Consider the following 54,864-nt stretch of genomic DNA (forward strand, 5'->3'; position numbering starts at 1 on the left):
CGGCTTGCCGGTGACGGCGCGCATCGAAAGCGCTGCACCACCGCGCGCATCGCCGTCCATGCGGGTCAGCACGATGCCGGTAAGATTTACCTCACCCGCGAACGACTGCGCGACGTTGACCGCGTCCTGCCCGGTCAGTGAATCGACGACGAGCAGCGTTTCCCTGGGGATCGAGACAGTCGAAACCGCCTTCATCTCGTCCATCAGCGCCTGATCGACATGCAACCGGCCCGCCGTGTCGAGCATCAGCACGTCCACCGCTTGCAGCTTCGCCGCGTTCACCGCGCGCGTGGCGATATCGACCGGCATCTGGCCGACGATGATCGGCAACGTCGCAACGCCCGCCTGCTCGCCCAAAATCTTCAACTGTTCCTGCGCCGCCGGACGGTTGACGTCCAGCGAGGCCATCAGGACCTTCTTGCCGTGCTTCTCTTTCAGCAGCTTGGCGATCTTGGCGGTGCTGGTGGTCTTGCCCGAACCCTGCAACCCGACCATCATGATCACGACCGGCGGCGTTGCCACCAGATCGAGCTCCGCCGTGCCGCCGCCGAGCATTTCGACCAGCGCATCGTTGACGATCTTGACGACCTGCTGACCCGGCGTAACCGAACGCAGCACTGATTGGCCAACCGCAAGTTCGGTTACATTGTCGACGAACCGGCGCACGACGGGGAGCGCAACGTCTGCTTCGAGCAGCGCGATGCGTACTTCGCGCATGGCGGCCCGAACGTCTTCTTCATTCAGCGCGCCGCGGCCACGCAGGCGATCGAAGACGCCTCCAAGCCGGTCTGAAAGACTGTCGAACACGCACAATTCCCATCAGCACGCCCTTGCCCGCCCGCCACATTCGCGTAACGCGAAAAACGCCGGTGGGCGAAACCTCGCCGACCAGCGTGTGGCATCCTGAACAGGGGCCGTTGTCGAATCCGCAGGCAAGCACAGGCCTGTCCACTTGACGGCCCCCTAGCGCCTGTCGCGCATGTTGGCAAGCAGTTGCCTGAAAATCCCGTCAAAATCGCCAAAATAGAGAATAATGGTGAAAGCCCCCATGGCTTGGAAACGTGATCTTAACCAAAATTTCAGGAGCTTTGCCGTAGCGTAAGGGCATGGGCAATGCGTCAGCCGACGATTGCTGGGGTAATGCGAAGGCAAGGGTTATGGCGACAAGGCCGACAGACCACAACGAACGGCATGGGCCGATAGCGAGGGTGGACAAGCGCGTTATTTGTCTTGGCGTCGTGATTGCCACGATGGTGCTGTTCGTTGGCTACGGGTCTTCCGTCATTACCGATTTCCTTGCGTCGCTCATCCGTGGTGATCGACCGCGCGACCAGTTGCTGAGCACGGCGCTGCTGCTCAACATCGCGCTGCTGCTGTTCGGCTGGCGTCGCTATGTCGATCTCACTACCGAGGTCGGCCAGCGGCGCCAGGCGGAAGAAACCGCCCAGAAGCTGGCACAGACCGATCCACTCACCGGTTGCCTCAACCGTCGCAGCATCGATGACGCGCTTCAGGATATCATCGCCACTGCGCGCGCAACCGGGCACGAAGTGGTCGCGATGATGATCGACCTCGATAACTTCAAGCGCTCGAATGACAATCACGGCCATCAGGCGGGCGACGCCGTTCTGCTTGAAGCTGCCCGCCGCATCCGCGCCATCCTGCCGGAACGCTCGGTCATGGCGCGGCTGGGTGGCGATGAATTCGCCTGCGCCGCAATCTACGATCCCGATCACGCAGAAGCCATCGACCGGCTCGTTCTGCGCATCAACGAAGTGGTTGCACGCCCCGTCCTGATCGATGGCCTTTCAATCGAAGTTACCGCATCAATCGGCCTGGCCACCAGCACACCGGCCGGAACGAACCAGCCCGCGGAACTGGCCACCACATTGCTGCACCGCGCTGATCTTGCCATGTACCAGGCCAAGAAGTCCGGTCGGAACCGCTTCTGCTGGTTCGAGCCGAGCATGGAAAGCGAACTGCGCTACCGCAGCGAGCTGGAACGCGGCATTCGCGAAGGCATTCCGGCGGGCGAATTCGTGCCGTTCTATGAAAAGCAGATCGATCTCGATTCAGGCGCATTGACCGGCTTCGAAATGCTCGCGCGCTGGCAAAGTCCGCGCCACGGGCTGATTTCGCCCGAAGTGTTCATCCCCATCGCCGAGGAAATCGGCGTAATCTCGGACCTGTCCGAATGCCTGATCCGCCAGGCGCTGGCCGACGCTCGCGATTGGGACCCCAGCCTGACCCTTTCCGTCAATATCTCGCCGATCCAGTTGCGCGACCCGTGGTTTGCGCAAAAGCTTCTCAAGCTGCTGATCGAAGCCAACTTCCCGCCGCACCGTCTCGATATCGAAATAACCGAAACCTGCCTGCACGAAAACCTCGGCGTCGTCCGCACGCTCATCACCAGCCTCAAGAATCAGGGCATCCGCATCAGTCTGGACGATTTCGGAACCGGCTATTCCAGCCTTGCGCAATTGCGTACGCTGCCGTTCGACCGGATCAAGATCGATCGCTTCTTCGTGTCCAACCTCGGCACGAGCAAGGACAGCGCGATGATCATCGAAGCGATATCTTCACTCGGCAAGGGGATGGACCTGCCGATCACCGCAGAAGGCATCGAATCATCCGAAGTGCTTGCAGAATTGCGCAAATTCGGATCATTCAAGGGTCAGGGCTTCCTTTACGGCCAGCCATCCGATGCGCTGAGCGTGCGCGAGATGCTGGCCGGGCAAAACCTGCTGTGTGTACCAAACCCGCCAGTCGACCCCGAAGCACCCGCACTGCCCACGCCGTCGCGCAGCGCCTCAGCCTGATAAGGCGTTGATCCGGCATTTGCGCGGCCACGTGCAGCGCATTGCCCTTCGCGGGCCGAATGCCTATGTCGCGCGGCATGCGCATTCCTTTCCGCAAGATGCACGGCCTCGGCAATGATTTCGTGGTGATAGACGCCCGCGCGATGCCGCTGGCGATGACTCACCGGCGCGCCGCCGCCATTGCCGATCGCCGCACTGGCGTCGGCTGCGATCAGTTGATCGTGATCGAACCCTCCGCAGTGGCCGACGTGCGTATGCGCATATTCAACAACGATGGCAGCGAAGTCGAGGCTTGCGGCAACGCCAGCCGCGCGGTCGGCCTGCTGCTGGGCGGCACGCAGACCATCGAGACGCTGGGCGGGCTGATCCGCGCCGAAACCAACGGTCGTGGCGTGTCGGTGGACATGGGCATGCCACGCCTGAACTGGGATCAAATCCCTGTCGCCTATGCGATGGACACCCTTGAAATGCCGGTCGGCTGGGAGGAACTGGAAAACCCGGTCGGCGTCAATGTCGGCAACCCGCACGTCATCTTCTTCGTGCCCGATTGCGATGCGGTCGATCTCGAACGCCTCGGCCCGCTGATCGAGAACGATCCGCTGTTTCCAGAACGCATCAACGTCAACGTCGCCAGCCGCATCGGGCCGGACCATCTGAAGCTGCGCGTGTGGGAGCGCGGCGCAGGTCTTACCCGTGCTTGCGGCACAGGCGCCTGCGCCACCGCCGTCGCCGCTATCCGCCGCAAGCTGACCGACCGAACCGTCCGCGTAGACCTGCCCGGCGGGTCCCTGACCATTGCCTGGCCGGAAGGCGGCAATATCGAGATGACCGGCCCTGCCGCGCTCAGCTTCGAAGGTTCGTTCGAGGAATCAGATTTTCCGTCATGATCGCGCAGGTCGTCTCTCTCGGTTGCCGCCTGAACATCGCTGAAAGCGAAATGATCGGCGCGATGTTGCAGGACGGCCCGCAAACGGTCGTGGTGAATTCCTGCGCGGTCACAGCCGAAGCCGTGCGCCAGTCACGCCGCGCCGTCCGCCGCCTGCGCCGCGAACACCCGCAGGCGCGGCTCATCGTCACAGGTTGCGCCGCCACCATCGATCAGGACAGCTTCGCGCAGATGCCCGAAGTCGATGCTGTCGTGCCCAATGCCGAAAAGCTGACCCCCTCAAGCTGGCTCCCCGAACCGTTACCCAAATCTTCCCCGCTCCCCCGCGCAGGCGGGCGGGCAAACACGCACACCCGCGCGTTCATCCCCGTCCAGAATGGCTGCGATCACGCCTGCACCTTCTGCATCATCCCGCAAGGGCGCGGCGCCAGCCTGTCCCTCACAGTGGCAGACGTGCTCCGCGCCATCGAACCGCACCTCGGCCTCGGCGTCGCCGAAGTGGTGCTGACCGGGGTCGATGTGACCTCGTGGGGGGCAGACCTGCCCGGCCAGCCAAAGCTCGGCAATCTGGTCGGTGCCATCCTCGCCGCTTTTCCCGCCCTGCCGCGCCTGCGCCTGTCGTCTCTGGATGGTGTGGAGATCGATCCGCTGCTGCTTGATCTGATTACGGGCGAAGCGCGCGTGATGCCCCACGTCCACCTCTCGCTGCAATCGGGCGATGACATGATCCTCAAGCGGATGAAGCGCCGCCACACCTCTGCGCAAGCGATAGCCCTCGTACAGCAGATGAAGACCCGCCGTCCCGAAATCGCCATCGGGGCAGACCTGATTGCAGGCTTTCCCACCGAAACGCCGGAGATGCACGCCAACAACCTTGCCATCCTGCGCGAATGCGAGGTCGTACACGGCCACATCTTCCCCTATTCGCCGCGCCCTGGCACACCGGCCGCCCGGATGCCGCAGGTCCCGCCACCAGTGGTTCGCCAACGGGCCGCTGAACTGCGCGCCAGCGTTGCCGCACAACGCGACCAATGGCTGCAAACCCTGATCGGCAAGCCCGCCACGGTGCTTGCCGAGCGCGATGGAACCGGCCATGCGGGCAACTTCGCCAGCTACCGTACACCTCCCGGCACCGCGCCCGGTAGTCTGGTCACTTGTACGCCGACACGGATTATCGAAGGAATACTGGAATGAGTGGCGATAGCTGGTCGGACCGCCTGCTTGGCGGTTTTCGCAAGACCTCGGAACGCCTTGCCGAAAACCTGGGCAGTATCGTCGGTGCCTCGAAGCTGACTGACGCGCAGCTTGACGATCTTGAAGATGCGCTGATCCTGTCCGACCTGGGTCCCCGCGCCGCCGCGCGTATCCGCGAAAAGCTGAAGACCGCCCGCTTCGAAAACGGAGTGGACGAACAGGCGGTCAAGGAAGCCATGGCCGAGGAAATCGCCGCGATCCTTCGCCCTGTGGCAAAACCGCTCGAAATCGTCGCTTTCCCACGTCCGCAGGTGATCCTGGTGATCGGTGTCAACGGGTCGGGCAAGACCACGACCATCGCCAAGCTGGCGCACCTGTTCCAGGAACAGGATTACGGCGTGATGCTGGCGGCGGGCGATACGTTTCGCGCCGCGGCCATCGGCCAGTTGAAAGTCTGGGCAGATCGCCTGTCCATCCCGGTGGTCACCGGACCCGAAGGCGGCGATCCCGCTTCGATCGTGTTCGATGCGGTCAAAGCCGCCACCGATACCGGCATCGACACGCTGATCGTCGACACTGCCGGACGCCTGCACAACAAGCGCGAACTGATGGACGAACTGGCCAAGGTTCGCCGCGTTCTCGGCCGCCTCAACCCCGAAGCCCCGCATGACGTGGTGCTGGTGCTCGATGCCACGAACGGGCAGAATGCGCTCCAGCAGATCGAAATCTTCAAGGAAGTTGCGGGCGTGACCGGCCTTATCATGACCAAGCTTGATGGCACCGCGCGTGGCGGCGTACTCGTCGCCGCCGCCGAGCAATACGGATTGCCGATCCACGCCATCGGCGTCGGCGAAAAGATTGACGACTTGCGCCCGTTCGATCCCGATCTGGTCGCCAGGGTCATCGCGGGAGTGTTCCAGTGAGAATGGCGGCCATCACGTTTCGTCATTGCGAGGAGGCATCGCCGACGAAGCAATCCAGAATTGCGCAAGTCGGCACTGGATTGCTTCGCTTCGCTCGCAATGACGAAAGTTTACTGGCAGGAGTAGGCAATGAGTGAAACTACACGCATTGCATCAGCCAAGCCCGAATCGGAAAAGCCCAAGTCCTCGTGGATCAACCTGCTGGTCGATTATGGCCCGCTGCTCGTGTTCTTCCTCGCCTATCGCCACTTCAAGCCCGAAGGTGCCGAACCGGGGTTGGCCGAAGTGGTAGCCGTCACCAAAGGCACCGCCACGTTCATGGTCGCCACCGTCATTGCGCTGATCGTCTCCAAATGGCGGCTGGGCAAAGTGTCGCCGATGTTGTGGCTGTCCACCGTGCTGATCCTCGGCTTCGGTACGCTCACCGTGCTGCTGGGCGATCCGTTCTGGATTCAGGTAAAGCCCACCGCGATCTACCTGCTGTTTGCCGTGGTCCTTTTCGCCGGTCTGGCCAGGGGCAAGCCAATGCTGCGCGTCCTGCTGGAAGCCGCCTTCGAAGGGCTTGACGATGCCGGATGGATCAAGCTTTCGCGCAACTGGGCGTTCTTCTTCCTGTTCCTCGCCGCGCTGAACGAAGTGCTGCGCCATTTCTTCAACGTGGCGAATGGCAATTTCGAAGTCTGGCTTCAGGCGAAATTGTGGGGCGTGACGACGCTATCGTTCCTGTTCACGTTCTCGCAGATTCCCATGCTGATGCGCCATGGCCTTGCCGCGGGCGCCGAACCCGAAGTTGAGCGTAATCCACCGCATGATTGATCGGGTTGACGATTGAACACCTCGTCTCCAACCTGATTTCATGTGACATTTGCACCACAGCGCCTAATATGCGCGGCAACTGCGGGGGCGCAGGTGCCGCCCTGCTCGCACAAGATATTAAAATAGGGGGAAAATCAGATGGCCAAGTTCTTCGGCAATCTTCATCTCGTTCTCGTGGTCGGCCTGGTTGCGGCCATCGCGGTCATGCTTGGCTATGGCGATTCTGCCAGCGTCACCGTAAATTCCGTGTTCCGCTGGTTCCACGTGTTCTTCGGCGTGCTGTGGATCGGTCTGCTCTATTACCTGAACTTCGTGCAGGTGCCGACCATGCCGAAAATCCCGGCTGAACAGAAGGGCGCGATCACCGGACATATCGCTCCCAAGGTGTTCTTCTTCTTCCGCTGGTCGGCGCTGCTGACGGTCGTAACCGGCCTCGTCATCGCATATGTCTCTGGCTATGCACATCAGGCGATGACCTTCTCCGGCGAAGGCACGGTCAACCTGATCGGTCTTGGCATGTGGATGGCGCTGATCATGGCGTTCAACGTGTGGTTCATCATCTGGCCCGCCCAGAAGAAGATCCTCGGCATCGTCGAAGCCTCGGCTGAGGAAAAGGCCGCTGCGGCACCCCGCGCGCTTGCAGCAAGCCGCACCAACCTGCTGCTCTCGCTGCCAATGCTCTATGCAATGGTGAGCGCCAATCTCGGCTGATCCTTCAGCGGATCAGCGCACAAAAAGGGGTGCGGCGTCTTCGGATGCCGCGCCCCTTTTTGCTGCGCGGGATATTATTCCGGCTTCGGGCGTTGCTCTCTCAACCCGCACTGCGGGTCTGACATCCAAGGGGAGTTCTCACCACATGCGCAAGTTGACCATTCTCGCCGCCACTGCGGCAACCGCCCTCATGCTTTCGGCCTGCTCGGAAAAGACACAGGATGCCGCCGGAGCTACCGCTGAATCGGCTGGTAACGACGTGGCGAACGCCGCCGACGATGCCGCTGCGGCGACTGATGAGCTGGGCGACAAGGCCGCAAAGGCTGTCGATGATGCAGCAGCAGCTACTGACGAAATGGGTGACAAGGCCGCAGCCGAAGCGAAGAAAGCTGCCGCTGGCGCGAAGCAGGAAGCGGCCGAAGCCGAAGCCAGCTTGCACAACGAATCCGTCAGCGAAGCCAAGGCTGACTGACCGAAGCGAGCGGGGGCGGCGCAAGTCCGCTCCCGCTCACCTGTCCAATAATTCGCAGATCGTGGCGATCACCGCTTCACGCGCATAGGGCTTGGCCAGCAAGGGCCGGTCGGCGAAATTACCTTCCACCTGCCCATATCCGGTCGCGATCAGAAACGGTACGCCGCTGGAATGCAGCGCCTGCGCAACCGGCAAACTCGATTGCCCGTCCAGGTTCCAGTCCAGCACAGCGAGATCGAACCCGCCCTGCGCCACCGCCTTCAGCGCCTCTGACACACGCCCGACCGGCCCTATGGCGACCGCCCCTTCATCTTCCAGAAAATCGCACAGCATCGCCGCGACGAGGAATTCGTCTTCGACGACAAGGATGCGCGCATCCTTCAGCGGCATCAGATCTTCAGCTGGCTGCCAAGTTCCACCACCCGGTTCGTAGGCAGGCGGAAGAACTCCATCGCGCTGGCAGCGTTGCGCAGCATCCACGCAAACAGCTTTTCACGCCACAGCGCCATGCCCGGCTTGTCCGATGGGATCAGCGTCTGGCGCGAAAGGAAGAAGCTGGTCTTCATCATGTTGAACGGCTCTCCGCACATGCTCACGCCCTTCAGCGCGGCTGGCACGTCGGTTTCCTCAAGAAAGCCGAACCGCAGCGTGAGGCGATAGAACCCGTTGCTGTAATCCTTCACCGAATACCGCTCGCCCTCATCCACATAGGGCACGTCCTCGATCGACACGGTCAGGATCACCACGCGTTCGTGCAGCACCTTGTTGTGCTTGATGTTGTGAAGCAGCGCCGAAGGCACACCCGCAGCGGTCGATGCCATGAAGATTGCCGTGCCCGGCACCCGCGCCGCGCTCGAATGCGCAGACTTGGTGAACACTTCGAGCGGGATCGTTCCTTCGGCCATGTTTTCCCGCATCAGCGCGCGCCCGCGTGACCATGTGGTCAGCAACGTGAAGATCGCCACGCCCATCACCAGCGGCACCCAGCCACCGTCGGGGATCTTGGTCAGGTTCGCACCAAGATAGGCCGCGTCGATGGCGAAGAACAGCGCCAGCATCGCGATTGCCGCCGGGGCCTTCCACTGCCACAGCTTGAACAGCACCACTGCCAGCAGGAAGTTGTCGATCAGCATCGCGCCGGTAACGGCAATGCCATAAGCGGCGGTCAGGTTCGACGAACGCTGGAACACCAGCACCAGCAGGATCACCGCGATCATCAGCGCCCAGTTGATGACCGGGATATAGATCTGCCCTGCTGCGGTAGAGGTATGTTTGATCGTCATGCGCGGGATGAAGCCAAGCTGGATCGCCTGCTGCGTGACAGAAAACGCCCCCGAAATCACCGCCTGCGAAGCGATCACCGCCGCCGCCGACGCGATGAACAGCAAGGGCCACTGGAACCATTCGGGCGCGAGAAAATAAAACGGGCTTTCCAGCGCCGCCGGATTGCGGATCAGCAGCGATGCCTGGCCCAGATAGTTCAGCACCAGCGCGGGCAGCACGAACACCAGCCACGACACGCGGATTGGACTGCGACCGAAATGGCCCATGTCCGCGTAAAGCGCCTCCGCGCCTGTCACCGCCAGAACAGCGGCGCCCATCGCCAGGAACCCGCGAAACGGATCGGCGATAAACATGCCCACCGCATAATGCGGGCTGAGCGCCGCCACCACACTGGGATATTGCAGAATGCTGAGCAGGCCCAGCACCGAGATGGTGGCAAAATAGATCAGCATGATCGGACCGAAGAATGCTGCCACCTTTTCGGTGCCACGGCTCTGGATGAAGAACAGGCCGATCAGGATCGCCACCACGATCGGCACGATCAGGCCCTGCATGCTCGGCCGATAGACCGCCACACCTTCGATAGCGCCCATCACCGAAACGGCAGGCGTAATCATCGAATCGCCATAGAATAGCGCCGTGGCGAAGACGCCGAGCAAAATGATGCCCCGTCCCCAGCGCTTGCCATCGGTGTGCTGGTTGATCAGCGCAAGCAGCGCCAGGCTACCGCCCTCACCCTTGTTGTCCGCCCGCATGATGACCGAGACGTATTTGAACGTCACGATGATCATCATCGACCAGAACATCAGGCTGATGATGCCATAGACGTGCAGCAGATCGAGCGGGAGCGGATGATGCCCGGCAAAGGTATCGCGCAACGCGTAAAGCGGGCTGGTGCCGATATCACCAAACACCACGCCGATCGCACCGATGGCCAGCTTGGTCAGGGACCCTTGCGTATGCCCATGCCCGCCACCATGCCCCCCACTCTGGCCATGGCCTGCAGAAGGCGCAGCAGACACAGCGGCGTCGTTTACGGCATCACTCATGGCAACGGTGCCCCCGGCATAAAGCCTAGTATGCCCCGGCCGGAACGGCAGGGGCGGCGCGGCGCTTTAGCACCGCCCATCTGACCCCGCAATGGGCGGAACAGCCCTGCGATGATCCAGTAACGGACATCGCCGCGCACCGTTCCAGAGCGCCGGATTCCGCAATTACCGGCCCGCGCCTTGCGATGCAGCGGCAGCGGGTTCGGCGGTATCCACTGGCGCCCCTGCGGTGCTGCTTCCCGCCGCCATCGCCAGCATCGAATCGATGCGCGCGACACGCTCGGACAAGTCCGTGCGATAGGGCGCTTCTGCAGGCGACCGCTCCAGCAATTCGGCCCAGATCGCCCGCGCCTCGGCCAGGCGCCCGGATTGCGCCAGGGCCAGTCCCATGAAGAACGGCGGCCCCGGATGATCGGGCGCAATCGTCGCCGCCTTCTGGAACGCGAACTGCGCCGATGGCGTGATCAACCCGTCGCTATGGCCGACCAGTGCATTGCCCATCGAAACCCAGATGTCCGCATCGTTGGGAAACTGCTCGGCGCCCTTGCGCAGGATATCGGCCGCTGCGCCGTATTGCCCCTGCCGGGCAAGGCCATCGGCCAGGATCAGCCAGCTTTGTCCCTTGGCAAAGGAATCGCCCATCTGCTGACGCTGCTTGATCATCGCTTCATCGGCCGCGCGCTTGTTCTCGACCGGGGCCTTGGGCGCGCCGGGCATCGCTGGATGCCCTTGCAGGGCATAACCGGCAATGCCGATGAACAGCGCCGCGCCGGAAAGCTCCCACCCCGCACGCGGCATCTTCAGCACGAACGCCATCACGCCGAACACCGCCGCTGCCACCAGCAGGATAACAACCCAGGTCATTTGCCGACATCCGTCATTTGCCGCTATCCTCGGTATTGCGCCGGAACCGCCCGCGCAGCAGCAGCACCGCCAGCAGCAGGATCACCAGCGGGGCGGCAAACAGCGGCCACATGATCGGCTTGTTCTGTGGCGCATAGCTGACGTAATCGCCATAGCGCTCGACCAGCCAGGTGCGGATCGCCTCCGGCTCCTCGCCCGCTGCAATCCGGGTACGCACCTGGTGGCGCATGTCGCCCGCCATCGGCGCATCGGAATCGGATATCGCCTGGCTCTGGCACTTGAGACAGCGCAGCGTCTCCATCAACGCCTGCGCCTTGGCCTCCAGCGCCGGGTCTTCCAACTGTTTGTAGGCATAAGGCGCGGGCGGCAGCAGGTCCTGCGCGGCGGCAGGCAGGGTCATTGCCAGCAGAACCAGCAATAACAACGCTCTGCCCAGCCGATGGAATGCGCCGATCACTGCCCCGCCTCCTGCAACTTGCGCAGGATCAGTTCCATGTCCTCAGCCCGGATTTCGCCGATGTGCTGGTAACGGATCACACCCTTGCCATCGATCACGAAAGTCTCAGGCACGCCCGACGATCCGATGCCAAGCTGCACTTCGGAAACGTCGTCCTTGCCGATGCGCGTAAAGGGATTGCCGTTCGTGGCGAGAAACCGCGCAACGTCGTCACTGCGATCACGAATGGCGACGCCATCGATCTCGACCCCCTGCTTTGCCAGCGCATCCAATTGCGGCGCTTCGACAGCACAGGGTACGCACCAGCTTGCGAACACGTTGAGCAGCTTGGGCTTGCCCGTCTGGAAATCCGCCGTCGAAAGGCCCGGCCTGCCCTCGGTGGCGGGGGCAAGCGTGAATTGCGGCAGGGGCTTTCCGATAAATGCGCTCGCCACTTCCCGATCCGCCGGGCGCACCAGCCCCCAGATCACCAGCACGAAAAACGCGCCAAACAGCGCCAGCGGCAGCCAGATCGCCAGAGACGAGCGCTTCGGCTTCGGCTCGGTCATTTCACCTGCTCCAGCCGCGCCTTGCGCCAGGCGATCTTGCCCTCGGCGCGCAGCCGCCGCACATCATGCGCGACCCGGCCGACCAGCGACAGCAAGCCGCCGAACGCGACCAGCAATCCCCCCAGCCACAGCAGCGGCACGAACGGCTTCCACCAGAATCGCATCTGCCAGCGCCCGTCCTCACCCTCATCGCCCAGCACGGCATAAAGCTGGCCATTCCAGCGCGTGTGTAGTGCGGATTCAGTGCGCTCACCCGGCGGGGACGAGAACGTGCGCGCCTGCGGATGCAGTGTGACCGGGGTGCCGTCCTTGTACGATGCCGTCACGGTGGCATCCAATGCAGTCCAGTTCGGCCCGGCCACCGGCGCGATATTCAACAGCTTGACCGTGATCGGGCCGACCTGCTGCGTATCGCCGATATTCATCGCGGCCAGCCGCTCGGTCGAAAACGCGCTTTCGCTTGCCGCACCCAGCAGCGCAACACCAATCCCGAAATGGGCCACGACCATGCCATAGACCGAAAGCGGAGTGCGGCGCAGGTTGCGCCCGCGCAAGGGCAGCAGGCTCGCCAGGGCAAGCCCGGCACCCACGGCAATACCCAGCAACGGCAATATGCGGATGCCCGGCGCAAGCACGACCACGGCCAGCAGGACCACCGCGGTCAGCAGCGCGGGCACGGCCACGGTCGCGGTGATCCGCCCCGGCTTGTCCTTGCGCCAGCGCAGCAGCGGCCCAACACCCATCACCAGCATCATCGGGATGACGAAAATCGCAGATACCGGATTGAAGTATGGCGGCCCGACGGAAACCTTGGCGCCGAACGCCTCGGTCATCAGCGGATAAAGCGTACCCAGCAGCACGATTGCCAGCGTACCGCACAGCATCACATTGTTGAACACAAGGCTCGCCTCGCGGCTGAACAGGCTGAAGCGCTCACCCTCGGTCACGGTCGAGGCACGAATGCCGAACAGCGCCAGCGCGCCGCCGATATAGATCGCCAGCAACGCAAGGATGAACGATCCGCGCTCTGGATCGACCGCGAAGGCATGGACCGAGGTGAGAATGCCCGATCGCACCAGGAACGTGCCGATCATCGACATCGAGAAGGCGATCACGCCCAGCATCACCGTCCACGCGCGCAAGGCATTGCGGCTGGCGAGAACCGAAGCGGAATGGAGCAGCGCGGTTGCCGCAAGCCACGGCATCAGCGAGGCGTTCTCGACCGGGTCCCAGAACCACCAGCCGCCCCAGCCCAGCGTGTAGTACGCCCAATAAGAACCGGCGGTGATGCCGATCGTCAGGAAAATCCACGCGCCCAGCACCCATGGGCGCATGGCGCGGGCAAAGGCCGGCCCGACATCGCGCGTGACCAGCGCGCCAATGGCAAAGCTGAACGCCACCGACAGGCCGACATAGCCGACATACAGCGTCGGTGGATGGAACGCGAGGCCGATGTCCTGAAGCAGCGGATTGAGACCCGCCCCTTCAGGCGCAGGTTCGGACAGGCGCTCGAACGGATTGGAGGACAGTAACAGAAACGCATAGAATCCAAGACTGACAAAGGCTTGGCCCGCCAGCGTTGCGATCAGCGTATCTTCGCGCAGGCGCTTTTCCACCAGCGCCACGATCCCGCCTGAAACGGCCATGATCGTGATCCACAGCAGCATCGAGCCTTCATGGTTGCCCCATGTGCCCGCCAGCTTGAAGATCACCGGCTTCATCGAGTGGCTGTTTTCAGCGACCAGTTTCACGGTCAGGTCGGTTTCAAGGAACAGGTCGATCAGCGCCAGGAACGAGACGGCGACCAGCACGCCCTGCATCACAGCGAGCGGGCGGACCATCCCGCCCATTGCGGCCCCGCCGGGGCGCAGCGCACTGATCCCGGCAACAAGCTGCAGTACGGCCAGCGCCGCGGCCATCCACAATACGGCCAGCCCGATTTCAGCGATCATTCCGGTCACCCGTCATTTGGTTTGGGCCACCACGGCTTTGGCTTGCGCGTCGGTCATGTTGCCCATCTGGCGCGGCACATAATTCTCGTCATGCTTGGCCAGCAGGTTGTCGGCGACGAACGTCTGTCCTTCCATGCGCCCTTCGGCGACGACACCCGATCCTTCGACGAACAGGTCCGGCGTGATCCCGGTGAACCGCACCGGCACCCGCGCCTTGCCATCGCCCACCACGAAATCGATGGTCACGCCATCGGCCCGCGTCTTGAGCGAGCCATTTTCGACCATGCCGCCCAGACGGATGGCGCGGCCCTGTTCCGGCGGGTCCTTCACAAGATCGTTGGGCACGTAGAAATAGCTCGCCTGATTGGACAGGGCATAGGCTGCCAGCAGCCCCGCGCCGACCAGCGCCACCAGCGCGATGACCAGCAGCACCAGTCGCTGGTGCTTGGGCTTGATGCCTCCGGGCTTGCTATCGCTCACTGGCTCCTGCCTCCGTTGCCGCGGATATTGTCACGCCGCCGTTCGGCACGGATCATCGCTGCCAGCGACAGGCCGACCAGCAGCAGCGTACCGATCACACCGACCGCCAGCGCCGCCAGCACAAAATCCCACTGCTCAAGACCTTCGCGCATCTGAACCTTATGCCACCATCTTTAAGCGAGCGCCTTGCGGCGCAAGCGCGCCTCGGCCTGAATCTCGGCCAGCAAGGTCCGCATCCGCGCCAGAACCACCCCGCCGAAAATCAGGCTGAAACCCAAAGCCGCAATCAGCAGCGGCCACAGGAAAGTACCATCGATCGCCGATTTGCCCATGGTGATCGATGGCGGCTGGTGCAGGCTGTTCCACCACACCACCGAACGGTTGATGATCGGAATGTTGATCGCGCCGACAAGGCCGAAGATCGCGGTGATGCGATTGCCGCCACCGCCAGAGGCCATGTCGCGCTGCGCCGCGCCCGAAAGCGCGATATAGCCCAGATAGAGGAACAGCAGGATCAGGAAGCTGGTCAGCCGCCCGTCCCACACCCACCACGTACCCCAAGTGGGCCGCGCCCAGATTGACCCGGTGGCAAGGCAGATTGCGGTAAAGGTAGCACCTGGAACCGCAGCCGCCCGCGCGGCGATGGCCGCCAGCGGATGCCGCCAGACCAGTTCGACAAGGCTGGCCACCGCTATCGTCGACCAACCGGCCATTCCCAGCCATGCGGCGGGAACATGAATGTAAAGGATGCGGACAGTCTCGCCCATCAGGCGGTCCGGCGGAACCACGATCATGCCGTAAAGCACTGCACCCGTCGCCAGCAACAGGCCCGAAACCAGCAGAAGTGGCATCAGCCAGCGCGCAAGACGCAGGAAACGTGCGGGATTGGCGAAAGCATGCATCGGCGCGGGGCAATCGAATCCTTCTCCCGGCGACCCCCGCCGCCGGTTCCGAGCGCTCTGCCACCTGCCGCCTGAAGGAGCAAGGGCAATGCTCTGCGCCCCCCCGAAAAGGCACGGCCGAAAGCCTATACGTCGAAGGGAGAATGGGGCGACCGAGGGGGTTCGAACCCCCGACCTCCGGTACCACAAACCGGCGCTCTAACCAGCTGAGCTACGGTCGCCACACATCCGGCGCGACATCAACGCCGCGCGGGCTGGCCCATTTGCAGAAAGGCGCGCGAAAGGGAAGCGGAATCTTGCGCGCGTCCACAAATTGCAGGCGAACCCAACGCATCGTCAGCGACTGAAACGGTCACCCCAGCTGCGGAATGCCACCCGCGGCGGATTGTCACCCACATCGATCAGTGCCTGTTCCTCGACCACCGCCGAATCGACGGTGACCCTCTGGGTAAGCAGGAACCAGCGGCTGCGCACCTGCAACTGCCCCTGAGGCAGCACCCCATCGCCCCCCCCGCCAACGCCGCGCAAGGCATCTTCGGCATTCGCCCAGCCAAGGGCCGGACGCGCCGCCAGAATGGATCGCGCCCGCTCAACAGGGATTGCGGACGGGGCCAGCATCGACAGCAGCAGGGCTTGATCGGGGCGCAGCGTGTTGACGTTGATCGGCGAAAGCTGGGCGGCGGGCAGCGCGCAGAGCCAAGGCCGCAGACGCTCGTAGAACTGTGGCGTCATGCCCCGCACAGCCCTGATTTCGCTGACATCTCCGATCAGGCGCCCCGCCGTGCGATAAGGCACCGCGCTCCCCTGGTAGGTCTCGTCCTCGGCCCCGTTGGGCGCGGGCACGCCGTCGCTGTCGATCCAGTCTGCAATCGCATCGCTGGCAATCGCGCTCTCGGCAGGCGGCATGGCAAGGCCCGCCATCAAAGCGCGCAACTGGGTGAGGCCGACGACACGCAGCTTCAATACGCCCTGGGCATCGGCCTCGACCAGAGAATTGAGATTGAAACAATTTCCGGCGTCATCGACCCGTGCCAGAATCGTCCCGCGCGCCAGCGGCAAAGGAAATTCGCGCCCCAGCAAGCCGCCCCGATCCACGGTGCGTTCCTGCGAGACATCGACCATCGCCTTTATCCGCGCCATCGCCAGCGTTTCGGCGCTGGTGGCGTAAAGCCGCGCCTGTGTCATCGCCTGCCCGTTTCCTGCCAGCCGCGTGGCCAGATTGAGCCGGTCAAGCATGATCGTGGCAATCACCGCCATCACCGCAACCAGCAGCAGCACCGAGAGCAGCGCAGCGCCGCGTTCATCAGGATTATCAATGCGCTTCACTGGTAATTGACACCGACCAGCGAGACGATCCGCAAAGGCGGGCGTCCCGCCTGGGGCAGCAGCAATTCGACCGCCACCGGCAACTCAGTTGTCAGTTGTGGCTCCCAACGATCGCGCCAATTGCCATCCTTGTTGCGGAATCGGACGGTGGGCGCGCCCGTCAAAGGCAGCATTTCGGCGCCGCCTTCAGGCGCGGCTCCATCGGGAAAAGGATAGCCTGCACGAACCAGTGCCGCAGGCGTCAGCCGATATTCCACTTTCTGAAGGCTGGGCCGCGCCGCGCCATCGACATTGTCCCACCCGCTGCGGGTCAGCCGGATCAGTACGCCATCGACATTGGCTTCGAACGCCGGATGCACCTGCCCGCCTTGATCGCGCGCCGGGCGCGGCACGGCTTGCGCAAGGTCGGCGGTCCATACCGAAAGGAACCGCCGCTGCGCCGCTATGCTATCCGTCTTGTTGCGGCTGGCGAGTTCTGCATCGACCGAAAAGCGCAGCAAACCGAGCGCGCCAACCGCGATCACCGCAAACAGGGCGAGCGCGATCAGCATCTCGACCAGTGTGAAACCGTTGCGGGCCGGCGTGTCGCTCATGCGGCGGGCAACCGGGTGAAATCGAGCGTAAAGGCCTGGCTGGCCGCTCCCGTTGTCGTCTCCTGTACGCTGAGGGTGATGCCGAGTACGCCATAATCTGCCAAGGGTGCGACCGTGCGTGTCCACTGGAACCGTCGTCCCGCGTTCTCAATGGTTCCACTGGCCGATCCGACCGGCGGCGGCGCGGGATCGGTGAGGATTTCAGCGGCCATGTTCTGCGCTACAATCTCTCTAAGCAGGCGTTGATCGAGATCGGCGGTGCGGGAAATACTCGCGCCTTCCATCTGCAACAGGGCGAGCGCGGCAATGGCAAAGACCGCCAGCGCAACGAGCAGTTCGAGCAGCGTGAAACCGTTCGGGCGGGCCGGATCATCCCGCATCGAGCGTGACCTTGCCATCTCGGCGGATATGCACGACCAGCACCTGATCGCCTCGCCCAAGCCGCACCGCTACCTCGCTGCTGGCAAGGCCAAGCGAATCGAAAACGACGCGCTGGCGCCCGGCGGTGACCGTAGTGGAATCATCCCACGGCGTCAGATCGAAGCCACGCCCCGGCAATGCCTTCCACTGGCCTTCGCTGCGCCGCTCGAAGTAATAGCCCTGATCGCTCACCACCAGCGATACCGGCCGCGCGCCGACAATGGCTTCATCGCGGGCAGCAAGCGTACGCGCGGAAAAACGCTCGGCTTCGCCGCGCAACTTGCGCTCGTCGCCCGGCAGGGTCAGCACGGCGACGCCAGCGAGCAGGCCCATGACCATCAGCACCACCAGCATCTCGACCAGCGAGAAGCCGTTGCGATGTTTGGCGCGGTGGGCAGTGGTGAGTGGCACGAAATCTCGCATGCGGCAGGAACGTGACGGTTTTACGACCAAGATGCCAGCGGGTTCAAGTTGCAGACCGCAAGGCGCTCGCTGTAAAGACAGAAGCGATGAGCGAAGCTGCCACCCGATCCTGCGCCGAACGCCTGCACACAGTGCCCGGAATAATGAAAGTGCCGAGCCAGCGCATCGAAATGTTTGTTTTGCGGGACTTCCTTTCCGCCGCCGAGAGCGCCGCACTGGTGGCCCGGATCGAGCAGGATCGGCGCCCATCGACCATCGCCGATTCGAACGGCGATCACTACTTCCGCACCAGCGAGACCTGCGATCTCCCGATGCAGGAGCCGGACGTGGTCGCGCTGGATGAAAAACTCTCCGCGTTATCGGGAATCGATCGGTCATTCGGCGAGCCGATTCAGGGTCAGCGTTATGCGCCGGGGCAGGAGTTCAAGGCGCACACCGACTATTTCGATCCGCAAGGCACCGATTTTGCGCAGTTTTGCAGCGTGGCGGGGCAGCGGACCTGGACCTTCATGATCTATCTCAACGATGTCGAGGCGGGCGGGGCCACACGGTTCAAGGTCATCGACAAGTTGATTCAGCCTGAGCGCGGAAAACTGGTCTGCTGGAACAATCGGCGCCCCGATGGCAGCGTCAACCCGGCGACACTTCACCACGCCATGAAAGTGCGCAAGGGCCTGAAATACGTCGTCACCAAATGGTATCGCGAGAAAATCTGGGCCTGATCAGGCTCCGTCATCACTGTCCCGCGCCGTTCGGATCATCGGCAGACAGCGGAACAATGCGGCGACATCGGTCGCGCCGAGCAATTCCGTAAAACGCGCCTCGTGCCGATCAACGCGGACTTGTGCGTCACCGGCCACCTTGCGGCCCTGTTCGGTCAGCGTCAATGCGTGGCTGCGACCGTCAAGGCGGCGGCGTTCGACCAGGCCGCACTCCATCAGGCGGGAGATGATCGGCACCATGTTGGCGCGCTTGATCGCCAGCGCCTGCCCCACTTCGGTCTGCGAACAATCCGGGTTTTCGCCGATGACCAGCAGGGTGGTGACTTCGGCCGGACGCAGTTCAAGATCGGCCAGTTCGCGCGCTAGATCGGCCATCATCACCGCCGAAGCACGGCGCAACTGATAGCCAAGGCGGCTTTCGAGGGCATTCGTCAGGGTCATGTCATGATCTTTAGGACAGCTATCGCCGATAGCAATGCCCCCGCCGCACCGATCTGCACAAGTACGCGGGGCAAAGGTAAGGCGCTTACGTCGTTTACGAACATCGCTTCGTCATTGCGAGGAGGCGGAGCCGACGAAGCAACCCTGAGTCGGTGCCCACCGCTCTGGATTGCTTCTCCCCGCTTCGCGTGGCTCGCAATGACAAAGCCAATGCATGTGTTTGCAAAGGGCACAATCGCCAAAAGAAAAGGGCGACCGAAGCCGCCCTTCCCTGTCCTGAACTTTCCGCCAGCGCTCAGCGCTTGAGCGAAAGGCCGCCGAAGCGCTTGTTGAACTGGGCAACGCGGCCACCCTGATCGAGCTGGCGCGTACCGCCGGTCCATGCCGGGTGCGAAGTCGGGTCGATTTCGAGCGCGAGCGTATCGCCTTCCTTGCCCCAAGTAGAGCGGGTCTCGAAAACGGTGCCGTCGGTCATCTGCACCTTGATCATGTGGTAGTCGGGGTGAATGCCAGTCTTCATGGGTCTAACTCCGGTACGCAGCCGGTTCCGACCGGCCACAAGAATCTGTAAGGGCGCGCGCCTAACCGAATGCGGCGCTATTGTCCAGCGTCTGCGATACCGATCAGGCGTCAGCAATCATCGCGGTGAAGCTGACTTCGCAGGTCACCTTGTCGCCGATCATGGCCTTGCCGGCAAACTTGCACACGCGCGAACGCTTCTGCGTGAATTCGACATGCAGATCGAGCAGGACGCCCGGTTCCACGGGATTGCGGAACTTGGCCTCTTCTATCGCCATGAAATAGACCAGCTTGCCAGAGCCTGCGAGGCCAAGCGATTCCACCGCGAGGACACCGGCGGCCTGCGCCAGCGCCTCGATCTGGAGAACGCCGGGCATGATCGGACGACCGGGGAAATGGCCCTGGAAGAACTGTTCGTTCATCGACACGGCTTTCACCGCGTGGATGCGCTCATTCAGCGTCAGCGATGCCACGCGATCGACCAGCAGCAGGGGATAGCGATGCGGCAGCGCCGCCATCACCTTGCGCACATCATAATCGAGGATCACGCCATCAGGCACGGCTGTCTCGTCGGTCATTTCCCCGCCTCTCCAGATTTGCCTTAGCGGCCTTCCGGCGCTTTCTTGGCGGCGGGTGCTGCGGCTGCGGCACCCTGCTGCTGGGCAGCAGCAGCCTGCGCCTGCTGTTCACGCTGCGCGCGTGGGAGCCAGCCTGCGGGCGGAACGAGTTGTGCGGACGGGATCATCTTGTTCAGCTCAGCCAGAATGTCCTGGTTGAGATTGTAGGCCTGGCCCGCCTTGATCACCGCCTGTGAATCAAGAACGACGGTAATCTTCTTCTTGTCCATCGCGGCCTGGGTGGCGGCGTCGAGCTTGTCCCCGATCTGTTCGAGCACATATTGCTGCGAAAGATTCAGCGGTTCGAGGATTTTCTGGATCTCGGCTTCCCCAGCCTGCTGGATCTGCTGGATCTGTTCATACTGCTGTTGCAGCGAAGCGCGGTTGGGAGACGCAACCTTCGAATCGGCTTCAAGCTTGGTGATCAGCGGGCGCAGCTGCGCTTCGATCTGGGTCTTGCGCGCATTCGCCTGATCTATCTGCGGCTTGTAGGTGACCGGGCGCTGCTGCTGCGAAACCTTGTAGGCTTCCGAAGCGGCAACGACGGCCGGAGGATTGGCAATGGCAATGCCGGAAACGACCGACTGCGCGGTGGCGGCAGTCGGCGCAATGGCAGCAACAGCGATGCTCGCGAGAAGCGCGGCAGCAAAACGAGTCTTCATCAGAACTGTGTTCCCACGTTGAAGGTGAAAGTCTTGGGGTCGTCGCCATTGGCCTTTTTCAGGACCTTGGCAAAGTCTAGGCGGAATGGGCCGAACGGCGAGTTCCAGTTGACGCCGATGCCGACGGAAACACGCGGCGAAGGCGTATCGCCGACGTATTCCTCGATATAGCGCGTGGCCTGATTGGCAACGCCGGTCGAGGATGTCGGGCTGTCGGTAATCCTGCCGGTAACAGCGTCGGTATAATAGACGACGTTGTTCGGGTTGTTGGGCAAGGGATTGGCCACGCCGAACACGGCGCCTGCATCCACATAGATCGAAGGACGCAGACCGAGTTCGCGCGCGCCCGAACCCAGCGGAATTTCCAGCTCGGCGCGGGTCAGGTAATAATACTTGCCGCCGATGGCATCATCGACCCACTGATTGCGATCGGTCGAAGGCGTATCGAGAATGCCGTCCCCGTTGGAGTCGGTGACGAGGAACTTGCGCAGCACACGCGGGCCGACGCCGCGAATGTCGAAGCCGCGGATTTGCGGTTCGCCCAGGAAAAAGCGGTCGGTCAGGCGGATATCGTCAATCGCCGGATCGTCCGAACGGCTGCCGAGCGCCTTGATGATGCCGCCTTCACCGCGCACCGAGAAGATGAACCCGCCGCCAACCGCCCAGTATTTCGCAGCGTTCGCAGTAAGGCGCGCGTACTTCACCGATCCGCCAAGTCCGGCAAAATCGGCGCTGACGGACACCTGGTTGCCACGCGTCGGACGCAGGCGGTTGTCGAGCGTGTCATAGACAATCGACGCGCCAAGAATTGAACTGGTGCGCTTTCCGATGGCGTCGCAAAGATAGCGCCCTGCCAGCAGCACACTGCATTCGTCATTCACATAGAACGTGTCCCGGTCGAGCGTGACGTCATCGAGATTGAACGTGTAGCGACCGATAAGCGACATGAATTCGGACAGCGGAACGCCTGCGCGCACCTGGAAGCCGGTCGTCGCCTGCTTGTACGTGGTGTTGCGATCCGAATTGAACTGATTGAAGCTGTTGTAATCGCGGCGATAGATGTCGATCCCGGTCGAGATGTTCTTGTCGAACAGGTAAGGTTCGGTGAAGCTGACCTGGACCGAGCGCGAGAAACGCGAATAATCGACCGACAGGCCTACCGTCTGGCCGCGACCGCGGAAATTGTTCTGGCGGATCGATCCCTGGAAGATGAAGCTTTCAAGGCTGGAGAATCCGGCGGAAAGCTGGAGTTCGCCAGTCGGCTTTTCCTCGACATTGGCTTCGAGAATGATGCGGTCGGGTGCGCTACCCGGCTTCTGCTCGATCTCGAACTTTTCCTGGAAATAACCGAGCGATTTTATGCGGTTGGTCGAACGCTTGATCTGGAAGGTGTTGAAGGCATCGCCTTCCGCCAGACGGAACTCGCGCCGCACCACCTTGTCCTGCGTCAGCGTATTGCCATTGACATCGACCCGCTCGACATAGACGCGCGGCGCTTCGGCGATGCGGAAGGTGACCGACATCGTCAGGTCTTCCTTGTTGCGCGCAAAATCAGGGCGGACGTCGGCAAAGGCATAGCCAAAGGCGCCTGCGGTTTCGGTCAGGCCATCGACCTGATCCTCGACCATCTTGGCATTGTACCAGTCGCCCTGCTTGATCGGCAGGCGGGCGGCCAGCTTGTCGCCATCGAAATCGCGCAACTGGCTGTCGATCTTCACATCGCCAAACTTGTAGCGATCGCCTTCTTCCACCACGTAAGTGATGATGAAATCGCGCTTGTCCGGGGTCAATTCCGCCACGGCCGAGACTACACGGAAATCGGCGTAGCCTTCGGTCAGGTAGAACTGGCGCAGCTTCTGCTGGTCGAACGCAAGACGGTCGGGATCGTAGCTGGTGCCGGAAGAGAACAGGCGGAAGAAGCGCGCCTGCTTGGTCACCATCTCGCCGCGCAGTTTGCCATCGCCGAACTTTTCGTTGCCGATGATGTTGATCTGGCGAACCTTGGACTTCGGCCCCTCGCTGATCTCGAAAACGATATCGACGCGGTTCTGGTCAAGCAGGACCATCTTCGGCTCAACCGTGGCGGCGAACCGTCCCTGCCGCTTGTACAGTTCGATGATGCGGGCAACGTCGGCGCGCACCTTCGAACGGGTGAAGATCTGGCGCGCGGCCAGCTTGATCTCAGGCAGGATCTTGTCTTCCTTGAGGCGCTTGTTGCCTTCAAGGATGATGCGGTTGATGACCGGGTTTTCCTTCACCTGGATCACCACATCGCCGCTGTTGTTGCGCAGCGATACGTCCGCGAACAGTTCAGTGGCGTAAAGGTCCTTCAGGGCCTGATCGCCCAAGGCCTGGGTATAGGTCTGGCCGGGGCGCAGGCGGATGTAGGACAGGATCGTATCGGGTTCGAGGCGTTGCGAGCCTTCGATCGATACCGTACGGATCGTGTCGCCGACAGGAACGGGTGCGGAAGCCGGTACATCAGGCGTTGCAGCCTGCGCAAAGACAGCTTGCGGCGCCGCCACAATTGCGCTCGTGGCCAGCAGGGCCACGCAGAGCGGAGATGCCTTGGCGCTCCGAAATCCTGCGATACCCGCGTTACGTCCAATCATCACCAAGCGCCATCCCGTATGTTGTGGCGGCTGGACGCCCGCGAGGAGTGCCCGGCCGCGGCAAGCAATGCAGCCCTGTGCCCGATGCCACAAGGCCAATCAAGCAAACATTCGCCCCCACTTCTGTGGAAAATCCGGCATTCCCGATCTGGCCCGACCCCCGGACCTTCAGGAACGCGTGACCGCCGCACCGGTCAGTCTGAGACGGCTACCCTCCGAACAGCTTGAGCGACGCCACGTCGTTGATCGTGACGAACAGCATCAGCGCCATGACGAACGCAAGGCCGGTGCGGAAAGCCCACTCCTGCCCGCGCTGGCCAACCGGCTTTCTGCGAATGGCTTCCGCCGCGTAGAAAGCGAGGTGGCCCCCGTCGAGGACCGGGATTGGCAGGAGGTTAATGAACCCCAAGTTAATCGAGATGAGCGCAACGAAGCCGACGAACGCCTGCCAGCCCGAAACCAGCTGTTCGCCCGAATACTTGGCGATCTTGATCGGTCCGCCAAGCTCCTTGACCTCGCGCTTGCCGCTGATGATCTGGCCGATGCCGGTCACCATCATGCCGATGATGTCGCCGGTCTGTTTCACGCCTTCGACCACAGCGGTTACAGGGCCGACGCGCACGACTTCGAACGATTTCGGGCCAATGCCGAGGAAACCGATCTTCTGGGTATTGCCGAAGCGGTCACTCTCGACCTTGACCGCAGCGGTGGCGGCGATTTCGATCTGCCGGCCTTCGCGCAGGATCACCATTTCCAGCGGATCGCCGGGGAACTGGCCCACTTCCATCCGCACATCGAGAAACGAATCCATCGCCTTGCCGCGGATGGAAACCACGCGGTCATCGGCGCGCAGGCCAGAGCGTTCGGCAGCAGACCCGGCTTGCACTTCCCCGATCACCGGCGGAATTTCCACCTTGCCATAAGCCAGCGTGAAGCCTGCCAGGATCAGCACGGCGAACAACAGGTTGGTGACCGGCCCGGCCAGCACGATCAGCGAACGCTGCCACAGCGGTTTTGACGGGAATGTGCGATTGCGCTCTTCCGCCGGAAGCGCCAGCCATTCGGCGCTGGGCTGGCTGGCGGGATTCATGTCGCCCGCAAACTGCACATAACCGCCAAGCGGAAGCGCGGCGATCTTCCAGCGGGTGTCGCGCTTGTCGGTCCAACCCACCAGTTCCTTGCCGAAGCCGATCGAGAAGACATCGGCCTTCACCCCGAACCACCGCCCGACAAGGTAATGCCCCAGTTCATGGATGAACACGAGCGGTCCCAGCACCAGCATGAAAGCCAGCAACGTGGTGAGGATTCCGGGGCTTTCCAGCATCGGCATTAGCGCACAGGCTCCATCAGTTCGCGCGCCCTCGCCCGCGCCTCTGCATCAATGGCGATGACATCTGCAAGGCAGTTGGGCGCAGGCGCAAGGCCATGCGAAAGCACATCCTCCACCGATTGCACGATGCGCGTGAACGCAATCTGACTTTGGAGAAACGCAGCCACCGCGATTTCGTTGGCGGCGTTGAGGACGGCAGGCGCTGCTCCACCTTCGATCACGGCGGCGCGCGCAAGCCGCGTCGCGGGGAATCGCGTTTCGTCAGGCGCGCGAAACGTCAGTTGACCGATTGCGGCAAGATCGAGCGGTTTGCACGGCGTGTCCATGCGCGCGGGATACGCCAGTGCCGAGGCGATGGGCACCCGCATGTCTGACGGGCCGAGCTGCGCCAGCGTCGAACCATCGCGATATTCGACCATCGAATGCACGATGGATTGCGGGTGGACGATGATCCGCAGGCGCTCGACACCCACCGGGAACAGATGGAACGCCTCGATGAATTCGAGACCCTTGTTCATCATCGTGGCCGAATCGACGCTGATCTTCGCGCCCATCGACCAGTTGGGATGCCTGACCGCCTCTGCCGGCGTGGCCTTGTGCAATTGCTCCAGCGACCAGTCGCGGAAAGGGCCACCGCTCGCCGTCAGCGTGATCGCGCGAACATGCGCGATGTCATTGCCCTGCAAGCACTGGAAAATCGCGTTATGTTCGGAATCGACCGGCAGCAGCGTTGCGCCGTGGCGGGCAACGGCAGCGGTCATCACGTCGCCTGCGGAAACCAGCGCTTCCTTGTTGGCCAGTGCGATCACGCCGCCCTGCTCGATGGCGGCCATGGTCGGGGCAAGCCCTGCGCAACCGACGATGGCGGCAACGGTGATGTCGGCACCGCGTGCAGCGGCTTCGATCAGCGCGGCGGGTCCGGCGGCGGCCTCGATGGTGGTTCCGGCGAGGCCTTCGCGCAACGCGGGCAGCGCGGCATCATCGGAAACCACCGCGATTTCCGCCTGGAATTCGCGCGCCAGCCGCGCGAGTTCAATCGCATTGCCGTTCGCCGTGAGCGCAATGACGCGCCACTTGTCTCGTTCGCGCCGGATCAGGTCGAGCGTGGAGGCGCCAATCGATCCGGTAGCGCCAAGGACGGTGATCGAGCGGGTCATCGCGTTACAGTCCTGCCTGCGAGGCCGCCCACGCGGTGCCTGCGATGATTGCTACCGGCAACAGCCCATCGACGCGATCGAACAGACCTCCGTGGCCGGGGATGAGGCGCGACGAATCCTTAACCCCTGCCCGCCGCTTGAGCCAGGATTCATAGAAATCCCCCGCTTGCGCGAACACCGCCATCAGCGCCCCGATCAGCGCTGCAACGCCGACGTTCGCCACTTCCAGTGCGGAAGCAAGGCTCGGTCCAGTCGGGCCGATGGCCGAAAGCAGGTAACCGGCACTGAGCACGACGAGTGCAGCCCATATCCCCGCCGCCGCCATGCCACCGGCAAGCCCTGCCCAGGTTTTTGACGGGCTGATACGCGGTGCAATCTTCGGCCCGCCAATAGCGCGCCCCGTGAAATAGGCCCCGATATCGGTGCAGATCACAAGGCCAAGCACCGCCAGCACCAAAAGCTCTGGCATGACCACCAGCGCCAGGGCCGCCCAGCCGATATAGACCGCGCCGAACACCACCTTGGGCACGAGGCTGGCAGGCGTATCGGCAATCTTGCCGACCAGCAGCAGATACTCGACGAAAACGCCGAAGCCGACAGCGGCGACAAACACGTCCAGCGCCAGCCCGCCAAACCAGAAGGCGGTTCCGGCAATCGCCAGCATGACCACTGCGGACGCAGCGCGCAGCTTGAGATCCGGGTTCCTGGGCACGATCACCGGCGCGGGGGCAATTACGGGATCAACGTCCACCGAACCGCCTCTCACGCGAGGTGAATTGGGCCAGCGCCTCGGCCAGATGCGCTGCCGTGAAATCGGGCCACAACACGTCGGTGAACCACATTTCGGCATAGGCCGCCTGCCACAGCAGGAAATTCGAAAGGCGAATTTCGCCCGACGTGCGGATCAGCAGATCGAGCGGCGGCAGACAGGCCGTATCGAGTTCGGCCTCGATGGCTTCCGGCGTGATCGGCCCTTTCTCGGCCGCGCGCGCGGCGGCGCGGGCGATTTCCTGCTGCGATCCATAGTTGAGCGCAATGGCGACCGTCGTACCGGTATTGGCCGCTGTGCGCGCCATCGCAGCTTCGATCATTTCCACGATATCGGGCGCAAGTGCCTGATAATCACCAATGATCCGCAGGCGGACATTATTGGCCACAAATTCATCGAGATCATTGCGGATGAACGTGCGCAACATGCCCATCAGGTCGGAAATCTCGTCCGCCGGACGCTTCCAGTTCTCGGACGAAAACGCATAGAGCGTCAGCGCTTCAAGACCCATGTCGCGCGCGGCGCGGGCAATTTCGCGGACAGTATCGACGCCGCGCTTGTGCCCGAAGGCGCGCGGCATCATGCGTTTCTTGGCCCAGCGGCCATTACCGTCCATGATGATGGCGACATGGCGCGCGCCGCACGGGGCACCGCCATTGCCCGCCGAGGCCGTAACCGGCGTCACTTGCCGAGGATTTCCTTTTCCTTGGCGGCAGCGGCTTCATCGGCCTGCTTGATGATTTCGTCGGTCAGTTTCTGGAGATCGGTCTCGGCGCGCTTGCGCTCGTCTTCCGAAATTTCCTTCTTGTTTTCATCTGCCTTGAGCGCGTCCATGCCATCGCGGCGCACATTGCGGATCGCGATGCGGGCGTTTTCGGCATATTTGCTGGCAAGCTTGGCCAGTTCCTTGCGGCGTTCCTCGGTCAGATCCGGGATCGGCAGGCGCAGGGTGTTGCCATCGTTGATCGGGTTGAGGCCCAGACCCGCCGAACGGATCGCCTTTTCCACCGGCCCAATGGTCGACTTGTCCCATACCTGCACGGTCAGCATGCGCGGTTCGGGCGCGGAGATCGTGGCGACCTGCGTGATCGGCATGTGCTGACCATAAACATCGACCATGATCGGTTCGAGCAGCGCGGTGTTCGCCCGACCGGTGCGCAGGCCGACGAGATCATGCTTGAGCGATTCGACAGCGCCCTTCATGCGGCGTTCGAGATCGGCCTTGTCAAATTTTGCCATGATTCAGGCTCCCTTCTGGACGACCGTCTGCGTGCCCCCGCCCGCCAGAACACGGGCGAGATTGCCCCGTTCGCGGATGGAAAAGACGACGATCGGAATGCTGTTGTCACGGCACAGCGCCACAGCGCTCGCGTCCATGACCTTGAGATTGTCTGCCAGGACCGTGTCGTAATCCACGGAATCGTAACGCTTTGCTTCCGGGTCCTTCTTGGGATCGGCGTTGTACACGCCATCCACGCTGGTGCCCTTGAACAACGCATCGCACTTCATTTCGGCGGCGCGCAACGCAGCACCTGAATCGGTGGTGAAATAGGGGCTGCCGACACCGGCGGCAAAAATGACCACGCGGCCCTTTTCAAGGTGCCGTTCGGCGCGGCGGCGGATCACAGGCTCGCACACTTCGTCCATCTGGATGGCCGACTGAACGCGGGTTTCGACGCCGATCTGTTCCAGCGCGTTCTGCATCGCCAGCGCGTTCATGATCGTGGCGAGCATGCCCATGTAATCGGCCTGTGCGCGGTCCATGCCCTTGGCGGCGCCAGCCATGCCGCGAAAGATGTTGCCGCCACCGATCACCAGGCAGATTTCAAGACCGCTGTCGCGCGCATCCTTCACTTCCTGCGCAAGGCGGGCGACATAATCCGTATCGATCCCGAACTGCTGCTCCCCCATCAGAACTTCGCCCGAAAGTTTCAGCAGGATACGCTTGAACGGAGGCAGGCTCATGGGAGGTGCATACTCGTGAAAGGTGATATTCGGCCGCCCTTATAGCCCTGTAGGGGGCGGTGCCAAGGGCGCGGCTTTGATTCAGGCACAACAAACCCCGCACTGGCAGGCCGCCGTCAAAGGCAGCCCGCCGATGCGGGGATCGGTGCAACCCTGACTTACTTGATGCCGGCGGCAGCAGCCACTTCGGCAGCGAAGTCGGTTTCTTCCTTCTCGATGCCTTCACCGAGCTGGAAGCGGACGTAATCCACCAAGGCGATCTTGGTGCCGGCTTCCTTGCCGGCGGCATCGACGACCTGCTGGATGGTCGACTTGTTGTCCATCACGAAGATCTGCGAAAGCAGTGCGTTTTCCTTGGCGTACTTGGCGACGGCACCGTCAACCATCTTGGCCTGGACTTCGGCAGGCTTGCCGCTTTCGGCAGCTTTTTCAGCCGCGATCTTGCGCTCGCGCGCGATCAGTTCGGCGTCGAGACCTTCGGCGGTCAGCGCCTGCGGGAAAGCAGCAGCGATGTGCATCGCGATCTGCTTGCCCAGCGCTTCAAGAACGCCGGCATCCGCTTCGGATTCAAGCGCGACGAGCACGCCGATCTTGCCGAGGTTGGGAGCGGCTGCATTGTGCATGTAAGGCACGACCACGCCACTGGTGACGCCAACGTGCTTGATGCGGCGCAACTGCTGGTTTTCACCGATGGTCGCGACGTTGTTGGTCAGCTTGTCCGAAACGGTTCCGCCATCGGGATAGGCCGCGGCCTTGAGCGCTTCGACTTCGGTCACGCCGGTCGTCAGCGCAACTTCGGTCGCCTTGCGCACGAAGTCCTGGAACTGGTCGTTCTTCGCGACGAAATCGGTTTCCGAGTTGACCTCGACAGCCACGCCCTTGGTGCCCGAAACGGCAACGCCGACGAGACCTTCGGCAGCGGTGCGGCTCGATTTCTTGGCGGCAGCGGCAAGCCCCTTGGAGCGCAGCGCATCGACCGCGGCTTCGAAATCGCCACCGGCCTCTTCAAGCGCCTTCTTGCAGTCCATCATGCCGGCGCCAGTACGCTCGCGCAGGTTCTTCACGTCAGCGGCAGTATAAGCCATCGCGTTGATCCTTTATTCTTGAAAACGGGGAAGGCCGCAGCAAGTGCCGCGGCCCGTAATTCACATCCGGGACAATTGCGTGACGGTGCGTGGCTTCATGCACCGTCACGCGTCATCCAGATCAGGCCTCGGCAGTGGCTTCTTCGGCCAGCGGCTCAGCCATCGCGCCGATGTCAGCGCCCGAAGCGATTGCAGCGTCACGGCCGCCGCGCGTCGCGGCAGCAGCCACGGCTTCGCAGTACAGGCGGATGGCGCGGCTTGCGTCGTCGTTTGCCGGGATGGGGAACGCAATGCCTTCGGGCGAGACGTTCGAATCGAGGATCGCAACGACCGGAATACCCAGGACGTTGGCTTCCTTGATCGCCAGTTCTTCCTTGTTCGCGTCGATCACGAACATCACGTCGGGAATGCCGCCCATGTCGCGGATGCCGCCCAGCGACAGCTCGAACTTGTCGCGTTCGCGCGTCAGCTGGAGGACTTCCTTCTTGGTCAGGCCGGTGGTGTCACCCGAAAGCTGCTCTTCCAGCGCCTTGAAGCGCTTGATCGAACCCGAAATGGTCTTCCAGTTGGTGAGCATGCCGCCCAGCCAGCGATGGTTGACATAGTGCTGGCCCGAAGCGCGCGCAGCCTGTGCAATAGGCTCCTGCGCCTGGCGCTTGGTGCCGACGAACAGGACCTTGCCGCCGTTCTGGACGGTGGCCGCGATGAATTCGAGCGCACGTGCCATCAGCGGAACCGACTGCGACAGATCGAGGATGTGGATGCCGTTGCGCGCGCCGAAGATGTACGGCTTCATGCGCGGGTTCCAGCGGTGCGTCTGGTGACCGAAGTGTGCGCCTGCTTCGATGAGCTGGTGCATCGTGACGACTGGTGCCGCCATAGAGAAATTCCTTTCCGGTTATGCCTCCGGGAAGCTGGAACCGTTGCGGAGATCCCGCTGTCGGCACCGGTGAATATGCTTCCCGTGTGGATTGCCGTTTTCGTCTGCGAACACCATGCCCGCAGAATCCTTCGACGGCGCGGCCCTTAGACCGGCGCGCTGCGGAAATCCAGAGCTGAATTGCAAAGCCAGAAAGTTCCAACGCAAGATTGCACCGCAGTGGATCAGCAATTTTTGCGGTCCGTCCGCCAAAATTGCATCGACGCCAGCAGAATGATGCTTGACGGATTGGAACAAAGAGTGAACATTAGTTCCATAACCGAATCAATCCTCGGTCTCAGGAACAATACCGCAATCCACAAGTTTTCCACAGGCCTTTCCAAAAAGTTAACGGGATCAGGCTGACGGAAAGAAACGCTAAGGACACGCGCCATGCTCGCACTTCTCTCGACGCTCGTCTTCGCCGCTGCCGCAAGTTTTGCGATAGCCGCCGTTTTCGTGACGATGAAGGGACGACGCAGACAGATCGCTGCGCTTCTGGCGGATTATCGCTCGCTGCAACAGGACCGCGAATTTCTGGTGCATGTGACCTGCATAGAACGCCCTGCCCCGCGCACAGCGGCCGATCAGCAAGTGCGCAGGACGTCGCGCCGGTCGCTCAAGCGATCGGAGGCGGCGCGGTCCGCAGGCTCGCTGCGCGCTGCCGCTTGACACGGGCGTAGCGAATGACGCCGACCGGCAGGAACAGCAGGTAGACAACGCAGATTCCGACCAGAGTCAGCCATGGCTCAGTGAGGAGCGCCGCAATTACCAGGCCGACCAGAGCGATCAGTTCGAGCCGAACGCTCCGCCGTGGCCGCAGTGATGTCCAGCTGAGCGTCGCGATGTTCGAGATCATCAGGAAAGCGATCAGCACCAGCCATGGGCCGACCACGATCGGCAGGCGGAATACCGGATTGTCCGTGGCGATCCATAGATAAAGCGGCAGGAATGCCAGGCCCGCCGCAACCGGCGCCGGAATGCCGGTGAGGAAACCGGCGGACTTGTGCGGCTGCTCTTCCACATCGATCCGCGCGTTGAATCGGGCCAGCCGGAGCGCACAGGCAATGGCAACGGCCAGCGCCGCAAACCATCCGATGCGCGGCGCGTCCTGCAACGACCACAAAAACAGGATAAGCGCAGGCGCAACCCCAAACGATACGTTGTCGGCAAGACTGTCCAGTTCGGCACCAAAGCGCGATTGTGCCTTGAGCAGGCGGGCAATGCGTCCATCGATGCCATCCAGCAGGCCGGCGATGATCACCGCCGCCACGGCCTTGCGCCAGTCTTCGGCTACCAGCACCGGATCGGTGCCCGATGCGGCGGTAACTGCAAAGCGGATGCCGGTAAGCCCCGAACACAGAGCCGCCGTAGTGATCGCGTTGGGCGTCATCGCCCGCAGCGTCAGCCCGCCAGGTAGACCGCCACGACGCGCAGGCTCGAATTCGCCCGGATAGCTCACTGTGCGACACCCTCGATCATCGGCGCATTGCCGATTTCGGCAAGGACCGTCTCGCCTGCGATGGTCTTCTGGCCCATCAGGACCTTGGGTTCGGTGCCCGCCGGCAGATAGACATCGACGCGGCTGCCGAACCGGATCAGGCCGACACGCTGGCCAACCGCAACGATATCGCCGCCCTTGACGAACGGCACGATGCGGCGCGCGACCAGCCCGGCGATCTGGGTAAACCCGATCTGGGTGCCGTCACCGCGCTCCACCAGGAAATGCTGGCGCTCGTTCTCTTCGCTTGCCTTGTCGAGATCGGCATTGAGGAACTTGCCGGGAATATAGACCACGCGGCGGATGGTGCCTGCGATGGGTGAGCGATTGATGTGGACGTCAAACACCGACATGAAGATCGAGACACGCGTTACCGGCGCATCGCTCATCCCGCGTACGCCGCTGCCATCGTCGGCGCACAATTCGCGCGGGGGCGGCACTTTCTGAATCAGCGTGATCAGCCCGTCGGCAGGCGCGACGACAAAGCGGTCATCGCGCGGCGTGACGCGCACGGGATCGCGGAAAAACGCCAGTACGCCCAGCGTCAAGAACGCCAGCGGCCAGGCAAGCGTCTCCCATGCCATGAACGCTGCGCCAGCGCTGAGCGCTGCTGCGATCAGGCCGAATTTGCGACCTTCGGGGTGGATGGATGGCCATGACCACCCGGCGGTGCCACGACCGCGGTTATCGAGTATTTCTCCAGACATGCGCCCCATCTAGGGCCTGCCACCCGATGCGACAAGCAAACTTGCGCCGAACGGAAGATGCCGCGCCACAAGCCTCGACGCCAACATGGACAATCGCCCTGAACGGGCTGCGACATATTGGGCGGCGGTGGTGGACAGGGGTGGATTCGAACCACCGTACGCTCTCGCGGGCAGATTTACAGTCTGCTGCCATTAACCACTCGGCCACCTGTCCACACCAGTGTTGCCGGTGCGGGATTCCTGTGAAGGAGCCCCGATTTGATGATCTCCGAAGAGACCGTCCGGCCGAGAGGCGGTCCCTTTGGCGAAGCGAGACTTGCCTGTCAATGGTCAGGCTGGCATGCGCGACACGAAATTTCCTGACACGTCCAAGAAAAGGTGCCTCATGCCCCGCAACAACGATCAACCCAAGGGCAAGTCCCTGCGCGGCCGCGAAGCACGCAACAAGCACGGGCGTGGTTCTGGCCGCAGCGGTGGTGGTGGCACCGTCCGCCTGTGGGGACGCCATGCCATCGAAGCGGCGCTGACCAACCCCAACCGCGATTGCAAGAAGCTGTCGGGCACACGTGAAGCCATCCAGCAGTTGCTGGACGATAACGACGCCGAATTGCCACCCACCCTGCCGGTGGAATATGCGCAGGCGGCTGACCTTGGCCGCCTGGTGCCCAAGGATGCCCCGCATCAGGGACTGGTGCTCGAATGCCTTCCGCTCGACGATATCGCGCTCGACGATATTCTCGACGAATCGGAAGGCCGCACCATCGTCGTGCTCGATTCGGTGACTGATCCGCACAACGTCGGTGCGATCCTGCGGTCATGCGCCGCGTTCGATGTGGCCGCGCTGATAACGCAGGACCGCAATTCCCCACCCGAATCGGGCACACTCGCCAAAGCTGCGTCGGGCGCGCTTGAAACCGTGCCATGGGTGCGCGTGGTCAATCTTGCCCGCGTACTCGAACGCATGGCCGAAGAAGGCTACTGGCGGATCGGGCTGGATGGCGATGGCAAGGCGGTGTTCCCGTCCGCCCTGCCTACCGGGCCTGTCGTGATCGTGCTGGGAGCCGAAGGCGAAGGCCTGCGCCACAACGTGGCGCAGCATTGCGATGCGGTGGCCCGCCTGCCCATGGCATCGGCGATCGAGAGCCTTAACGTTTCGAACGCGGCGGCAATCGCGCTATATGCGGTCTATACGCGCGAGGCGTGATTTCGGCGGGAGGGGCATAATGCGTCGGTTGGGAGCCATGTTGGCGGTGCTGCTGCTGGGGGCATGCATGCTTCTGCCCGGCAAGTTCGCCTCCGACCTCGTGCTGCGCCGTGACGGTACGTTCAGCTATGCCTACAAGGGCGAGATCCATTTGCTCGCCCTATCGAAAATGGCCGCCGAGGAGCGCAGCAAGAGCCAGGGCAATGCCGCATTCGAGCCGTCCACTTGCTATGGCGAGCAATCCGGCGAAGAACGCGAATGTTCTTCTGAGGAAATCACCGAGCAGAAGCGGCAGTGGGAAGAAGGCCTTGCCGCGTCCCGCGCCGACGCCGCCGAAAAGAAGAAGTCAGAAGAGGCGATGATGAAATCGATGCTTGGCGGCATCGATCCGTCCGATCCACGCGCTGCGCAGGAATTCGCCGAGCGCCTGCGCCGTCAACGGGGCTGGAAATCGGTGATCGACAAGGGCGACGGCCGGTTTGAAGTCGAATATGCGATCACCGGCAAGCTCGATCACGACTTCACTTTCCCGACGATCGAAAAGTTTCCGATGATCACGCCGTTCGTGTCGCTGATCCGCCGGAGCGATGGAACCGTACGGATCGATGCCCCCGCCTTCAGCTCGTCTGCAACGTCTTCGCCGATGATGGGTATGGCAGCAGCTTCGGCGAGCGAGAAATCGGGCGCCGATGGCATGCCAACGCTGGACGGGGTGCTGACGCTGATCACCGATGGCGAAATATTGGCGAACAATACCGATGAAGGCCCCGTGGCTGCACCCGGCGGCCGCAAGCTCGAATGGAAGGTCAACGCCCGCACGGCAGCGGCGCCGACCGCGCTGGTGCGGATCACACCCTGAAAAGCGCCGAGGATAAAAAAGGACCGCGCCAGTCTGATGCTGGCGCGGTCCTTTTGATTTCAGCGATTCAGTCTCATTCATCCGGCAGGCCAGCACACAAGCAGGCCAAACGGGTCGCCGGTCAGTTGACGGCGTCCTTGAGACCCTTGCCAGCCTTGAATTTGGGCTGCGACGATGCCTTGATCGACATCGGTTCGCCCGTGCGCGGGTTGCGACCGGTCGATGCCTTGCGCTTGGCTACGGAAAACGTGCCAAAGCCTACCAGGCGAACTTCATCGCCCTTCGTCAGTGCACCGGAAATACATTCGAAAACAGCTTCGACCGCCTTGGTCGCATCGCCTTTGGTCAGGCCACTGACATCGGCAACCGAGCCGATCAGATCGTTCTTGTTCATTCGCGGAACCCCCTACATCTTTTCTTGGGAAAGGTTGGGTTTGACTCGCCTTTCGGGTGGGCCGGAAGAGAGCGGAGAAAGTCCCTGTTGTCAAAGGCAAATGCGACGAACTGGCTTCGATATGGCCCGGAAACAGGCGGTTTGGGAAAGAAAGCCGTTGCGCGCGCAACCAGTGCTCCGCGCGCAACGGTCAATCAAAAACGCTCAGTGTGCGGTATGCGATGATCCGGGCGCTGCCACCGGATGGCCCGGTTGCGTGGACAGATCGTCGGCCTCGGTCCACTCAATCGGCTGGTAGGGGGCCGTCAACGCATGGGCCAGAACTTCATCCACATGCGAAACGGGAATGATTTCAAGACCTTCTTTAATATTTGCCGGAATTTCAGCAAGGTCCTTGCGGTTTTCTTCAGGGATCAGCACCGTCTTGATACCCCCCCGCAGTGCCGCCAGCAGCTTTTCCTTCAGGCCGCCGATGGCCAGCACCCGTCCGCGCAAGGTGACCTCGCCGGTCATCGCGATGTCGGCGCGCACCGGGATGCCGGTCAGCGTGGAAACCATCGCGGTGACCATGCCGATGCCCGCGCTCGGCCCGTCCTTTGGCACCGCGCCTTCGGGTAAATGGATGTGCAGGTCCTTGCGCTGGAAGATCGAAGGCTTGATGCCATAGGCAGGGCTGCGCGCCTTGACGAAGCTGAAGGCCATCTGCACGCCCTCGCTCATCACTTCACCCAGCTTGCCGGTGGTCTTGACCGCGCCTTTGCCCGGCACCGTCACGCTTTCAATGGTCAGCAATTCGCCGCCGACTTCGGTCCATGCAAGACCGGTTACCGCCCCGACCTGGTTTTCCTCATCGGAAACACCGTGGCGGAACTTGCGCACACCGGCAAACTCATCGAGATTTTCGGGCGTAACGGTAACCGTCCCGGCCTTGCCTTCGAGAATCTGGCGCAGCGATTTGCGCGCAAGCCGCGCCACTTCGCGCTCCAGTGTGCGTACGCCGGCCTCGCGGGTGTAGTACCGGATCAGGTCGCGTAACGCCTCGTGCGTCAGTTCGAACTCACCCTTCTTGAGACCATGGGCTTCCACCTGCTTGGCGATCAGGTGACGTTCGGCGATCTGGACCTTTTCGTCCTCGGTATAGCCTTCGAGCCGGATGATCTCCATGCGATCGAGCAGCGCCTGCGGCAGGTTCAGGCTGTTCGCGGTGCAAACGAACATCACGTCCGAAAGATCGAAATCCAGTTCGAGATAATGATCCTGGAACTTGGCGTTCTGTTCGGGATCAAGCACTTCGAGCAGCGCCGATGCCGGATCGCCGCGGAAATCCTGGCCCAGCTTGTCGATTTCATCGAGCAGGAACAACGGGTTCGACGTACCGGCCTTGCGCAGGTTGGTAACGATCTTGCCAGGCAGCGAGCCGATGTAAGTGCGACGGTGACCACGAATTTCGGCCTCGTCACGCACACCGCCCAATGACTGGCGCACGAATTCGCGACCGGTCGCCTTGGCGATCGACTTGCCAAGCGAGGTCTTGCCCACGCCCGGAGGGCCAACAAGGCACAAGATCGGTCCCTTCAGCTTGTTGGTGCGCGCCTGCACCGCAAGATACTCGATGATCCGGTCCTTGACCTTGTCGAGCGCATAGTGATCGGCATCGAGCACTGACTGCGCGGCTGGCAGATCGCGCTTCAGCTTGCTCTTCTTGCCCCAGGGCAGGCCCAGCAGAACATCGAGGTAATTGCGAATCACGGTCGCCTCGGCGCTCATCGGCTGCATGCCCTTGAGCTTCTTAAGCTCGGCGTTTGCCTTGGTCTTGGCTTCCTTCGACAGTTTGAGCTTGTCGATCTTCTCCTGCAATTCGGCGATTTCGTTGGCTTCGCCATCATCGCCGCCGCCCAGTTCCGACTGGATCGCCTTCAATTGTTCGTTGAGGTAATATTCGCGCTGGGTCTTTTCCATCTGGCGCTTCACGCGGCCACGGATCTTGCGCTCCACCTGGAGCACACCCAGTTCGCCTTCCATGAAGGAAAGCACCATTTCCAGCCGCTTGAGCGGATCGGATTCAGACAGGACCGCCTGTTTGTCCGCGACTTTGGCGGCAAGATTGGCCGCTGCCGAATCCGCCAGCTTTCCAGCATCGTCGATATCGCCAAGCTGGCCACCCGCATCCTGCGGCAGCTTCTTCGAAAGCTTGGCATATTCGGCAAACTGATCGACGACCGAACGCATCATCGCCGAAATCTCGGTGCCCGTCGCCACGACAGGTTCAAGCTGCTCGACTTGCGCCACAAGCATCGCGCCCTGTGCCGTGGTCTCTTCGCGCAGGTCATGCAACGTGGCGCGGTCCTTGCCTTCGACCAGCACGCGCACCGTGCCATCGGGCAGCTTCAGCAATTGCAGGACCGAGGCGATCACCCCGGTTTCGTACAGGTCATCGCGATCGGGATCGTCGCAGCCGGGATCGAGCTGCGCGAGCAGGAAAATATCCTTGTTGCCGGCCATTGCCGCCTCAAGCGCCGACACCGATTTTTCGCGTCCGACGAACAGCGGCACCACCATGCCGGGAAACACCACGATGTCACGCAAGGGAAGCAGGGGATAAAGATTCATGGGCACTTCGTTTCCGTCGTTCCAGGCACACCGCCTGAGGCTTGGTTCAAATATGGGGGTGGCTTGCGGCCGCCGCAATGGCTTTGCGCACTTCCCTTGTGGATCAACCCGGCCATGATGCGGACGCAGGCGATGGGGAAACCGTAAACCGGATATTAGGTATGATCCCGCAAGGGAAGACTTGAGACCTTTGCGAGGACCGCAAGATTGCATGCTGCGAACACGGACAACCCTGATCGTAGGTGCTGGCGCCAGCGCGGAATTGCAGTTTCCCAGCAATGGCGAACTGCTCGCGCGGATCATACAGGGGTATGATTTCCAGCGGACGGCGGGCGAGACGTCCACGCGCGATGGTCAGTTGCTGCTCCGCAATATCTACAAGCTGGCCGAACGCGCAGGCAAAGCTGTCGAGCAGGTGGCCGCCGCCGCCGAACGGTTGCGCAACGCCTGCAGGCTGGGCCGCTCCATCGATTCCGTGCTTGAGCAGTACGATCACGATGCGATGGTCGTATCCTGCGGGAAGCTGGCAATCACCTATTTCATGGGACAGGCCGAATCTCGCGCCAGTTTGCGCGATGTGCCGCGGGTGCCGGGGGAACTGCCGTTGCAGGGCAAGGTGGCCGAATACTGGATCTACCAACTGGGGCAGTTGATCACATCGGGCGTTCCCCGCAGCAAGATCGGCCAGACGCTTGAGCAGATCACGATCATCAATTTCAATTACGATCGCTCGGTCGAACATTTCCTGCCGTTCGCGCTGGTCATGGCCTATGGTATTGATCTCAAGGAAGCGCAGGCGGTCATCGCCGAAAAGCTGAACATCATCCATCCCCACGGCTGCATCGGTCGGCTGCCCTGGCAGACGGGCGAAGCACCTCAGGCGGAATGGGGGGTGGAGCAGCCGTGGAACATCCATGCCATCGCCGCACAGCTCAAATCGCTGAACGAACGCAGCGCGGACCGCAGCGCCGTGCGCGACGTGCGCCTTGCCGTTGCCGGAGCGAAACGGCTGGCCTTCCTCGGCTTCGGTTTCCAGCCGCAGAATGTCGATCTGCTGTTCGAAAACAGCCTGTCGCATGGTCCTGAAGTACTCGTTTCGACTTACGGCATGAGTCCCGGCAACGCTGGCACAGTGGCGCAGATGCTCAAGCGCCTGTGCGGCGTGGAAAGCGACGATCTGCTGATGCTCTCACCGGTCAAGGCGTGGGAGATGCTCCGCGATTACTCGCTGTTGCTGGAAAGCTGAGCGCAATCAGCGCGGCGGCGCATAGCCTGCGGGCAGCGATTGAACCACGGGCTGCGAAACGAAAACCGTGGCAGGTCGCTGCGGCGGCTCCGGTGCCATAACGGGAACAACTGTAACCGGCGGCAGCACGATCGTCCCTTCCTGCTGGAAATCGGCCTTGCCCTTCAGCGCGTCGATCTCGGCCTGCCGCGTCTTGAGATAAAACTGGCGATAGGACGCGTAAGGATTGGATTCCTCGTCTATGCGTTTGAACAGCGCATCGTTCTCCACGCGATCATCAAGCGAGCGAACCACGAATCCGCCATAGACATAGGCTGGATGCCTGAGAGGCCCGCCCACTGCGAACGGCATCAGGAAACGGTCCAGCCCCAGCCCCACCACGTCGCGCAGCGTCGTTGGTCCGACCAGCGGCAGGAACATATACGGTCCCGGCCCGATGCCATAATAGCCGAAGGTATAGGCAAACCCGTTGCGCCGGTAAGGCAGGTTGAACGGCTTGCTTTTGGCAACGTCGATCAGACCCGCCACTCCGACGGTCGAATTGATGGCAAAGCGGCCAAGCGTTTCAAGCGCCTTGCCCGGCTTCATCTGCAAGAGGAAGTTGAGTGCAACGATCGGCTCTGTAAGATTCACCAAAAAATTGCGCAGGCCCTTGCGAACCGGGGCTGGCACGGCTTTTTCATATTGCATGGCAATGGGCGCGATCACCGCGCCGTCGACTGCCTGAACCGCGTCATAGGACGCCTGATTGACCGCCTGCATCGGGTCCTGCGCCGGGGTCCGCTCACCCGAAACAACGATGCCCTGATCGGCAGGCTGGCTGATTTCGTCAAGCGACGGCGCAGGCGGGTTGGCAGCGGGATTTGCAGGGACGAGTGTCGGCAGGACGATAGTAGCTGCTGGCGGCGCCGGAACAGAAGGCGCGACGGGATCAGCGGCGGATGGTGTGGCCACTTCCTGAGGCGCGATTTCCGCCACAGGAACAGCAGCGGTCACCATCAGCGCCGCGCCAGCAAGAACAGTCAAACTCAATGCAGCATTCCCTTTTGCGCCGGTCCGGTTCGGTCCAGCCGATCAGAACGGCAGCTTGAAGCCGGGCGGAATGCCAGCGGCCATCTGCACTTTCTGCATTTCCTCTGCGGCGGCGGCATCTGCCTTGCCGCGCGCATCGTTGAACGCTGCCGCAACAAGGTCTTCGAGAATGCCCTTGTCGGCAGGCACGAGCAGGCTGTCATCGATGGACACGCCGATCACCCTGCCCTTGGCCGAAGCGCGGATACGCACCAGTCCGCCACCGGCGAGGCCTTCGACCTCGATGGAATCAAGCGTCGCCTGAGCATCTTCCATTTGCTTCTGGATGGTCTGCGCGGCTGCCTGGGCGGCCTGGATCATCTCTTCCATCGACTTCATGCGCGTTTGCTCCAAGGTCTCTTTTCGTGCTCTCGCGAGCTTTCTTCATCAACGATCACCGCGCCCGGAAAGGCTTCCAGTGCCGCCTTGACCAGCGGGTCCTGCCTCATCGCCGCAGCTTCTGCCGCAACCTTTGCCGCCTTGATCTCTTCAAGGCTTGGGGCGGCCTCACCTTCTGCCTGCTCCACGGTCCAGACATCGCCTGTCACGTGGTTCAAGGCGCGCCGGATATCTGCGCCCGGATCACCCGGCAAACCGGGCGCCAACTGATAGCGCAGAACACCATGCTTCAACTCTACGATACGAATGCCCAGCCGCATCGTAGAACCGATCAGGGGCGAAACGTGCTCGACCTTCTCGACCAGCGTTTCCCAATTGACTTGCGCAACCTGAGCGGGCGCTGAATGGGCGACTTCGCCTGAAGACCCGTTTCCATCGACCGGAACCTGCATGGCAACGGCCGGGCGCGAAGACAGTTCCTCAAGCTTGCGCACCAATCCGCCCGGATCGGGCATATCGGCCGCATGCATCACGCGCAGGAGCGCCATCTGCGCCGCCACCAGCGGATCGGGTGCAGTCTTCACTTCCTCGTAGCCCTTGAGCAGCAACTGCCACAGCCGGTGCAATTGCCCTGCCGCCAGCACCTTGGCCCACCGCTCCAGCGCCTCGCGCTCCTCGGCCGATCGTACGTCGGGTCCAATCCCGCCGATCTGAGTCACCGTAATGCGGTGGACCACATCCATTTGCGCGCGCATCATCGCGATGGGTTCGATTCCCAGCGCATATTGCTGCGCAACTTCTTCAAGGACCGCCCCACCCTTGCCCGAAAGAACCGCTTCAAGCAGACGGCGCTGCATGGTCTTGTCGGCAAGGCCGAGCATCTGGCGGACCTGATCGGCCGAAACATGCGTACGCCCATCGTCGCTGCCAACAAGATCCGCGTGGCTGATCGCCTGATCGAGTATCGACAGGCCATCGCGCACCGAACCTTCGGCGGCTGCGGCGACCATGGCAAGCGCCTCGGAATCGGCCTCTACGCCCTCCTTTTCGCAGATCATGCCGAAGTGGCTGGCGAGCAACGGCGCCGGAATCCGCTTCAGGTCGAACCGCTGGCAACGCGACAGCACCGTGACCGGCAGCTTGTCCACCTCGGTCGTGGCGAACAGGAACTTCACATGCGCGGGCGGTTCCTCAAGTGTCTTGAGCAAGGCATTGAATGCGTTGCGCGACAGCATGTGAACTTCGTCGATGATGTAGATCTTGTAGCGCGCCGAAACGGCGGCATAGCGCACCGCCTCGATGATCTCGCGCACGTCATCGACGCCGGTGTTCGAAGCGGCGTCCATCTCGATCACGTCGATATGACGGCCCTCGGCGATGGCGATGCAGGGTTCGCACTGCCCGCAAGGATCGATCGTCGGCCCGCCCTGCCCGTCCGGTCCGATACAGTTCAGCGCCTTGGCGATCAGGCGCGCGGTGGAAGTCTTGCCCACCCCGCGCACACCGGTCATCAGGAAGGCATGGGCCAGCCGGTCACGTCGGATCGCATTGGCCAGCGTCTGGACCATCGCGTCCTGCCCGATCAGTTCGGCAAAAGTCTGCGAACGATATTTGCGCGCCAACACACGATAGGGCTGGACTGCGGGTGCCGCAGTTGCTGGTGCAGGCTTTGGCGGTGAAGGCATTGGCGCTGAAACGGGCGGCGGTGCGGCAGGCGCTACCGGGACCGGCGCGGGGTCGCCGAACATCGAGGACTGCCCGGCAGCCTCAAGCTCCTGCTTGCTAGGTCCCGTTTCGTCGTCTTCCGGCTCGCCGCCGAACATGTCAGGTGAATCGCCCATCGCGTCCTATGTAGGAAGTCGCGCCGCCCTTGTCGAAGGGGACGCAGCGTTATGGGTGGAAAAGGAAATAGGAGCCGGCCGACCCGCCGCAAACCGTTGTGGCTGCTTCCTTCCGGACCTGACCAGGTTGGCGGACGCAAGCGTCCGACCGACTCCCAAGGCGGCATATGGCGAGGGTCGCAAAGTTTGTCCAGCCCTTCAGGCCGGGGTGCAAGGTTTGTCCAACCCTTCAGGCCGGACGATCGATCAACGGAAGTTGTCGGCGTAGCTTTGCAGCTTGAGCTTGCGCACGGGGGTCGGGATCACGTGGGCATCGATGCCATAGCGCGCGGCATAGGCCTGCGCATCGTCACAGGTTTCGAACTTGAGCACGACCTGCTGCTGGGTATCGCCCGATCCTGCCCAGCCCATCAGCGGATCGGGGCGCTTGGCCTCCGATGCTTCGAATTCGAGCAGCCAGTCGCTGGTCCGGGCCTTGCCGGACTGCATGGCGTTTTTCGGGCGCTGATAGATGCGTGCTGACATGGATGTTGCACTGCGTCGAATCGCCGCCGGAATCAAGTAGGGGAATCGCCCTTTCCTTCTGTGATCCTCAGCGCGAACGGTTGAACGCATTCTTGGTCTTGAGGCTGGGGTCTTCGGTCCACGGCTCATCCGGCCAGCGGTGGCGCGGATAGCGGCCCTTCATGTCCTTGCACACGTCCTTCCACGATCCGCGCCAGAAGCCCGGCAGATCGGCCGTGGTCTGGATCGGCTTGCTGCCGGGGCTGGTAAGCGAAAGCAGCAAGGGGCGCGGCGGCTGGCCCACGCAGGGGTGCCGGTCAATCCCGAACAGCGCCTGCACACGCAGTTCCACACACGGCCCGCCTTCGTGGGCATAGTCGATGGCATGAGTGGTGCCCGCCGGAGAACGGAATTCCGCCGGAGCCAGTCGTTCCAGTTCCTGCTGATCATTCCAGTCCAGCCGCGAAAGCAGCGCGTCGTGCAGCTTGCCCGCACTCACGTTCAGATCGCGCCGCCCTGCCAGCAACGGCGCGAGCCATTCTTCCAGCGAAGCGAGCAGCGCCGGTTCCGAAAGCGCCTCAAGCCCCGCATAGCCTGCCCGCTCGATCAGCGCCTTCGCGCCATCACCCAGCGGCAGCAGGCCCAGTCCGTCTTCGCGCACCTGGGCAATCAGCAGTGCGGTGACGTTTGCTGGATCGGGTTTGGGATCGGGTACGCGGGCCAGCACGATAGCGCCCAGTCGCCGCTCCAGCCGCGCCTCCATCCGTCCCTCGCCTGCATTCCATGACAGCGAATGCCGCTCCCCTATCCGATGCGAAAGGTGGCGCAACACCTCCGCTTCATCCAGCGCCAACGCCGCTGTGATCCGTGCGCCCTTGGCCTCACCCTGCGCATCGCCGATCACCAGCCACTTCGCCGTAGCGAGCGGCGATGCCGGATCCAGCCGGTAGCCGCGCCCGCCCGACGCAAGCCATTCCTCGCCAGATGCCCCCCGCGCTCGCGCGATCCGGTCGGGAAATGCTTCCGCGAGCAGGATGCCGGTCGGCACTTCGGCGAAGCGTCCTTCGACAGGCTCAGGACGAGCGGGGTTTTGGCCTTTGGCTTGCCTGTCCCCCAACCGCTCATGCTGAGCTTGTCGAAGCACCCGCGCCGCCACATCCGCCCAACGTGCAGCCAGCTTGCGCGAGGTTTCTGCCCGGCTTCCGCGCTCGCCCGCCCAGCGATCCAGCCTGCCCCCCAGATCCTCGCCCCGCCCACCAAGGCCGCGTTCCTGTAGCAGCAACGCCAACCGCGCCGCCTCGACCGCCTGCCCACGCTCTGCCGCAAACAGCAGCATGTGCGCCAGCGCCGGTTCCATCGGCAGCCGTGCCATGGCCCGCCCGTGCGGGGTGATCCGGCCTTCGCGGTCAAGCGCGCCCAGCGCCGCCAGTGCCGCCCGCGCTGTCGTCATTGCCGGCACAGGCGGCGGATCGAGCCATGCCATGGCGGCAACCTCGCCCGCACCCCACTGCGCCAGCGTAAGCGCAAGCGGCGCAAGATCGCTGGTCATCACTTCGGGCGGATCGAAGGCGGGACGGCCCGCATGCGCGGCTTCTTCCCACAACCGATAAGCCACGCCCGGTCCCTGACGTGCGGCGCGGCCTGCGCGCTGCGCGGCCGAAGCCTGGCTGGCGCGGGTCGTGATCAGCCGGGTCACGCCTGCCGCCTTGTCGAATTCCGCCCGGCGCGAAAGCCCGGCATCGACCACCACCGACACGCCGTCCAATGTCAGCGACGTTTCGGCGATGCTGGTGGCCAGCACGATCCTGCGGCGGCCCTGCGCATCGCGCCGGATGGCCGTGCGCTGCGCCGCAGGTTCAACCTGTCCGTGCAGCGGCAGCACCAGCGCAGACGGCAAGCGCTCCTCCAGCAGCGCCAAGGTCCGTTCGATCTGCGCAACGCCGGGCAGGAAGGCGAGGATATCGCCGCGTTCCTCGCGCCACGCCGTCTGGATGGCCGATGCCATCGCCGGTTCGATCTTCACATCGGGCCGCGCGCCCAGCCACCTGATCGTCAGCGGATGCGCCTTGCCCTGGCTCTCGATCACCGGGGCGCCGTCCATCAGCGCGGCAAAGCGCGACCCGTCGATGGTGGCGGACATCACCACGATCCGCAGATCCTCGCGCAACACGCCCTGCGCCTCTATCGCCAGCGCAAGCCCCAGATCACTGTCGAGATGGCGCTCATGCGCTTCATCGAACAGCACGGCCGAAACGCCCGAAAGTTCGGGATCGGCCAGGATCGTGGCGACGAAGATCGCCTCGGTCATCACCAGCACCCGCGTTTTCGCGGAACGCCGGGCATCAAGCCGGGTAATATAACCGATGGTGTCGCCTGCCTCCTCGCCCAGAAGTTCGGCCATGCGTTCGGCAGCAGCGCGCGCAGCCACGCGGCGGGGCGAAAGCACGATGACCTGCCCCGTGCACCACGGCGCGCCCAGCAGCGCGGGCGCAACGGCGGTCGTCTTGCCCGCCCCCGGCGGTGCTATCAGCACGGCGCTTGAACGCTCGCGCAGTACGGCAAGCAGGTCTGGCAGGACAGCGTGGATCGGCAGGTCGCTCACGCGACTCGCCTTACGGGGAATATCGCCCGCATGGCAACGACCAGCTTCGCAATGCGGGGTGGCTGCGATAAGGCGATACACATGAAGACCACGCTGGAATTCGTGGTGGCGCTGACCACCGGCATCCTGTTCAGCGGGGCGATTATCGGCGCGGGCATTCTTGGCGTCGGCGCAGTGTGCGGCGGCAGTTGCTACTGGCTATGGCGGCGTTTCGGCCGCCGCAAATGATCAGGTGGCGCGGCGGAACAACCCCGCTGCCACAAGCCAGCAGGTGCCAAAACCGACCGTCGCGGCAATGACATCGATCGTCCAGCCAGCCATCACGGCTGCCACCATCTGCATGGCGGCCATGGCCAGCATGGTTATCATCATGCCCTGCGCGCGCAAACGCGCGCGTACAGCGCCCACGATGCCAACCAGCGGAACCGCCATGAACCACCCATTCGCCGGATCGCTTTCGGAACCGGCGATCCCGACGGCCAGATTGGCCGCGACAAGCAGCAAGGCGGCAAATACCGCAAGGCATGCGCCTGCACGATAGGCAGGCTTGCGGCGGGAACAGATCGCAAGTTCAACCGCACCGCCTGCCATGCCGAACAGCAGCGCCGCAGCCGCAAAATCGCCGCCAGACCAATTGACCTCACCGGAAAACTGCATGGCTACCAATGGAGACAGCAACGCAAGCAGGGCACTGCCCCACAGGACAATGCGGCAGGGACAAAGCAGAGCGCTGCGTCGGTCAGCCTGCAAGTTCACCATGCCATGTCACTCCAAAATCACGGCAAATCCTCGCACGCGCCGCGGCGATGTCAAGCAGCCGGTTCAGAACCTTCGCGAGACGGCAAACTCGGCAGCTTCGGTCATGGCCGACTTTGCAGCGCTGTCGGCGAAGCCTGCAATGGCGTCGATCGCGCGCTGGGCATACATACGTGCCCGTTCGCGGGTGGCATTCACGGCATCGTGCCTGTGAATCAGCCCAATCGCGTGGGCAAGGTCCGCATCCGAAGAACGATCACCCGCAATAGCCTGCTGCCAGAAGGCGCGCTCATCGGCGTTGCCCCGCGCATAGGCAAGGATCACCGGCAGGGTCATCTTGCCTTCTCGGAAATCATCCCCCTGATCCTTGCCCATTTCGGCAGCGTCGGAATCATAATCGATCGCATCGTCCGCCAGCTGGAACGCGATGCCAAGGTTCCGGCCATAGGAATTGAGCGCCAGTTCATCGGCTTCAGGCCGTTCAGCCACCACCGCCGCAATGCGGCAAGCGGCTGAAAACAGCGCTGCTGTCTTGGCCGCGATGATGTCGAGATACATTTCCTCGGTCGTACCGATCTGGCGCTGGGCGACCAGTTGATCGACCTCGCCTTCGGAAATCACCGCCGAAGCATTGGACAGGATGCGCAGCACCTTCAGCGAGCCGTCCTCGACCATCAGTTCGAAGCTGCGGCTGAACAGGAAATCGCCGACAAGCACCGTGGCGGGATTGCCGTAAACGATGTTCGCGGTCTTCTTGCCGCGCCGCATGTCCGAACCGTCGACAACATCATCGTGCAGCAAGGTGGCGGTGTGAATGAATTCGACCGCTGCGGCCAGCTTGTAGTGGCGGCTGCCGCCGTAGCCCAGCAACGATGCACTGGCGAGCGTCAGCATCGGGCGCATGCGCTTGCCCCCGCCTGCGATAAGGTGCCCGGCCAACGTCGGGATCAGCGGGATGCGCGATTGCATCCGTTCGAGGATCACCGCGTTGACGCTGTTCATGCCTTCGGCCACCAGCGCCATCATCGGTGAAAGCGAAGGTTCGGCCTTGCGTGGCAGGGGGTGAATGGTCGCAGTCATCTTACGGCACCGCTTGGCGTCAAGGGCGGCGCTTGGCAAGATGCAAGTTGCAGGGTAGCGGGCGGATCAGGCGTTGAACGGGGTAAGCGGAATGAGCGAAGACGCGGTGCTGGCAGGTTATCGCCAGTCGATCGACAATATCGACGCGGCCATGATCCACATTCTGGCCGAGCGTTTTCGCATCACGCAGGCGGTCGGCGCCTACAAGGCGCACAACAAACTGCCCGCGTCCGATCCAGGGCGTGAAGAACGCCAGATCACGCGTCTGCGCAAACTGGCAGAGGATGCCCGGCTCGACCCCGAATTTTCGGAAAAATTCCTGCGCTTCATCATCGAGGAAGTGATTCGTCACCACCAGAAAGCGGCAAACACGCCGGATTGAGCGCGCATCAATCGTCCAGCGGAACACCTGGCACTTGCTTGGCAGTGCGAATCGTCAGGGAGGTTTTCACGCTGGCGACGTTCGGTGCAGGCGTCAGCTTGCTGGTCAAAAATTCCTGGAAACTTTGCAGATCGCGGCTGACGATCTTCAGGATGAAGTCGATCTCGCCATTGAGCATGTGACATTCGCGCACTTCGGCCAGCGTACGCATGTGCTCTTCGAACTGGCGCAGTGATTCTTCAGCCTGGCTCTTCAGGCTGACGAGAGCAAAGACGGTGATCGCAAAGCCCAGTTTCGAAGCATCGAGTTCGGCGTGATAGCCCTTGATCACCCCGGCATCTTCCAGCGCACGAACCCGGCGCAGGCAGGGCGGCGCAGTCAACCCGACGCGCTGCGCCAGTTCGACGTTGGTTACACGCCCTTCATCCTGCAATTCGGCCAGAAGCCGCCTGTCGATAGCATCCAAGGTTGCCATGCCCTCTGTTCGTCCGTTTCACGTTCGCCCACCGCGACATTCGGAAAGAAGCGCATATGGCAACTTTCCGCATAAAATCGAACAGCGGATGATAATAATGTTGTTTCATATCGCAATCGTCCCACATTGCAACGCGGTGGATAGCCGCCTTTTGCGCAGGGCCACGATTTGTTAGCTTTCGGTAGGTTAGACGGGCGATCCTGATTGGCACGCTGCGGCCTCTCGTTGAATCCATTTGCGGAGCCTTGATGATCGTTGATGACCGCCTTGAAACCGTGCTGCGTACCCACGCGGCCGGAAAAACGGCGGGTCGCACGCAGTTGCGGCAACTCATCGATCTGGTGGGTGCCGTGCCGTTATCGGCATGGTCGGCCCGCCACGCATCCGCGCTGGATCGAATCGATTCGCTGGCTTCGCTGCTGACGGACGAGGAATGCGCGGCGGTATTGCGCGGCACCAGCCACCGATCCGCCGTGCTGGTCTATCACTTCGCGCAGGGTAGCCCGCGCATCGCCTCGGCTGCCATATCCTCCGCACGTCTTCCCGAAGAGGACTGGCTGGCGCTCATTCCGCGCCTGCCCACGATGGCGCGTGGTTTCCTGCGCCACCGTACCGACCTTGGCGAGCGCGTTCGCAAACTTCTATCGCAATTGGGCATCAATGATTTCCTGCTGCCCCAACCTGAAATAGCCGAACCTGAAATAGAACATGCGGTCGAGGCTGTAGCTCAGACTCCCACGACCCCACAGCCAGACCCGGAGCCAGAGCCGGAAAACATACCGCAGCAATCGGCTGCCCCCCCCCCTGCCGCCGAAATTCCGGCAGAAGAAGGCATCGGTGCCATTGTCCGCCGGATCGAAGCCTTCCGCCGCAAACGCGACGAACGCGGCGCAGCCCTGCTTCCCCCCCGCAGCGATGGCGTTGCCCCGCTGCTGCCGTTCGTCGATGATCCGTTGCCCGCGCGCAAGGCACCGCTTGCGATCGATTTGCGCACCGATGCCGAAGGCGTTGTCGTGCAGGCGGGGATCGATCCTGCCGGCATGCTCGTTGGCAGCCGCTTGTTCGCCACCGATCAGGCTGCGCCGGTTCATTGCGACGATATCATGGCCCTCGCCTTCCGCCAGCACTTGCCGATCAGCGCAGGCCAGGTGTGCATCGCGGGGGCAGATCACGTTGCCGGACAATGGCAGGCCGATGGTACACCGGATTTCTCACGCGACGGTGGCAGCTTTACCGGCTACCTCCTTCGCCTGCGCCGCCCGCTGGCCATTGCCCATGCGACCGGCGCTGACCAGCAACTTACGCCCGCCATCGAAGCCGACAGGTTGCGCCAATTGCTGCATGAATTGCGCACACCGATCAATGCGATCCAGGGCTTTGCCGAAGTGATCCAGCAGCAGGTGTTCGGCCACACCCCGCACCAGTATCGCGCCATAGCTGCAAGTATCGCGTCGGATGCCGCACAGATGCTTGCCGGATTCGAGGAAGTCGAACGGCTGGTAAAGCTGGAAAGCAAGGCGCTGTCCATCGACATCGGTGAAGCTGACGCCGCTGCGATAGTCGCGCGGCTGGTCGAGCAGATATCGCCCGTCCTGTCGGCGCGCAACGTCCGGCTGACCATCGCCATGCCGCCGCTCCAGCTTGCCGTGTCGTTCGCGCCCGAAGAGGTCGAGCGTTCGGTCTGGCGCGTCCTGTCGGTCATTGCCGCCAGCGTGGCTCCCGGCGAACGACTGGGGATAACGCTCGAAGCACTACCCGATTTCGCAACTCTTGCCATCACCCTGCCCGCCGCCTTGCAACGGCTTGACGATGCGGCACTGTTCGCGCCCGATGCTGGCGGAAGCGGCGGATCGTTTGCTGCATCGGCCATGCTCGGCAACGGCTTCGCCCTGCGCCTTGCCCGCGCCGAACTGACCGCCGGCGGTGGCGCCCTGCGTCGCGATGGCGGTCGCATTCTTGTTGGTCTGCCGTACTTGACCAGTGGCACCGGCCCTCATACCCCATCCTCGCCCAGACCTGACGGCCCGTTTGCGGACCGGCAGTCGGTTGCAGGCTGACCGGGGGTGCAAGTGGATCAGCGACCGAACATTACCGACATGCCGCGCGACGCTGATTTTGTCCGCTTCGATCCGGCATTCGGCACACGTTTCGTGCTGACCGTGGATACGGAAGAAGAATTCGACTGGAGCAAGCCGCTCGACCGCACCAGCCATGCGCTCGACCATGTGCCCCGCCTCGCCAAGTTTCAGCAGTTTTGCGAAGGCGTTGGCGTGGTCCCGATCTACCTGATCGATTACCCGGTGGCGAGCGACAAGCGCGCCGTTGAAGTGCTGGGCGATGCGGTGAAGGCCGGGCGGGCGGAAGTCGGCGTGCAGTTGCATCCATGGGTCAGCCCGCCGCATGATGAAGTGGTCAACGTCCACAACAGTTTCGCCGGCAACCTGCCTGCCGAACTGGAACGCGCGAAGTTCCGCAAACTGCGCGATACGATCGAGGATGCCTTCGGCGTCGGACCGCAGATCTACCGCGCCGGACGCTATGGCGTGGGGCCAGCCACCGCCTCGATCCTGTCGGAATGCGGAATAGGCATCGATACGTCGGTGCGTTCACGCTTCGATTACAGTTCCACCGGTGGTCCCAATTTCCGCGATCTGCCGCTGCGGCCATGGTGGATCGACAAGCGCCGCGGCCTGATGGAAATGCCGCTGACAACCACTTTCTGGGGCTTGCTGCGCCAGCAGGGACAGGCGATCTATCCGGCACTGTGGCGTGTGCCCCGGCTGCGTGGTGCGCTATCGCGGCTCGGCTTGCTCGATCGCATTCCGCTGACGCCCGAAGGCGTCACGCTGGAAGAAGCGATCAAGGGCATCGACATGGCCATCGACGATGGCTTGCCGATCCTGGTGTTTTCATTCCACAGCCCCTCGCTTCGCCCTGGCCTTACGCCCTACGTCCGTGACGAGACGGAACTCGATGCCTTCTATGATTGGTGGCGCGGCGTATTCGCCTATCTTGCCAGACGGAACGTAAAGCCTGCCTGCGTCCGTGAAATCATCGCAGCCGCGCAAGTCTGATCCTCATGGCTTGCCAATCCGGCCATCGGCCTGTACCGGCACACGGCGATGGGCCTGTAGCTCAGCGGTTAGAGCTGGCCGCTCATAACGGCTAGGTCGCGGGTTCAAATCCTGCCGGGCCCACCATCACCCTTTCACGCCAACATTTGGGCGCCATCATGCTGACGATCAACGGCCTTACCGTGCGCCTGGGCGGGCGCGACATTCTGTCCGGGGCCACCGTCGCGGTGCCGCCGCGCGCAAAGGTCGGGCTGATCGGCCGCAATGGCGCGGGCAAATCGACGCTGGTCAAGGCGATCATCGGCGAAATCGAGCCGGACGAAGGCTCGGTCGAGATGCCGCGCCGCACCAAGCTGGGCTACATCGCGCAGGAAGCGCCCAACGGCGTCAAATCCCCGTTCGAAACGGTGCTCGAATCCGATGTCGAGCGCACCGAACTGCTTGCTGAATCCGAAACCTGCACTGATCCCGACCGTCTGGGAGACGTGCACGAACGCCTGCTCGCCATCGATGCCTATAGCGCCCCCTCGCGCGCCGCACGCATCCTCATCGGCCTCGGCTTCGACGAAGACATGCAGGCCCGTCCGCTCGACAGCTTCTCCGGGGGCTGGAAAATGCGCGTCGCGCTCGCCTCGCTGCTGTTCTCCTCGCCCGACGTGATGCTTCTCGACGAACCGTCAAACCATCTCGATCTTGAAGCAACGCTGTGGCTGGAGAACTTCCTCAAGTCTTACCCCGGCACCCTGATCGTCATCAGCCACGAACGCGATCTGCTCAACAATGTGGTCGATCATATCGTCCATCTGCATGCGGGCAAACTCACGCTCTATCCCGGCGGCTACGACAGTTTCGAACGCCAGCGCAACGAACGCCTTGCCCAGCAGGCCGCCGCGCGCGCCGCGCAGGAAGCGCAGGCCGGCCGCCTGAAGGACTACATCGCCCGCAACAGCGCCCGCGCCTCCACCGCCAAGCAGGCGCAATCGCGCGCCAAGATGCTGGCACGGATGCAGCCGATTGCGGCGATGATCGAAGATCCCTCGCTCAGCTTCGATTTTCCCGATCCCGAAGAACTGCGCCCGCCGCTGATCACGCTCGATCTCGCTTCGGTCGGTTACGCCCCCGGCAAGCCGATCCTGTCGCGACTGAACCTGCGCATCGATCCCGATGATCGCATCGCGCTGCTCGGCCGCAACGGCAATGGCAAGACCACGCTCGCCCGCCTGATCGCCGCGCAACTGGCGCCGATGGACGGGGCTATGCAGGCCACCGGCAAGATGCAGGTCGGCTATTTCACGCAGTATCAGGTGGAAGAACTGGCAGGCGCATCCACGCCGCTGGAACTGATGACCCGCGCGATGGAGGGCAAGACGCCCGGCGCGGTGCGCGCACAGCTTGGCCGCTTCGGCTTTTCCGGGCAGCGCGCCACATCGCAGGTCGGTACGCTTTCCGGCGGTGAACGCGCGCGTCTTGCGCTCGCGCTGGTCACGCGCGATGCGCCGCACATGCTGGTGCTGGACGAACCGACCAACCACCTCGATATCGATGCGCGCGAAGCGCTCGTCCAGGCGCTAAACACCTATCAGGGCGCGGTCATCCTGATCAGCCACGATCGCCACATGGTGGAACTCGTTGCTGACCGGCTCGTGCTGGTCGATGGCGGGACAGCCAGGCCCTATGACGGCAATATCGAGGATTACATCGATTTCATCCTTGGCCGTAACCAGCCCAAGAGCGGTCAATCGGGCCAGCCCAAGGAAAAGGGCACCGCGCAGGACCGCAAGGCCCGCGCCATGGCCCGCGACGAATTCAAGGCACTCAAGAAAAAGCAGGCCGAGGCCGAAACCGCCGTCAATAAACTCCAGGCCGAACTCGCCCAGATCGACCGCGCGATGTTCGAACCCTCAGCCGCAATCCCCGCGCTTGCCAAACTGCCGATGAGCGAACTCTCCCAACGCCGCGGCAAACTCGCCCGCGAACTCGAACAGGCAGAAGAAGCGTGGATGCTGGCAGGCGAAAAACTCGAATCCGCGAGTTGAGCGCCGTCCAGACGCAATGGCCAGCGCACCGCGCCACCAAGCCATTTTGCCGCATGTTACAGGTGCCTTGAACCATTCCCGCGCCGTGGCGAACAGGAAAATGGTGCCGCTTAGGTGATTCGAACACCTGACCCCATCATTACGAATGATGTGCTCTACCGACTGAGCTAAAGCGGCCCGCCTTGGGGGCAGGCGGGCCGTTTACTCAGGCAGGGGGGGCTAGGCAACCCTTTTTGCGGGAAATCTTGCCGATTGCCTAAGCCTGCGGGTTCTGGCTCCATTCGATCACCGCTTCGACCATCGCCGATGCAATGTGCGCGATGTCTTCCTCGCCTGCGATCAATGGCGGCGTGGTGTACAGGATATCGCGGAACGGGCGCAGCCAGACGCCTCTTTCGATACAGGCGGCGGACAGCCGGTCCGCGGGCGCTGGGCTATCGAACTGGATCACGCCGATGGCGCCGCGCACCCGCACGTCCCTGACGCCCGGCAATGTTCGCGCCGGTGCCAGCAGGCGTTCAAGCTGCTTGCCGATCGCGCGCGACTGTTCCAGCCGGGGCTCGCTTTCGAACAGGTCAAGCGAGGCGTTGGCTGCCGCGCAGCCCATCGCATTGCCCATATAAGTCGGCCCGTGCATCAGCGCATGGAGCGGATCGTCAGACAGGAAGCCCTCGTAAATCCGCGCGCTGGCAATCGTGGCGGCCAATGGCAGCGTACCGCCGGTCAGCGCCTTGGACAGCGTGACGATATCAGGCTGGACGCCCGCAATCTGGCAGGCGAACAGCGCATCGCCCAGCCGCCCCAGCCCGACGAATATCTCGTCGAAGATCAGCAGGAGGTCGTGCGCGTCCGCCAGCCGGCGCAACGCCTGCAAGGTAAAGGGATCATGGAACACCATGCCGCCTGCGCCCTGCACCAGCGGCTCGACGATGATTCCGGCAAGCTCCCCACGGTGCCGGTTAATCAATTCGCCGAGCGCGATTTCGTCAGCGGCATCGCGGGGCAGATCGACAACCACCTGTTCGAGCAGCGCCCCCTTGAACAGGCTGTGCATCCCCTCGTCCGGGTCACACACGCTCATCGTGGCGAAGGTATCGCCGTGGTAGCCACCGCGAAAGCACAGGAACTTGACCCTGCGCTGACCCCGGTTGAGCCAGAACTGCGCGGCCATCTTCATCGCGACCTCGACCGCGACTGACCCTGAATCGCTGAAGAACACATGATCGAGATCGCCCGGCAGAAGGTTCGCCAGCCGCTCCGCCAGGA

57 protein-coding genes, 4 tRNA genes and 1 other RNA gene (2 of these 62 running past the window's edge) are annotated in these 54,864 nt (G+C 62.7%); 18 read left to right on the top strand and 44 right to left on the bottom strand.

Annotation, left to right across the window (positions count from 1 at the left end; genetic code table 11):
* Window positions 1-807, bottom strand: partial view of a signal recognition particle protein gene (gene ffh / locus LUA85_RS11405; RefSeq protein WP_231469796.1) — the 5' portion only. It extends 684 nt beyond the left edge of the window; only the first 807 of its 1,491 coding nucleotides appear in the window; the start codon lies at window positions 805-807; the stop codon falls past the left edge of the window.
* 401 nt (window positions 808-1,208) lie between these two features.
* Between ffh and LUA85_RS11410 the strand changes: the two genes are divergently transcribed.
* The 7 genes from LUA85_RS11410 to LUA85_RS11440 all read left to right on the top strand — a co-directional run bounded on the left by LUA85_RS11410 (window position 1,209) and on the right by LUA85_RS11440 (window position 7,821).
* Window positions 1,209-2,819, top strand: a complete 1,611-nt coding sequence (locus tag LUA85_RS11410; protein ID WP_231469798.1) for a bifunctional diguanylate cyclase/phosphodiesterase — start codon at window positions 1,209-1,211, stop codon at window positions 2,817-2,819.
* A 77-nt stretch (window positions 2,820-2,896) separates the two neighbouring features.
* A complete protein-coding gene (gene dapF / locus LUA85_RS11415) occupies window positions 2,897-3,706 on the top strand; it encodes a diaminopimelate epimerase (RefSeq protein WP_231469800.1) in 810 nt (269 codons plus the stop codon).
* On the top strand, window positions 3,703-4,899 hold the full coding sequence (locus LUA85_RS11420; RefSeq protein ID WP_231469802.1) for a MiaB/RimO family radical SAM methylthiotransferase: 1,197 nt from the start codon (window positions 3,703-3,705) through the stop codon (window positions 4,897-4,899). Before dapF ends, LUA85_RS11420 begins: the two co-directional genes overlap by 4 nt.
* Entirely contained in the window at window positions 4,896-5,822 is a 927-nt protein-coding gene (ftsY, locus tag LUA85_RS11425) for a signal recognition particle-docking protein FtsY (protein WP_231469804.1), read from the top strand. The genes LUA85_RS11420 and ftsY overlap by 4 nt, the downstream gene beginning before the upstream one ends.
* Window positions 5,823-5,951: 129 nt before the next feature.
* Complete coding sequence (locus LUA85_RS11430; protein WP_231469806.1) at window positions 5,952-6,638, top strand: inner membrane-spanning protein YciB; 687 nt, start codon at window positions 5,952-5,954, stop codon at window positions 6,636-6,638.
* A 138-nt stretch (window positions 6,639-6,776) separates the two neighbouring features.
* Window positions 6,777-7,349 carry a urate hydroxylase PuuD gene (locus LUA85_RS11435; protein WP_231469809.1) on the top strand — a complete coding sequence of 191 codons (573 nt, stop codon included), beginning with the start codon at window positions 6,777-6,779 and terminating at the stop codon, window positions 7,347-7,349.
* A gap of 145 nt (window positions 7,350-7,494) precedes the next feature.
* Window positions 7,495-7,821, top strand: a complete 327-nt coding sequence (locus tag LUA85_RS11440) for a hypothetical protein (RefSeq protein WP_231469811.1) — start codon at window positions 7,495-7,497, stop codon at window positions 7,819-7,821.
* A 36-nt stretch (window positions 7,822-7,857) separates the two neighbouring features.
* Here LUA85_RS11440 and LUA85_RS11445 read toward each other — a convergent pair whose 3' ends face one another.
* From LUA85_RS11445 to LUA85_RS11510, 14 genes are all read right to left on the bottom strand, one after another.
* Entirely contained in the window at window positions 7,858-8,211 is a 354-nt protein-coding gene (locus LUA85_RS11445) for a response regulator (RefSeq protein ID WP_231469826.1), read from the bottom strand.
* The gene (locus LUA85_RS11450) at window positions 8,211-10,154 is read right to left on the bottom strand and encodes a potassium transporter Kup (protein WP_231469829.1); all 1,944 of its coding nucleotides are present in this window, start codon (window positions 10,152-10,154) and stop codon (window positions 8,211-8,213) included. The genes LUA85_RS11445 and LUA85_RS11450 overlap by 1 nt, the downstream gene beginning before the upstream one ends.
* Window positions 10,155-10,319: 165 nt before the next feature.
* A complete protein-coding gene (locus LUA85_RS11455) occupies window positions 10,320-11,018 on the bottom strand; it encodes a tetratricopeptide repeat protein (protein WP_231469831.1) in 699 nt (232 codons plus the stop codon).
* Window positions 11,019-11,031: 13 nt separating this feature from the next.
* Window positions 11,032-11,418: a cytochrome c-type biogenesis protein gene (locus LUA85_RS11460; protein WP_231471850.1), complete on the bottom strand. Its 387-nt coding sequence runs from the start codon at window positions 11,416-11,418 to the stop codon at window positions 11,032-11,034.
* A gap of 53 nt (window positions 11,419-11,471) precedes the next feature.
* Window positions 11,472-12,023, bottom strand: a complete 552-nt coding sequence (locus LUA85_RS11465) for a DsbE family thiol:disulfide interchange protein (RefSeq protein WP_231469833.1) — start codon at window positions 12,021-12,023, stop codon at window positions 11,472-11,474.
* Entirely contained in the window at window positions 12,020-13,975 is a 1,956-nt protein-coding gene (locus LUA85_RS11470; RefSeq protein ID WP_231469835.1) for a heme lyase CcmF/NrfE family subunit, read from the bottom strand. Before LUA85_RS11470 ends, LUA85_RS11465 begins: the two co-directional genes overlap by 4 nt.
* Window positions 13,976-13,987: 12 nt before the next feature.
* Window positions 13,988-14,455 carry a cytochrome c maturation protein CcmE gene (gene ccmE, locus LUA85_RS11475; RefSeq protein ID WP_231469837.1) on the bottom strand — a complete coding sequence of 156 codons (468 nt, stop codon included), beginning with the start codon at window positions 14,453-14,455 and terminating at the stop codon, window positions 13,988-13,990.
* Window positions 14,452-14,607, bottom strand: coding sequence for a hypothetical protein (locus LUA85_RS11480; RefSeq protein ID WP_231469838.1), 156 nt, complete (start codon window positions 14,605-14,607; stop codon window positions 14,452-14,454). The genes ccmE and LUA85_RS11480 overlap by 4 nt, the downstream gene beginning before the upstream one ends.
* Before the next feature lie 21 nt (window positions 14,608-14,628).
* On the bottom strand, window positions 14,629-15,357 hold the full coding sequence (gene ccmC, locus LUA85_RS11485; protein WP_231469840.1) for a heme ABC transporter permease CcmC: 729 nt from the start codon (window positions 15,355-15,357) through the stop codon (window positions 14,629-14,631).
* 144 nt (window positions 15,358-15,501) lie between these two features.
* Window positions 15,502-15,578: transfer RNA gene (locus LUA85_RS11490), tRNA-His, on the bottom strand.
* A gap of 115 nt (window positions 15,579-15,693) precedes the next feature.
* On the bottom strand, window positions 15,694-16,683 hold the full coding sequence (gspK, locus tag LUA85_RS11495) for a type II secretion system minor pseudopilin GspK (RefSeq protein WP_231469842.1): 990 nt from the start codon (window positions 16,681-16,683) through the stop codon (window positions 15,694-15,696).
* Window positions 16,680-17,276: a type II secretion system minor pseudopilin GspJ gene (gene gspJ, locus LUA85_RS11500; RefSeq protein WP_231469844.1), complete on the bottom strand. Its 597-nt coding sequence runs from the start codon at window positions 17,274-17,276 to the stop codon at window positions 16,680-16,682. Before gspJ ends, gspK begins: the two co-directional genes overlap by 4 nt.
* A complete protein-coding gene (gspI, locus tag LUA85_RS11505; protein ID WP_231469846.1) occupies window positions 17,273-17,656 on the bottom strand; it encodes a type II secretion system minor pseudopilin GspI in 384 nt (127 codons plus the stop codon). The genes gspJ and gspI overlap by 4 nt, the downstream gene beginning before the upstream one ends.
* Window positions 17,646-18,119 carry a GspH/FimT family pseudopilin gene (locus tag LUA85_RS11510; RefSeq protein WP_231469848.1) on the bottom strand — a complete coding sequence of 158 codons (474 nt, stop codon included), beginning with the start codon at window positions 18,117-18,119 and terminating at the stop codon, window positions 17,646-17,648. Before LUA85_RS11510 ends, gspI begins: the two co-directional genes overlap by 11 nt.
* A gap of 86 nt (window positions 18,120-18,205) precedes the next feature.
* On the opposite strand from LUA85_RS11510, the gene LUA85_RS11515 reads away from it, so the two are divergent.
* A complete protein-coding gene (locus LUA85_RS11515; protein WP_231469850.1) occupies window positions 18,206-18,841 on the top strand; it encodes a 2OG-Fe(II) oxygenase in 636 nt (211 codons plus the stop codon).
* Here LUA85_RS11515 and LUA85_RS11520 read toward each other — a convergent pair whose 3' ends face one another.
* The 13 genes from LUA85_RS11520 to rpsB form a co-directional block, all read right to left on the bottom strand.
* Window positions 18,842-19,282, bottom strand: a complete 441-nt coding sequence (locus tag LUA85_RS11520) for a MarR family winged helix-turn-helix transcriptional regulator (protein WP_231469851.1) — start codon at window positions 19,280-19,282, stop codon at window positions 18,842-18,844.
* A 295-nt stretch (window positions 19,283-19,577) separates the two neighbouring features.
* On the bottom strand, window positions 19,578-19,802 hold the full coding sequence (rpmE, locus tag LUA85_RS11525) for a 50S ribosomal protein L31 (RefSeq protein WP_039337458.1): 225 nt from the start codon (window positions 19,800-19,802) through the stop codon (window positions 19,578-19,580).
* Window positions 19,803-19,905: 103 nt separating this feature from the next.
* Complete coding sequence (gene fabZ / locus LUA85_RS11530; protein ID WP_231469853.1) at window positions 19,906-20,379, bottom strand: 3-hydroxyacyl-ACP dehydratase FabZ; 474 nt, start codon at window positions 20,377-20,379, stop codon at window positions 19,906-19,908.
* A 23-nt stretch (window positions 20,380-20,402) separates the two neighbouring features.
* Window positions 20,403-21,080 carry an OmpH family outer membrane protein gene (locus tag LUA85_RS11535; protein WP_231469856.1) on the bottom strand — a complete coding sequence of 226 codons (678 nt, stop codon included), beginning with the start codon at window positions 21,078-21,080 and terminating at the stop codon, window positions 20,403-20,405.
* A complete protein-coding gene (bamA, locus tag LUA85_RS11540; protein WP_231469858.1) occupies window positions 21,080-23,692 on the bottom strand; it encodes an outer membrane protein assembly factor BamA in 2,613 nt (870 codons plus the stop codon). Before bamA ends, LUA85_RS11535 begins: the two co-directional genes overlap by 1 nt.
* Window positions 23,693-23,900: 208 nt before the next feature.
* Window positions 23,901-25,016, bottom strand: a complete 1,116-nt coding sequence (gene rseP, locus LUA85_RS11545; RefSeq protein ID WP_231471851.1) for an RIP metalloprotease RseP — start codon at window positions 25,014-25,016, stop codon at window positions 23,901-23,903.
* A gap of 5 nt (window positions 25,017-25,021) precedes the next feature.
* On the bottom strand, window positions 25,022-26,179 hold the full coding sequence (locus tag LUA85_RS11550; RefSeq protein WP_231469860.1) for a 1-deoxy-D-xylulose-5-phosphate reductoisomerase: 1,158 nt from the start codon (window positions 26,177-26,179) through the stop codon (window positions 25,022-25,024).
* 4 nt (window positions 26,180-26,183) lie between these two features.
* On the bottom strand, window positions 26,184-26,930 hold the full coding sequence (locus tag LUA85_RS11555) for a phosphatidate cytidylyltransferase (RefSeq protein WP_231469862.1): 747 nt from the start codon (window positions 26,928-26,930) through the stop codon (window positions 26,184-26,186).
* On the bottom strand, window positions 26,920-27,564 hold the full coding sequence (uppS, locus tag LUA85_RS11560) for a polyprenyl diphosphate synthase (protein ID WP_231471852.1): 645 nt from the start codon (window positions 27,562-27,564) through the stop codon (window positions 26,920-26,922). Before uppS ends, LUA85_RS11555 begins: the two co-directional genes overlap by 11 nt.
* Window positions 27,565-27,629: 65 nt before the next feature.
* Window positions 27,630-28,187: a ribosome recycling factor gene (frr, locus tag LUA85_RS11565; protein ID WP_231469864.1), complete on the bottom strand. Its 558-nt coding sequence runs from the start codon at window positions 28,185-28,187 to the stop codon at window positions 27,630-27,632.
* 3 nt (window positions 28,188-28,190) lie between these two features.
* Window positions 28,191-28,913 carry a UMP kinase gene (gene pyrH, locus LUA85_RS11570; RefSeq protein ID WP_231469866.1) on the bottom strand — a complete coding sequence of 241 codons (723 nt, stop codon included), beginning with the start codon at window positions 28,911-28,913 and terminating at the stop codon, window positions 28,191-28,193.
* A gap of 158 nt (window positions 28,914-29,071) precedes the next feature.
* Window positions 29,072-29,998: a translation elongation factor Ts gene (tsf, locus tag LUA85_RS11575; RefSeq protein WP_231469868.1), complete on the bottom strand. Its 927-nt coding sequence runs from the start codon at window positions 29,996-29,998 to the stop codon at window positions 29,072-29,074.
* A 121-nt stretch (window positions 29,999-30,119) separates the two neighbouring features.
* Entirely contained in the window at window positions 30,120-30,878 is a 759-nt protein-coding gene (gene rpsB / locus LUA85_RS11580) for a 30S ribosomal protein S2 (RefSeq protein ID WP_231469870.1), read from the bottom strand.
* 432 nt (window positions 30,879-31,310) lie between these two features.
* Between rpsB and LUA85_RS11585 the strand changes: the two genes are divergently transcribed.
* Window positions 31,311-31,589 (top strand): hypothetical protein, encoded by a 279-nt coding sequence (locus tag LUA85_RS11585; protein ID WP_231469872.1) that lies wholly within the window; start codon window positions 31,311-31,313, stop codon window positions 31,587-31,589.
* Here the strand turns inward: LUA85_RS11585 and LUA85_RS11590 are convergent.
* The 3 genes from LUA85_RS11590 to LUA85_RS11600 all read right to left on the bottom strand — a co-directional run bounded on the left by LUA85_RS11590 (window position 31,537) and on the right by LUA85_RS11600 (window position 33,339).
* The gene (locus tag LUA85_RS11590; RefSeq protein ID WP_231469874.1) at window positions 31,537-32,379 is read right to left on the bottom strand and encodes a phosphatidylcholine/phosphatidylserine synthase; all 843 of its coding nucleotides are present in this window, start codon (window positions 32,377-32,379) and stop codon (window positions 31,537-31,539) included. The genes LUA85_RS11585 and LUA85_RS11590 overlap by 53 nt on opposite strands.
* Window positions 32,376-33,125 (bottom strand): phosphatidylserine decarboxylase, encoded by a 750-nt coding sequence (locus LUA85_RS11595; protein ID WP_231469876.1) that lies wholly within the window; start codon window positions 33,123-33,125, stop codon window positions 32,376-32,378. Before LUA85_RS11595 ends, LUA85_RS11590 begins: the two co-directional genes overlap by 4 nt.
* Before the next feature lie 128 nt (window positions 33,126-33,253).
* Window positions 33,254-33,339 (bottom strand) — tRNA-Tyr (locus tag LUA85_RS11600).
* 171 nt (window positions 33,340-33,510) lie between these two features.
* On the opposite strand from LUA85_RS11600, the gene rlmB reads away from it, so the two are divergent.
* Both rlmB and LUA85_RS11610 read left to right on the top strand, forming a co-directional pair.
* On the top strand, window positions 33,511-34,329 hold the full coding sequence (rlmB, locus tag LUA85_RS11605) for a 23S rRNA (guanosine(2251)-2'-O)-methyltransferase RlmB (RefSeq protein ID WP_231469878.1): 819 nt from the start codon (window positions 33,511-33,513) through the stop codon (window positions 34,327-34,329).
* A 19-nt stretch (window positions 34,330-34,348) separates the two neighbouring features.
* Complete coding sequence (locus LUA85_RS11610) at window positions 34,349-35,188, top strand: hypothetical protein (protein ID WP_231469880.1); 840 nt, start codon at window positions 34,349-34,351, stop codon at window positions 35,186-35,188.
* A 121-nt stretch (window positions 35,189-35,309) separates the two neighbouring features.
* On the opposite strand, the gene LUA85_RS11615 is transcribed toward LUA85_RS11610, so the two are convergent.
* Window positions 35,310-35,582, bottom strand: a complete 273-nt coding sequence (locus LUA85_RS11615) for an HU family DNA-binding protein (protein WP_231469882.1) — start codon at window positions 35,580-35,582, stop codon at window positions 35,310-35,312.
* A gap of 204 nt (window positions 35,583-35,786) precedes the next feature.
* The gene (gene lon, locus LUA85_RS11620) at window positions 35,787-38,192 is read right to left on the bottom strand and encodes an endopeptidase La (RefSeq protein WP_231469884.1); all 2,406 of its coding nucleotides are present in this window, start codon (window positions 38,190-38,192) and stop codon (window positions 35,787-35,789) included.
* Between the two features lie 211 nt (window positions 38,193-38,403).
* Here lon and LUA85_RS11625 point away from each other — a divergent pair, with 211 nt between their 5' ends.
* Window positions 38,404-39,438 (top strand): hypothetical protein, encoded by a 1,035-nt coding sequence (locus tag LUA85_RS11625; protein WP_231469886.1) that lies wholly within the window; start codon window positions 38,404-38,406, stop codon window positions 39,436-39,438.
* Window positions 39,439-39,444: 6 nt separating this feature from the next.
* Here the strand turns inward: LUA85_RS11625 and LUA85_RS11630 are convergent, their stop codons facing one another.
* The 6 genes from LUA85_RS11630 to hrpB all read right to left on the bottom strand — a co-directional run bounded on the left by LUA85_RS11630 (window position 39,445) and on the right by hrpB (window position 45,795).
* A complete protein-coding gene (locus LUA85_RS11630; protein ID WP_231469889.1) occupies window positions 39,445-40,470 on the bottom strand; it encodes a VacJ family lipoprotein in 1,026 nt (341 codons plus the stop codon).
* Window positions 40,471-40,512: 42 nt separating this feature from the next.
* The gene (locus LUA85_RS11635) at window positions 40,513-40,848 is read right to left on the bottom strand and encodes a YbaB/EbfC family nucleoid-associated protein (RefSeq protein WP_231469891.1); all 336 of its coding nucleotides are present in this window, start codon (window positions 40,846-40,848) and stop codon (window positions 40,513-40,515) included.
* Complete coding sequence (locus LUA85_RS11640) at window positions 40,845-42,689, bottom strand: DNA polymerase III subunit gamma/tau (protein WP_231469893.1); 1,845 nt, start codon at window positions 42,687-42,689, stop codon at window positions 40,845-40,847. The genes LUA85_RS11635 and LUA85_RS11640 overlap by 4 nt, the downstream gene beginning before the upstream one ends.
* A gap of 64 nt (window positions 42,690-42,753) precedes the next feature.
* Window positions 42,754-42,848, bottom strand: an RNA gene (gene ffs, locus LUA85_RS11645) — signal recognition particle sRNA small type.
* An 87-nt stretch (window positions 42,849-42,935) separates the two neighbouring features.
* The gene (locus LUA85_RS11650; protein WP_231469895.1) at window positions 42,936-43,214 is read right to left on the bottom strand and encodes an ETC complex I subunit; all 279 of its coding nucleotides are present in this window, start codon (window positions 43,212-43,214) and stop codon (window positions 42,936-42,938) included.
* Between the two features lie 67 nt (window positions 43,215-43,281).
* Window positions 43,282-45,795: an ATP-dependent helicase HrpB gene (gene hrpB, locus LUA85_RS11655; RefSeq protein WP_231469898.1), complete on the bottom strand. Its 2,514-nt coding sequence runs from the start codon at window positions 45,793-45,795 to the stop codon at window positions 43,282-43,284.
* 81 nt (window positions 45,796-45,876) lie between these two features.
* On the opposite strand from hrpB, the gene LUA85_RS11660 reads away from it, so the two are divergent.
* The gene (locus tag LUA85_RS11660) at window positions 45,877-46,023 is read left to right on the top strand and encodes a hypothetical protein (protein ID WP_231469900.1); all 147 of its coding nucleotides are present in this window, start codon (window positions 45,877-45,879) and stop codon (window positions 46,021-46,023) included.
* Here the strand turns inward: LUA85_RS11660 and LUA85_RS11665 are convergent, their stop codons facing one another.
* Together LUA85_RS11665 and LUA85_RS11670 are read right to left on the bottom strand one after the other, a co-directional pair.
* The gene (locus LUA85_RS11665) at window positions 46,024-46,452 is read right to left on the bottom strand and encodes a hypothetical protein (protein ID WP_231469902.1); all 429 of its coding nucleotides are present in this window, start codon (window positions 46,450-46,452) and stop codon (window positions 46,024-46,026) included. It abuts the gene before it with no gap.
* Between the two features lie 165 nt (window positions 46,453-46,617).
* A complete protein-coding gene (locus LUA85_RS11670) occupies window positions 46,618-47,631 on the bottom strand; it encodes a polyprenyl synthetase family protein (protein ID WP_231469904.1) in 1,014 nt (337 codons plus the stop codon).
* Between the two features lie 91 nt (window positions 47,632-47,722).
* Between LUA85_RS11670 and LUA85_RS11675 the strand changes: the two genes are divergently transcribed.
* The gene (locus tag LUA85_RS11675; protein WP_231469906.1) at window positions 47,723-48,013 is read left to right on the top strand and encodes a chorismate mutase; all 291 of its coding nucleotides are present in this window, start codon (window positions 47,723-47,725) and stop codon (window positions 48,011-48,013) included.
* Window positions 48,014-48,020: 7 nt separating this feature from the next.
* On the opposite strand, the gene LUA85_RS11680 is transcribed toward LUA85_RS11675, so the two are convergent.
* Window positions 48,021-48,488 (bottom strand): Lrp/AsnC family transcriptional regulator, encoded by a 468-nt coding sequence (locus tag LUA85_RS11680; protein WP_231469907.1) that lies wholly within the window; start codon window positions 48,486-48,488, stop codon window positions 48,021-48,023.
* Window positions 48,489-48,736: 248 nt separating this feature from the next.
* Between LUA85_RS11680 and LUA85_RS11685 the strand changes: the two genes are divergently transcribed.
* The 4 genes from LUA85_RS11685 to LUA85_RS11700 all read left to right on the top strand — a co-directional run bounded on the left by LUA85_RS11685 (window position 48,737) and on the right by LUA85_RS11700 (window position 53,598).
* Entirely contained in the window at window positions 48,737-50,545 is a 1,809-nt protein-coding gene (locus LUA85_RS11685; RefSeq protein WP_231469909.1) for a histidine kinase dimerization/phospho-acceptor domain-containing protein, read from the top strand.
* A 39-nt stretch (window positions 50,546-50,584) separates the two neighbouring features.
* Entirely contained in the window at window positions 50,585-51,562 is a 978-nt protein-coding gene (locus tag LUA85_RS11690; RefSeq protein WP_231471853.1) for a polysaccharide deacetylase family protein, read from the top strand.
* A gap of 50 nt (window positions 51,563-51,612) precedes the next feature.
* A tRNA-Ile gene (locus tag LUA85_RS11695) sits at window positions 51,613-51,688 on the top strand.
* A gap of 32 nt (window positions 51,689-51,720) precedes the next feature.
* On the top strand, window positions 51,721-53,598 hold the full coding sequence (locus LUA85_RS11700) for an ABC-F family ATP-binding cassette domain-containing protein (RefSeq protein WP_231469911.1): 1,878 nt from the start codon (window positions 51,721-51,723) through the stop codon (window positions 53,596-53,598).
* A 101-nt stretch (window positions 53,599-53,699) separates the two neighbouring features.
* Here the strand turns inward: LUA85_RS11700 and LUA85_RS11705 are convergent.
* Window positions 53,700-53,775 (bottom strand) — tRNA-Thr (locus LUA85_RS11705).
* A 79-nt stretch (window positions 53,776-53,854) separates the two neighbouring features.
* On the bottom strand, window positions 53,855-54,864 hold the 3' portion of the coding sequence (locus LUA85_RS11710) for an adenosylmethionine--8-amino-7-oxononanoate transaminase (protein ID WP_231469913.1). Its footprint extends 274 nt past the window's final position; 1,010 of the gene's 1,284 nt are visible here — the last part of the coding sequence; the start codon falls outside the window, past its right edge; it ends in the stop codon at window positions 53,855-53,857.

This window comes from Novosphingobium sp. CECT 9465 (assembly GCF_920987055.1).
Lineage (GTDB): Bacteria > Pseudomonadota > Alphaproteobacteria > Sphingomonadales > Sphingomonadaceae > Novosphingobium.

What these genes read in the sequence shown, in the direction of transcription:
- dapF (WP_231469800.1), top strand. Translation starts at nt 2,897, where the DNA reads ATGCGCATTCCTTTCCGCAAGATGCACGGCCTCGGCAATGATTTCGTG.
- LUA85_RS11420 (WP_231469802.1), top strand. Translation starts at nt 3,703, where the DNA reads ATGATCGCGCAGGTCGTCTCTCTCGGTTGCCGCCTGAACATCGCTGAA.
- ftsY (WP_231469804.1), top strand. Translation starts at nt 4,896, where the DNA reads ATGAGTGGCGATAGCTGGTCGGACCGCCTGCTTGGCGGTTTTCGCAAG.
- LUA85_RS11430 (WP_231469806.1), top strand. Translation starts at nt 5,952, where the DNA reads ATGAGTGAAACTACACGCATTGCATCAGCCAAGCCCGAATCGGAAAAG.
- LUA85_RS11435 (WP_231469809.1), top strand. Translation starts at nt 6,777, where the DNA reads ATGGCCAAGTTCTTCGGCAATCTTCATCTCGTTCTCGTGGTCGGCCTG.
- LUA85_RS11440 (WP_231469811.1), top strand. Translation starts at nt 7,495, where the DNA reads ATGCGCAAGTTGACCATTCTCGCCGCCACTGCGGCAACCGCCCTCATG.
- LUA85_RS11445 (WP_231469826.1), bottom strand. Translation starts at nt 8,211, where the DNA reads ATGCCGCTGAAGGATGCGCGCATCCTTGTCGTCGAAGACGAATTCCTC.
- LUA85_RS11450 (WP_231469829.1), bottom strand. Translation starts at nt 10,154, where the DNA reads ATGAGTGATGCCGTAAACGACGCCGCTGTGTCTGCTGCGCCTTCTGCA.
- LUA85_RS11455 (WP_231469831.1), bottom strand. Translation starts at nt 11,018, where the DNA reads ATGACCTGGGTTGTTATCCTGCTGGTGGCAGCGGCGGTGTTCGGCGTG.
- LUA85_RS11460 (WP_231471850.1), bottom strand. Translation starts at nt 11,418, where the DNA reads ATGACCCTGCCTGCCGCCGCGCAGGACCTGCTGCCGCCCGCGCCTTAT.
- LUA85_RS11465 (WP_231469833.1), bottom strand. Translation starts at nt 12,023, where the DNA reads ATGACCGAGCCGAAGCCGAAGCGCTCGTCTCTGGCGATCTGGCTGCCG.
- LUA85_RS11470 (WP_231469835.1), bottom strand. Translation starts at nt 13,975, where the DNA reads ATGATCGCTGAAATCGGGCTGGCCGTATTGTGGATGGCCGCGGCGCTG.
- LUA85_RS11480 (WP_231469838.1), bottom strand. Translation starts at nt 14,607, where the DNA reads ATGCGCGAAGGTCTTGAGCAGTGGGATTTTGTGCTGGCGGCGCTGGCG.
- ccmC (WP_231469840.1), bottom strand. Translation starts at nt 15,357, where the DNA reads ATGCATGCTTTCGCCAATCCCGCACGTTTCCTGCGTCTTGCGCGCTGG.
- gspJ (WP_231469844.1), bottom strand. Translation starts at nt 17,276, where the DNA reads ATGAGCGACACGCCGGCCCGCAACGGTTTCACACTGGTCGAGATGCTG.
- gspI (WP_231469846.1), bottom strand. Translation starts at nt 17,656, where the DNA reads ATGCGGGATGATCCGGCCCGCCCGAACGGTTTCACGCTGCTCGAACTG.
- LUA85_RS11510 (WP_231469848.1), bottom strand. Translation starts at nt 18,119, where the DNA reads ATGCGAGATTTCGTGCCACTCACCACTGCCCACCGCGCCAAACATCGC.
- LUA85_RS11515 (WP_231469850.1), top strand. Translation starts at nt 18,206, where the DNA reads ATGAGCGAAGCTGCCACCCGATCCTGCGCCGAACGCCTGCACACAGTG.
- LUA85_RS11520 (WP_231469851.1), bottom strand. Translation starts at nt 19,282, where the DNA reads ATGACCCTGACGAATGCCCTCGAAAGCCGCCTTGGCTATCAGTTGCGC.
- rpmE (WP_039337458.1), bottom strand. Translation starts at nt 19,802, where the DNA reads ATGAAGACTGGCATTCACCCCGACTACCACATGATCAAGGTGCAGATG.
- fabZ (WP_231469853.1), bottom strand. Translation starts at nt 20,379, where the DNA reads ATGACCGACGAGACAGCCGTGCCTGATGGCGTGATCCTCGATTATGAT.
- LUA85_RS11535 (WP_231469856.1), bottom strand. Translation starts at nt 21,080, where the DNA reads ATGAAGACTCGTTTTGCTGCCGCGCTTCTCGCGAGCATCGCTGTTGCT.
- bamA (WP_231469858.1), bottom strand. Translation starts at nt 23,692, where the DNA reads ATGATTGGACGTAACGCGGGTATCGCAGGATTTCGGAGCGCCAAGGCA.
- rseP (WP_231471851.1), bottom strand. Translation starts at nt 25,016, where the DNA reads ATGCTGGAAAGCCCCGGAATCCTCACCACGTTGCTGGCTTTCATGCTG.
- LUA85_RS11550 (WP_231469860.1), bottom strand. Translation starts at nt 26,179, where the DNA reads ATGACCCGCTCGATCACCGTCCTTGGCGCTACCGGATCGATTGGCGCC.
- uppS (WP_231471852.1), bottom strand. Translation starts at nt 27,564, where the DNA reads ATGGACGGTAATGGCCGCTGGGCCAAGAAACGCATGATGCCGCGCGCC.
- frr (WP_231469864.1), bottom strand. Translation starts at nt 28,187, where the DNA reads ATGGCAAAATTTGACAAGGCCGATCTCGAACGCCGCATGAAGGGCGCT.
- pyrH (WP_231469866.1), bottom strand. Translation starts at nt 28,913, where the DNA reads ATGAGCCTGCCTCCGTTCAAGCGTATCCTGCTGAAACTTTCGGGCGAA.
- tsf (WP_231469868.1), bottom strand. Translation starts at nt 29,998, where the DNA reads ATGGCTTATACTGCCGCTGACGTGAAGAACCTGCGCGAGCGTACTGGC.
- rpsB (WP_231469870.1), bottom strand. Translation starts at nt 30,878, where the DNA reads ATGGCGGCACCAGTCGTCACGATGCACCAGCTCATCGAAGCAGGCGCA.
- LUA85_RS11585 (WP_231469872.1), top strand. Translation starts at nt 31,311, where the DNA reads ATGCTCGCACTTCTCTCGACGCTCGTCTTCGCCGCTGCCGCAAGTTTT.
- LUA85_RS11595 (WP_231469876.1), bottom strand. Translation starts at nt 33,125, where the DNA reads ATGTCTGGAGAAATACTCGATAACCGCGGTCGTGGCACCGCCGGGTGG.
- rlmB (WP_231469878.1), top strand. Translation starts at nt 33,511, where the DNA reads ATGCCCCGCAACAACGATCAACCCAAGGGCAAGTCCCTGCGCGGCCGC.
- LUA85_RS11610 (WP_231469880.1), top strand. Translation starts at nt 34,349, where the DNA reads ATGCGTCGGTTGGGAGCCATGTTGGCGGTGCTGCTGCTGGGGGCATGC.
- LUA85_RS11615 (WP_231469882.1), bottom strand. Translation starts at nt 35,582, where the DNA reads ATGAACAAGAACGATCTGATCGGCTCGGTTGCCGATGTCAGTGGCCTG.
- lon (WP_231469884.1), bottom strand. Translation starts at nt 38,192, where the DNA reads ATGAATCTTTATCCCCTGCTTCCCTTGCGTGACATCGTGGTGTTTCCC.
- LUA85_RS11625 (WP_231469886.1), top strand. Translation starts at nt 38,404, where the DNA reads ATGCTGCGAACACGGACAACCCTGATCGTAGGTGCTGGCGCCAGCGCG.
- LUA85_RS11635 (WP_231469891.1), bottom strand. Translation starts at nt 40,848, where the DNA reads ATGAAGTCGATGGAAGAGATGATCCAGGCCGCCCAGGCAGCCGCGCAG.
- LUA85_RS11640 (WP_231469893.1), bottom strand. Translation starts at nt 42,689, where the DNA reads ATGGGCGATTCACCTGACATGTTCGGCGGCGAGCCGGAAGACGACGAA.
- LUA85_RS11650 (WP_231469895.1), bottom strand. Translation starts at nt 43,214, where the DNA reads ATGTCAGCACGCATCTATCAGCGCCCGAAAAACGCCATGCAGTCCGGC.
- LUA85_RS11660 (WP_231469900.1), top strand. Translation starts at nt 45,877, where the DNA reads ATGAAGACCACGCTGGAATTCGTGGTGGCGCTGACCACCGGCATCCTG.
- LUA85_RS11665 (WP_231469902.1), bottom strand. Translation starts at nt 46,452, where the DNA reads ATGCAGTTTTCCGGTGAGGTCAATTGGTCTGGCGGCGATTTTGCGGCT.
- LUA85_RS11670 (WP_231469904.1), bottom strand. Translation starts at nt 47,631, where the DNA reads ATGACTGCGACCATTCACCCCCTGCCACGCAAGGCCGAACCTTCGCTT.
- LUA85_RS11675 (WP_231469906.1), top strand. Translation starts at nt 47,723, where the DNA reads ATGAGCGAAGACGCGGTGCTGGCAGGTTATCGCCAGTCGATCGACAAT.
- LUA85_RS11680 (WP_231469907.1), bottom strand. Translation starts at nt 48,488, where the DNA reads ATGGCAACCTTGGATGCTATCGACAGGCGGCTTCTGGCCGAATTGCAG.
- LUA85_RS11685 (WP_231469909.1), top strand. Translation starts at nt 48,737, where the DNA reads ATGATCGTTGATGACCGCCTTGAAACCGTGCTGCGTACCCACGCGGCC.
- LUA85_RS11690 (WP_231471853.1), top strand. Translation starts at nt 50,585, where the DNA reads ATGCCGCGCGACGCTGATTTTGTCCGCTTCGATCCGGCATTCGGCACA.
- LUA85_RS11700 (WP_231469911.1), top strand. Translation starts at nt 51,721, where the DNA reads ATGCTGACGATCAACGGCCTTACCGTGCGCCTGGGCGGGCGCGACATT.